Annotated in this window: 71 protein-coding genes and 2 pseudogenes (1 of these 73 running past the window's edge); 61 read left to right on the forward strand and 12 right to left on the reverse strand. The window is 36.5% G+C overall.

Annotated elements, in window-relative coordinates; genetic code table 11:
• The first annotated feature begins 92 nt into the window (after positions 1-92).
• The 3 genes from dhaK to dhaM all read left to right on the forward strand — a co-directional run bounded on the left by dhaK (position 93) and on the right by dhaM (position 2,111).
• The gene (dhaK, locus tag IGK61_RS17640; protein WP_438844983.1) at positions 93-1,076 is read left to right on the forward strand and encodes a dihydroxyacetone kinase subunit DhaK; all 984 of its coding nucleotides are present in this window, start codon (positions 93-95) and stop codon (positions 1,074-1,076) included.
• 95 nt (positions 1,077-1,171) lie between these two features.
• On the forward strand, positions 1,172-1,750 hold the full coding sequence (gene dhaL / locus IGK61_RS17645) for a dihydroxyacetone kinase subunit DhaL (protein ID WP_438844984.1): 579 nt from the start codon (positions 1,172-1,174) through the stop codon (positions 1,748-1,750).
• The gene (gene dhaM / locus IGK61_RS17650; RefSeq protein ID WP_438844985.1) at positions 1,743-2,111 is read left to right on the forward strand and encodes a dihydroxyacetone kinase phosphoryl donor subunit DhaM; all 369 of its coding nucleotides are present in this window, start codon (positions 1,743-1,745) and stop codon (positions 2,109-2,111) included. Before dhaL ends, dhaM begins: the two co-directional genes overlap by 8 nt.
• Positions 2,112-2,624: 513 nt before the next feature.
• Here dhaM and IGK61_RS17655 read toward each other — a convergent pair.
• The 4 genes and pseudogenes from IGK61_RS17655 to IGK61_RS17670 all read right to left on the reverse strand — a co-directional run bounded on the left by IGK61_RS17655 (position 2,625) and on the right by IGK61_RS17670 (position 4,864).
• The gene (locus IGK61_RS17655; RefSeq protein WP_154212971.1) at positions 2,625-2,723 is read right to left on the reverse strand and encodes a type I toxin-antitoxin system Fst family toxin; all 99 of its coding nucleotides are present in this window, start codon (positions 2,721-2,723) and stop codon (positions 2,625-2,627) included.
• Between the two features lie 253 nt (positions 2,724-2,976).
• Positions 2,977-3,441, reverse strand: a pseudogene (locus IGK61_RS17660) (transposase); the annotation flags it as partial.
• A 194-nt stretch (positions 3,442-3,635) separates the two neighbouring features.
• Positions 3,636-4,040 (reverse strand): hypothetical protein, encoded by a 405-nt coding sequence (locus tag IGK61_RS17665; RefSeq protein ID WP_438844986.1) that lies wholly within the window; start codon positions 4,038-4,040, stop codon positions 3,636-3,638.
• A gap of 2 nt (positions 4,041-4,042) precedes the next feature.
• Entirely contained in the window at positions 4,043-4,864 is an 822-nt protein-coding gene (locus IGK61_RS17670; RefSeq protein WP_438844987.1) for a ParA family protein, read from the reverse strand.
• A gap of 691 nt (positions 4,865-5,555) precedes the next feature.
• Between IGK61_RS17670 and IGK61_RS17675 the strand changes: the two genes are divergently transcribed.
• The gene (locus tag IGK61_RS17675) at positions 5,556-7,055 is read left to right on the forward strand and encodes a primase C-terminal domain-containing protein (RefSeq protein WP_438844988.1); all 1,500 of its coding nucleotides are present in this window, start codon (positions 5,556-5,558) and stop codon (positions 7,053-7,055) included.
• Between the two features lie 147 nt (positions 7,056-7,202).
• Positions 7,203-7,490, forward strand: a complete 288-nt coding sequence (locus IGK61_RS17680) for a type III secretion system protein PrgN (RefSeq protein WP_438844989.1) — start codon at positions 7,203-7,205, stop codon at positions 7,488-7,490.
• Between the two features lie 63 nt (positions 7,491-7,553).
• Here the strand turns inward: IGK61_RS17680 and IGK61_RS17685 are convergent, their stop codons facing one another.
• The gene (locus IGK61_RS17685) at positions 7,554-8,474 is read right to left on the reverse strand and encodes a hypothetical protein (RefSeq protein WP_438844990.1); all 921 of its coding nucleotides are present in this window, start codon (positions 8,472-8,474) and stop codon (positions 7,554-7,556) included.
• Positions 8,475-9,157: 683 nt separating this feature from the next.
• On the opposite strand from IGK61_RS17685, the gene IGK61_RS17690 reads away from it, so the two are divergent.
• From IGK61_RS17690 to IGK61_RS17745, 12 genes are all read left to right on the forward strand, one after another.
• Positions 9,158-9,478, forward strand: coding sequence for a hypothetical protein (locus IGK61_RS17690; protein WP_438844991.1), 321 nt, complete (start codon positions 9,158-9,160; stop codon positions 9,476-9,478).
• A 10-nt stretch (positions 9,479-9,488) separates the two neighbouring features.
• Entirely contained in the window at positions 9,489-9,812 is a 324-nt protein-coding gene (locus IGK61_RS17695; RefSeq protein ID WP_438844992.1) for a hypothetical protein, read from the forward strand.
• A 546-nt stretch (positions 9,813-10,358) separates the two neighbouring features.
• Entirely contained in the window at positions 10,359-10,631 is a 273-nt protein-coding gene (locus tag IGK61_RS17700) for a hypothetical protein (RefSeq protein ID WP_438844993.1), read from the forward strand.
• Between the two features lie 49 nt (positions 10,632-10,680).
• Positions 10,681-11,178 (forward strand): hypothetical protein, encoded by a 498-nt coding sequence (locus IGK61_RS17705; RefSeq protein ID WP_438844994.1) that lies wholly within the window; start codon positions 10,681-10,683, stop codon positions 11,176-11,178.
• Positions 11,179-11,210: 32 nt separating this feature from the next.
• Positions 11,211-11,507 (forward strand): hypothetical protein, encoded by a 297-nt coding sequence (locus IGK61_RS17710; protein WP_438844995.1) that lies wholly within the window; start codon positions 11,211-11,213, stop codon positions 11,505-11,507.
• The gene (locus IGK61_RS17715; protein WP_438844996.1) at positions 11,507-11,692 is read left to right on the forward strand and encodes a hypothetical protein; all 186 of its coding nucleotides are present in this window, start codon (positions 11,507-11,509) and stop codon (positions 11,690-11,692) included. The genes IGK61_RS17710 and IGK61_RS17715 overlap by 1 nt, the downstream gene beginning before the upstream one ends.
• Positions 11,689-11,907 carry a hypothetical protein gene (locus IGK61_RS17720; protein ID WP_438844997.1) on the forward strand — a complete coding sequence of 73 codons (219 nt, stop codon included), beginning with the start codon at positions 11,689-11,691 and terminating at the stop codon, positions 11,905-11,907. The genes IGK61_RS17715 and IGK61_RS17720 overlap by 4 nt, the downstream gene beginning before the upstream one ends.
• Positions 11,908-12,227: 320 nt before the next feature.
• A complete protein-coding gene (locus tag IGK61_RS17725) occupies positions 12,228-12,422 on the forward strand; it encodes a hypothetical protein (protein ID WP_438844998.1) in 195 nt (64 codons plus the stop codon).
• A gap of 77 nt (positions 12,423-12,499) precedes the next feature.
• Entirely contained in the window at positions 12,500-12,715 is a 216-nt protein-coding gene (locus tag IGK61_RS17730; RefSeq protein ID WP_438844999.1) for a hypothetical protein, read from the forward strand.
• Positions 12,708-13,043, forward strand: a complete 336-nt coding sequence (locus tag IGK61_RS17735) for a hypothetical protein (RefSeq protein ID WP_438845000.1) — start codon at positions 12,708-12,710, stop codon at positions 13,041-13,043. Before IGK61_RS17730 ends, IGK61_RS17735 begins: the two co-directional genes overlap by 8 nt.
• On the forward strand, positions 13,043-13,294 hold the full coding sequence (locus tag IGK61_RS17740; protein WP_438845001.1) for a hypothetical protein: 252 nt from the start codon (positions 13,043-13,045) through the stop codon (positions 13,292-13,294). Before IGK61_RS17735 ends, IGK61_RS17740 begins: the two co-directional genes overlap by 1 nt.
• A gap of 41 nt (positions 13,295-13,335) precedes the next feature.
• Complete coding sequence (locus tag IGK61_RS17745; RefSeq protein WP_438845002.1) at positions 13,336-13,503, forward strand: hypothetical protein; 168 nt, start codon at positions 13,336-13,338, stop codon at positions 13,501-13,503.
• 148 nt (positions 13,504-13,651) lie between these two features.
• On the opposite strand, the gene IGK61_RS17750 is transcribed toward IGK61_RS17745, so the two are convergent.
• Positions 13,652-14,152, reverse strand: a complete 501-nt coding sequence (locus tag IGK61_RS17750) for a hypothetical protein (RefSeq protein ID WP_438845003.1) — start codon at positions 14,150-14,152, stop codon at positions 13,652-13,654.
• A complete protein-coding gene (locus IGK61_RS17755) occupies positions 14,112-14,357 on the reverse strand; it encodes a hypothetical protein (protein ID WP_438845004.1) in 246 nt (81 codons plus the stop codon). Before IGK61_RS17755 ends, IGK61_RS17750 begins: the two co-directional genes overlap by 41 nt.
• A gap of 151 nt (positions 14,358-14,508) precedes the next feature.
• Between IGK61_RS17755 and IGK61_RS17760 the strand changes: the two genes are divergently transcribed.
• Positions 14,509-15,336 (forward strand): LysM peptidoglycan-binding domain-containing protein, encoded by an 828-nt coding sequence (locus IGK61_RS17760; protein ID WP_438845005.1) that lies wholly within the window; start codon positions 14,509-14,511, stop codon positions 15,334-15,336.
• A gap of 150 nt (positions 15,337-15,486) precedes the next feature.
• Entirely contained in the window at positions 15,487-17,658 is a 2,172-nt protein-coding gene (locus IGK61_RS17765; protein ID WP_438845006.1) for a SpaA isopeptide-forming pilin-related protein, read from the forward strand.
• Between the two features lie 626 nt (positions 17,659-18,284).
• Here IGK61_RS17765 and IGK61_RS17770 read toward each other — a convergent pair.
• Positions 18,285-18,572: a hypothetical protein gene (locus IGK61_RS17770; RefSeq protein ID WP_438845007.1), complete on the reverse strand. Its 288-nt coding sequence runs from the start codon at positions 18,570-18,572 to the stop codon at positions 18,285-18,287.
• A 268-nt stretch (positions 18,573-18,840) separates the two neighbouring features.
• Here IGK61_RS17770 and IGK61_RS17775 point away from each other — a divergent pair, with 268 nt between their 5' ends.
• The 31 genes from IGK61_RS17775 to IGK61_RS17925 all read left to right on the forward strand — a co-directional run bounded on the left by IGK61_RS17775 (position 18,841) and on the right by IGK61_RS17925 (position 46,342).
• Positions 18,841-19,857 carry a SpaA isopeptide-forming pilin-related protein gene (locus IGK61_RS17775; RefSeq protein WP_438845008.1) on the forward strand — a complete coding sequence of 339 codons (1,017 nt, stop codon included), beginning with the start codon at positions 18,841-18,843 and terminating at the stop codon, positions 19,855-19,857.
• A 129-nt stretch (positions 19,858-19,986) separates the two neighbouring features.
• The gene (locus IGK61_RS17780) at positions 19,987-20,286 is read left to right on the forward strand and encodes a hypothetical protein (protein WP_438845009.1); all 300 of its coding nucleotides are present in this window, start codon (positions 19,987-19,989) and stop codon (positions 20,284-20,286) included.
• Positions 20,287-20,475 carry a hypothetical protein gene (locus IGK61_RS17785; protein ID WP_438845010.1) on the forward strand — a complete coding sequence of 63 codons (189 nt, stop codon included), beginning with the start codon at positions 20,287-20,289 and terminating at the stop codon, positions 20,473-20,475.
• Between the two features lie 110 nt (positions 20,476-20,585).
• The gene (locus tag IGK61_RS17790; protein WP_438845011.1) at positions 20,586-20,963 is read left to right on the forward strand and encodes a hypothetical protein; all 378 of its coding nucleotides are present in this window, start codon (positions 20,586-20,588) and stop codon (positions 20,961-20,963) included.
• A 64-nt stretch (positions 20,964-21,027) separates the two neighbouring features.
• Positions 21,028-21,306 carry a hypothetical protein gene (locus IGK61_RS17795; protein ID WP_438845012.1) on the forward strand — a complete coding sequence of 93 codons (279 nt, stop codon included), beginning with the start codon at positions 21,028-21,030 and terminating at the stop codon, positions 21,304-21,306.
• Positions 21,307-22,716, forward strand: a complete 1,410-nt coding sequence (locus tag IGK61_RS17800) for a peptidoglycan DD-metalloendopeptidase family protein (RefSeq protein WP_438845013.1) — start codon at positions 21,307-21,309, stop codon at positions 22,714-22,716.
• 50 nt (positions 22,717-22,766) lie between these two features.
• On the forward strand, positions 22,767-22,925 hold the full coding sequence (locus tag IGK61_RS17805) for a hypothetical protein (protein ID WP_438845014.1): 159 nt from the start codon (positions 22,767-22,769) through the stop codon (positions 22,923-22,925).
• The gene (locus IGK61_RS17810; protein ID WP_438845015.1) at positions 22,922-23,419 is read left to right on the forward strand and encodes a hypothetical protein; all 498 of its coding nucleotides are present in this window, start codon (positions 22,922-22,924) and stop codon (positions 23,417-23,419) included. Before IGK61_RS17805 ends, IGK61_RS17810 begins: the two co-directional genes overlap by 4 nt.
• 22 nt (positions 23,420-23,441) lie before the next feature.
• Positions 23,442-23,615, forward strand: coding sequence for a hypothetical protein (locus IGK61_RS17815; RefSeq protein ID WP_438845016.1), 174 nt, complete (start codon positions 23,442-23,444; stop codon positions 23,613-23,615).
• Positions 23,616-23,626: 11 nt separating this feature from the next.
• The gene (locus IGK61_RS17820) at positions 23,627-23,827 is read left to right on the forward strand and encodes a hypothetical protein (RefSeq protein WP_438845017.1); all 201 of its coding nucleotides are present in this window, start codon (positions 23,627-23,629) and stop codon (positions 23,825-23,827) included.
• On the forward strand, positions 23,820-24,137 hold the full coding sequence (locus tag IGK61_RS17825) for a hypothetical protein (RefSeq protein ID WP_438845018.1): 318 nt from the start codon (positions 23,820-23,822) through the stop codon (positions 24,135-24,137). The genes IGK61_RS17820 and IGK61_RS17825 overlap by 8 nt, the downstream gene beginning before the upstream one ends.
• A gap of 54 nt (positions 24,138-24,191) precedes the next feature.
• Positions 24,192-25,244 (forward strand): hypothetical protein, encoded by a 1,053-nt coding sequence (locus IGK61_RS17830; protein WP_438845019.1) that lies wholly within the window; start codon positions 24,192-24,194, stop codon positions 25,242-25,244.
• Positions 25,241-26,902 carry an immunoglobulin-like domain-containing protein gene (locus IGK61_RS17835; protein WP_438845020.1) on the forward strand — a complete coding sequence of 554 codons (1,662 nt, stop codon included), beginning with the start codon at positions 25,241-25,243 and terminating at the stop codon, positions 26,900-26,902. The genes IGK61_RS17830 and IGK61_RS17835 overlap by 4 nt, the downstream gene beginning before the upstream one ends.
• A 91-nt stretch (positions 26,903-26,993) precedes the next feature.
• Positions 26,994-27,680 (forward strand): hypothetical protein, encoded by a 687-nt coding sequence (locus tag IGK61_RS17840; RefSeq protein WP_438845021.1) that lies wholly within the window; start codon positions 26,994-26,996, stop codon positions 27,678-27,680.
• 12 nt (positions 27,681-27,692) lie between these two features.
• Entirely contained in the window at positions 27,693-27,866 is a 174-nt protein-coding gene (locus IGK61_RS17845) for a hypothetical protein (protein WP_438845022.1), read from the forward strand.
• Between the two features lie 648 nt (positions 27,867-28,514).
• Positions 28,515-28,703: a hypothetical protein gene (locus IGK61_RS17850; protein WP_438845023.1), complete on the forward strand. Its 189-nt coding sequence runs from the start codon at positions 28,515-28,517 to the stop codon at positions 28,701-28,703.
• Between the two features lie 5 nt (positions 28,704-28,708).
• The gene (locus IGK61_RS17855; RefSeq protein WP_438845024.1) at positions 28,709-30,304 is read left to right on the forward strand and encodes an ImmA/IrrE family metallo-endopeptidase; all 1,596 of its coding nucleotides are present in this window, start codon (positions 28,709-28,711) and stop codon (positions 30,302-30,304) included.
• Entirely contained in the window at positions 30,301-32,841 is a 2,541-nt protein-coding gene (locus IGK61_RS17860; RefSeq protein ID WP_438845025.1) for a VirD4-like conjugal transfer protein, CD1115 family, read from the forward strand. The genes IGK61_RS17855 and IGK61_RS17860 overlap by 4 nt, the downstream gene beginning before the upstream one ends.
• Positions 32,842-32,850: 9 nt before the next feature.
• Positions 32,851-35,244, forward strand: a complete 2,394-nt coding sequence (locus IGK61_RS17865; RefSeq protein ID WP_438845026.1) for a pLS20_p028 family conjugation system transmembrane protein — start codon at positions 32,851-32,853, stop codon at positions 35,242-35,244.
• A gap of 8 nt (positions 35,245-35,252) precedes the next feature.
• Entirely contained in the window at positions 35,253-35,573 is a 321-nt protein-coding gene (locus IGK61_RS17870; protein ID WP_438845027.1) for a DUF5592 family protein, read from the forward strand.
• Positions 35,570-38,197 carry a hypothetical protein gene (locus tag IGK61_RS17875; RefSeq protein WP_438845028.1) on the forward strand — a complete coding sequence of 876 codons (2,628 nt, stop codon included), beginning with the start codon at positions 35,570-35,572 and terminating at the stop codon, positions 38,195-38,197. The genes IGK61_RS17870 and IGK61_RS17875 overlap by 4 nt, the downstream gene beginning before the upstream one ends.
• Positions 38,194-39,492, forward strand: a complete 1,299-nt coding sequence (locus IGK61_RS17880; RefSeq protein WP_438845029.1) for a CHAP domain-containing protein — start codon at positions 38,194-38,196, stop codon at positions 39,490-39,492. The genes IGK61_RS17875 and IGK61_RS17880 overlap by 4 nt, the downstream gene beginning before the upstream one ends.
• A 1-nt stretch (position 39,493) precedes the next feature.
• Positions 39,494-40,093, forward strand: coding sequence for a hypothetical protein (locus IGK61_RS17885; RefSeq protein ID WP_438845030.1), 600 nt, complete (start codon positions 39,494-39,496; stop codon positions 40,091-40,093).
• A 24-nt stretch (positions 40,094-40,117) separates the two neighbouring features.
• Complete coding sequence (locus IGK61_RS17890) at positions 40,118-40,516, forward strand: thioredoxin family protein (RefSeq protein ID WP_438845031.1); 399 nt, start codon at positions 40,118-40,120, stop codon at positions 40,514-40,516.
• Positions 40,492-41,361, forward strand: coding sequence for a hypothetical protein (locus IGK61_RS17895; RefSeq protein ID WP_438845032.1), 870 nt, complete (start codon positions 40,492-40,494; stop codon positions 41,359-41,361). The genes IGK61_RS17890 and IGK61_RS17895 overlap by 25 nt, the downstream gene beginning before the upstream one ends.
• A 253-nt stretch (positions 41,362-41,614) precedes the next feature.
• Positions 41,615-41,902 carry a hypothetical protein gene (locus IGK61_RS17900; protein ID WP_438845033.1) on the forward strand — a complete coding sequence of 96 codons (288 nt, stop codon included), beginning with the start codon at positions 41,615-41,617 and terminating at the stop codon, positions 41,900-41,902.
• Positions 41,892-42,365 (forward strand): hypothetical protein, encoded by a 474-nt coding sequence (locus IGK61_RS17905; protein ID WP_438845034.1) that lies wholly within the window; start codon positions 41,892-41,894, stop codon positions 42,363-42,365. Before IGK61_RS17900 ends, IGK61_RS17905 begins: the two co-directional genes overlap by 11 nt.
• Positions 42,362-43,594: a MobP2 family relaxase gene (mobP2, locus tag IGK61_RS17910; RefSeq protein WP_438845035.1), complete on the forward strand. Its 1,233-nt coding sequence runs from the start codon at positions 42,362-42,364 to the stop codon at positions 43,592-43,594. The genes IGK61_RS17905 and mobP2 overlap by 4 nt, the downstream gene beginning before the upstream one ends.
• 33 nt (positions 43,595-43,627) lie before the next feature.
• Positions 43,628-45,766, forward strand: coding sequence for a DUF3991 domain-containing protein (locus IGK61_RS17915; RefSeq protein ID WP_438845036.1), 2,139 nt, complete (start codon positions 43,628-43,630; stop codon positions 45,764-45,766).
• Positions 45,767-45,842: 76 nt separating this feature from the next.
• Complete coding sequence (relB, locus tag IGK61_RS17920) at positions 45,843-46,070, forward strand: type II toxin-antitoxin system RelB family antitoxin (protein ID WP_438845037.1); 228 nt, start codon at positions 45,843-45,845, stop codon at positions 46,068-46,070.
• Positions 46,067-46,342: a type II toxin-antitoxin system RelE family toxin gene (locus IGK61_RS17925; protein WP_438845038.1), complete on the forward strand. Its 276-nt coding sequence runs from the start codon at positions 46,067-46,069 to the stop codon at positions 46,340-46,342. Before relB ends, IGK61_RS17925 begins: the two co-directional genes overlap by 4 nt.
• Before the next feature lie 524 nt (positions 46,343-46,866).
• Here the strand turns inward: IGK61_RS17925 and IGK61_RS17930 are convergent.
• Positions 46,867-47,313 (reverse strand): hypothetical protein, encoded by a 447-nt coding sequence (locus tag IGK61_RS17930; RefSeq protein ID WP_438845039.1) that lies wholly within the window; start codon positions 47,311-47,313, stop codon positions 46,867-46,869.
• 59 nt (positions 47,314-47,372) lie between these two features.
• On the reverse strand, positions 47,373-48,035 hold the full coding sequence (locus IGK61_RS17935) for an N-6 DNA methylase (RefSeq protein ID WP_438845040.1): 663 nt from the start codon (positions 48,033-48,035) through the stop codon (positions 47,373-47,375).
• A gap of 568 nt (positions 48,036-48,603) precedes the next feature.
• On the opposite strand from IGK61_RS17935, the gene IGK61_RS17940 reads away from it, so the two are divergent.
• The 7 genes and pseudogenes from IGK61_RS17940 to IGK61_RS17970 form a co-directional block, all read left to right on the forward strand.
• On the forward strand, positions 48,604-49,032 hold the full coding sequence (locus IGK61_RS17940; RefSeq protein ID WP_438845041.1) for a helix-turn-helix domain-containing protein: 429 nt from the start codon (positions 48,604-48,606) through the stop codon (positions 49,030-49,032).
• A gap of 3 nt (positions 49,033-49,035) precedes the next feature.
• On the forward strand, positions 49,036-49,287 hold the full coding sequence (locus IGK61_RS17945) for a hypothetical protein (protein WP_101699621.1): 252 nt from the start codon (positions 49,036-49,038) through the stop codon (positions 49,285-49,287).
• A gap of 575 nt (positions 49,288-49,862) precedes the next feature.
• Positions 49,863-50,360: a hypothetical protein gene (locus tag IGK61_RS17950; protein WP_220426784.1), complete on the forward strand. Its 498-nt coding sequence runs from the start codon at positions 49,863-49,865 to the stop codon at positions 50,358-50,360.
• Between the two features lie 17 nt (positions 50,361-50,377).
• The gene (locus IGK61_RS17955) at positions 50,378-50,500 is read left to right on the forward strand and encodes a hypothetical protein (RefSeq protein ID WP_438845042.1); all 123 of its coding nucleotides are present in this window, start codon (positions 50,378-50,380) and stop codon (positions 50,498-50,500) included.
• A 266-nt stretch (positions 50,501-50,766) separates the two neighbouring features.
• Positions 50,767-50,937, forward strand: coding sequence for a hypothetical protein (locus IGK61_RS17960; protein ID WP_438845064.1), 171 nt, complete (start codon positions 50,767-50,769; stop codon positions 50,935-50,937).
• Positions 50,934-51,170, forward strand: a complete 237-nt coding sequence (locus IGK61_RS17965; protein ID WP_438845063.1) for an ArsC/Spx/MgsR family protein — start codon at positions 50,934-50,936, stop codon at positions 51,168-51,170. The genes IGK61_RS17960 and IGK61_RS17965 overlap by 4 nt, the downstream gene beginning before the upstream one ends.
• 302 nt (positions 51,171-51,472) lie before the next feature.
• Positions 51,473-51,583 (forward strand): annotated as a pseudogene (locus IGK61_RS17970) (transposase); the annotation flags it as partial.
• 88 nt (positions 51,584-51,671) lie between these two features.
• Here IGK61_RS17970 and IGK61_RS17975 read toward each other — a convergent pair.
• Positions 51,672-52,289, reverse strand: a complete 618-nt coding sequence (locus IGK61_RS17975; RefSeq protein ID WP_438845043.1) for a CPBP family intramembrane glutamic endopeptidase — start codon at positions 52,287-52,289, stop codon at positions 51,672-51,674.
• Positions 52,290-52,447: 158 nt separating this feature from the next.
• A complete protein-coding gene (locus tag IGK61_RS17980) occupies positions 52,448-53,086 on the reverse strand; it encodes a CPBP family glutamic-type intramembrane protease (protein WP_438842676.1) in 639 nt (212 codons plus the stop codon).
• Between the two features lie 537 nt (positions 53,087-53,623).
• Here IGK61_RS17980 and IGK61_RS17985 point away from each other — a divergent pair.
• From IGK61_RS17985 to IGK61_RS18000, 4 genes are all read left to right on the forward strand, one after another.
• A complete protein-coding gene (locus IGK61_RS17985) occupies positions 53,624-54,574 on the forward strand; it encodes an LPXTG cell wall anchor domain-containing protein (protein ID WP_438845044.1) in 951 nt (316 codons plus the stop codon).
• A 153-nt stretch (positions 54,575-54,727) separates the two neighbouring features.
• Positions 54,728-55,576: a helix-turn-helix domain-containing protein gene (locus IGK61_RS17990; RefSeq protein WP_438845045.1), complete on the forward strand. Its 849-nt coding sequence runs from the start codon at positions 54,728-54,730 to the stop codon at positions 55,574-55,576.
• Positions 55,577-55,701: 125 nt separating this feature from the next.
• Positions 55,702-56,049 (forward strand): DUF7006 family protein, encoded by a 348-nt coding sequence (locus IGK61_RS17995; RefSeq protein WP_438845046.1) that lies wholly within the window; start codon positions 55,702-55,704, stop codon positions 56,047-56,049.
• Between the two features lie 240 nt (positions 56,050-56,289).
• Positions 56,290-56,864: the 5' portion of a recombinase family protein gene (locus IGK61_RS18000; protein ID WP_438845047.1), read on the forward strand. 22 nt of this gene lie beyond the right edge of the window; the window shows 575 of its 597 coding nt (coding positions 1-575); the start codon lies at positions 56,290-56,292; its stop codon lies off the right edge, out of view.

The raw sequence follows: 56,864 nt of genomic DNA on the forward strand, positions 1-56,864 counted from the left end.
AAGAAAACGATAAAAACACACCGACTGTTTATGAAGTGCTTAAAAAATGGCTTTTTATAAAAGAAACACCTTAAATCAAGGAGGAAAATCAAGTGAAAAAAATAATCAATGATCCGAAAAATATCGTGGAAGAAATGGTCTGTGGTTTAGTTGAGGCGTATCCAGATTATATCAAGCGGGTTCCAGATACCTTAGTTGTTGCTAGAAGCGACGATTATGATCAAGTTGCATTAATTAGCGGCGGTGGAAGCGGCCATGAGCCTTCCCATGCAGGCTTTGTAGGGGAAGGGATGTTGAGTGCGGCAGTTTGTGGTCAAGTCTTTACCTCACCAACACCAGATCAAATTCATGAAGCAATCAAGGCAACAGATAAAGGAAAAGGCACCTTGATGATCGTTAAGAATTATTCTGGCGACATCATTAATTTTGATATGGCAAAAGATTTGGCTGAAATGGATGATATTGAGATAGATTCTATCTTGGTTGATGATGATATCGCCGTTGAAGGCAGCACATATACTCAGGGACGTCGAGGCGTTGCTGGTACAGTCTTGGTTCATAAAATTATAGGCAGTATGGCACGTGAAGGAAAATCAGTATCCGAGCTAGCAAGTTACGGAAAAGCGCTTGTTAAAGACATAAAAACGATCGGAATTGCTTTATCTGGTGCAACTGTTCCAGAAGTTGGTAAACCAGGTTTCGTGCTAGAAAACGATGAAATGGAGTTCGGGGTAGGAATCCACGGTGAACCAGGCTACCGTCGGGAAAAAATCAAAGATTCCTATAATATTGCGAAGGAAATTATCAGCAAGCTAAAAGCAGAATTCAACTGGCAGACAGGCGACAGCTATGGATTATTTGTAAACGGAATGGGGGCTACACCATTGATGGAGTTATTTATCCTGTTCAATGATGCTAAGAAGATTCTTTCTGAAGAGGGGATTGAGCTTGCGTTTAACAAAGTCGGCAACTATATGACTTCTCTTGATATGACAGGCGCCTCTATTACCATGATCAAATTAGACGACGAACGCCTACGTTTGTTAAATGAACCCGTTCATACAATCGCTTGGTAAAGAATTGATTATACTGTCTGTCTAGCCGACTGATAAAGATTCAATAATATTGGCAAAAATGAACAAAGTAATTAGTACGAATTAGGAGGTTCATCATGTTTACACCAGAAAGTTTGCGTAAAACATTAGAATTATTCAATGAAAAGATTCAAATTAAAAAGGATTATTTGAGTGAACTAGACACACCAATCGGCGATGGCGATCATGGAAATAACATGGCTCGTGGGATGAACGCTGTAATGTCAGCAGATCTATCGGGAGAGCTGCCGGATATTTTCAAAGCAGCTGCCATGGCGTTGATCAGCAAAGTTGGTGGGGCATCAGGTCCTCTTTACGGCACAGCTATGATGGAAATGATGAAAACCAGCAAAGATACAAGTGATCCAGAGCTTTTACTTAAAGCGGCTATCGCCGGAATCGAAAAACGAGGAAATTCGACTGTTGGAGAAAAAACTATGTTAGATTTATGGGTCCCTGCAGTAGAAAATTTAAATAACGGTACATTGAACTCGGCAACAATTGAAATTTTAGTAGAGAAAACAAAAAATATCAAAGCAACAAAGGGCCGAGCATCTTATGTCGGTAAACGTTCGATTGGACACATTGATCCAGGTGCAATGTCTTCAGCCTATTTCTTCGAATCTATGATTGAGGCAGGTGTTTTCAGTGAGTAGAGGTGTTCTACTGGTTTCTCACACAAAAGAAATTCCTGAAGGGTTAAAACGTCTCATTGGAGAAGTAGCCAAAAACGTTCCTATAACAACTGCTGGCGGTCTAGAAGACGGCGGTATTGGAACTTCAATGGAACGAATTTCTCAAGCCATCGAGGAGAATCCAGCTGACCAATTATTAGCCTTTTACGATCTTGGTAGCGCAAAGATGAACTTAGAAATGGCGATCGAGATGTCGGATAAAAAAGTTGCTATCTTTGATACAGCTTTAGTCGAAAGCGCGTATACAGTATGTGCTTTATTAGCGGCAGATGTTGACGAGGAAGAAATAAAAAGACAATTGGCAAAATTAAAGATAAAATAAAATCCGGAGTACGCAGAGAAGTCAGTTTTCCCTGACTTCTCTTTTTATTCTTGACTTTAGTCAGTTTCGTACGATACGCGAACGAAACAAAAAAACGCGCAAGATGAAAACGTTCCCTATAGATTTTGATAGCCATTTCCCTTTATGCTCTTACGAAAATCTTGTAAAAAAATCCTTCAAAGAATACCGGCAGAATCTTTTGACAGTAATCAACCAGGATCAATTTAAACACCCCTAAAATTTGATTTGAGCTATTTTAGTTTTCTTTCGATAAAAAACTACCAAAATCCATTTAAGTACCTTAGATCGAAAAAATAAACAGGTTTCAGAACATGTTGCAGCTGTTTTTTTAATTTGAATCATTGCTTTAAAAAAACAAAGCTGTTATACTCAAAGTACGAAATGTGAAGATTTTGTACAAGAGAAACACAAAAGCCAATCCTATTGCGAGTAGGATTGGCTTTTTTTCGTTCGTTGCGACTTCGAACGTGTGAGTTAGAAAGCAACTTGCTCTTAGTTATCGTCTTTCTCGTCTAACCAATGAGAAACTAGTTCAATGACTAACCCAACAAAGATTGGTGCGATAACCAATGTGAAGATTTTATCTAACAAGAGAAACACCCCCTTACGGGGCAAGTTGCCAAGTTAGAGTATATCATATCCGCCTTTGGGTTGTTAGGGCTTGCCCTGACCGCCTGTAAGGCGCTTTGAAAGTAGAATAAGGGATTTTTTATACTAAAACTGTTTTAAAACGGCTTAAACGAACGCTGAGAGCCTCACACAGCCCTCTCTGAACAACGGGTTTTGGCAAAGGAGCCGAAGGCGACTGCGCAGTAGAATGTGAGAGCGAAGCGATCACACCTTTCGCATGTGCTTTAATATGCGTACTATCAATAAATACTTCCGAAGTATCTACGATACCTTCAGCGATACATTGTTCTAGAATTTCATAAAAAATTTTTTCAAAGAGATCTGTTCCTTTGAACCGTCGCGTATAGTTTTTACCAAATGTTGAAAAATGAGGAACAGGATCTTCTAAACTCAAACCTAAAAACCAGCGATAAGCGATATTCACTTCTATTTCTTTTATTGTTTGTCTCATACTTTTAATACCAAATAGATATTGAATCATTGGTAATTTAATTAGAAGAATAGGATCCAAGCTAGGACGTCCCTGGATTTCATCGTATTTCTCTTTAACCAATTCATAAATAAAGGAGAAATCAATACATTGATCTATTTGCCGCAATAAATGGTCCTGTGGGACCAAGTCTTCAAGAGAAAAGAAACCGATTTGTGCGCGTTTACTCATATCTTGTTTTGAGAGCATCTGGATACACCTCCAATTGATACTCTTATTTTAACGGATAAAAAAAGACAAAGCACTAAAAACTAGTACTTTGTCTACAGTCTGAAATCAGGAAAGTATACTTTCCTGATTTTATATTCTACTTTTATGAACATTGATAAAATACCTATAAAATAAATCTATTTAAAAGTAGAAAAGTATACTAGTATACTTTTCTACTTTTTGAGCATTTCTAACTGAGTGCTATACATTGCTTTAAATGCTTCTTGTTGTCTGGTTGATAACCTTGTATTGACGTAACTATCTATAACTAAATCAACTATTTCATTTATTGTTGCTTTAGGCATATTTTCTAATTCACCTAGGAATGGTTTAAGGGTGTTCATTTTTAAATTTACTGAAGGCGAAACTTTTTGTGTTAGAGTCGCTGAAAATCTTTTATCTTTTGCAATCGGTTTCGTGCCAGTTTTCTTCTCTTTGGTTACAGGTTTTGGATAATTTATAGGAGTGCTAGATGAAGTCCTGCCAAAATCTGTTTTTCCTTTTATTTCAACTTTTTTTGATTGTAAAGAAGATTTGTTTTTTTTATTATTTATAATTGGTTTGAAATTATCAGACATATTTAATCCTCCAGAGATTCTAATATTTCCTCATGTTGATCTAGCTCATTTAATACATCGATGAATACTTGATGAGCTTTGAGATCCCATCCATCGGGTTTACCAGTGTAAGAATACGAAACACGTATACCTTCAACATCGTAAACCTTCAATCTTTCTTGATACTTAACGATTGTCTCTAAAACATTGCCTCCGTATAACTCTTTTGCTTGATCAAGTACTTTAGTATCTACACGTCCACCGGGTCTTAGCATGCAAGGTATGATACCTAGTACTTGTAAATCATTATCGTACGTATCTGAGAGATACTGCATATAAGCAATATAGGTTTGAGCACCATCCAGAGATAATTCTTGAGTCTGTAAAACAATAATACAGTAATCAGCTGCAAGCATTGCATTATCACTATAGTCAGAAATTGTTGGTGGAACATCGATATAAATTGCGTCATATACTTCTTTTAGTGGGGCCAATAACTCTCTTAAGTACGTAATTTGGCTAATTTCGTCATTAGGAAAACGATTCATTAGTATTTTTGTTAAATTTCTAAAAGTAGTATTGGATGCAATTAAATCCAAGTTATTCATAATAGGTGTAATTTGTGTACTTAAATCACCTTGTTCAAATCCAACAGTTATATTTTTAGTAATTTCATCAAGCTCACCAGTTTTTGCTAAAATACTTGTAGCGTTGCCCTGTGGATCTAAGTCAACTACTAATGTTTTTTTCTCTTTAATAACTGCACTTTCATATGCAAGCATGGTTACAGATTTAGTTTTACCTACGCCACCTTTGAAATTTCCTACTACATAAACTTTTCCCATAAATATACCTCCAGGTGATTAATAATATATCATAAGTATACCAGTGATAAGTTTTTCTGTAAAGAAAATAATTGCAAAAGTAGAAATGTGTAAAAGTATACCAGTATACCATATAGTGGCAAAAGTATACTGGTATACCCTTAAAATTTAATACAAGAAACTATAGAGTATGTTTTTCTTTATCCGTGGAAGTTGGTACAACCTCATTAGAATCTCTCTTTTTAAAAAAGTATACCAGTATACTTATACACTTTATCAGGTGTATAAGTATACTGGTATACTGATTGATAATTTTGTAAGTATACTGATGCAAATCTTAGATAGAAATAGTACTTTACAAGTTGGATAATGTTTTGTAATCTTAAATAAAGATAAATATAAAAAAAAGAGACGGATAAAAAAGTGAATTGGACCTCACTTTTTTATCTGAATCACATACACGACTATGTGTTCTCGCTCGTCTCATGGAAATTATGTAAGTGGCTGGATACCACTTATGTGATTTGAATAAATCTGTTCGGACTACCAATCCGAACTTGTAGATTTATCTTACCATTTTTTGACGGGCAACTCAATAGAAAAACGCTTATTTGTCATGCTTTCTTAAGATTGTTTTGATATTTTAGCCATTGAGAGAACACAAATCGAAAGATACTTGTGTTCTCTTTTTGGTTAGAAAGGATCAGTAGGCATGACAGTGGCACTAGACGTAGTATATACAACCGTTTTACACGATGGAATTCGGAAATTCAAATACAAAAATAGCCGCCTTAAACCGTTCTCTTTTAGCGAACAGACGGGGAAAGGGGCTATTTTCGCATATCGTTCTAAAGAACATATGGTTGAGGGAATCGGAATAGTGATTACGTCTGAAGAGGGGATTATTGAGAATGATAATGCGTTTAGCCACTGGACCCCTAATGTTTTTCGCTATGGGACATATGCTGACGAAAATAGAATGTTTACGAAGGGGCATTCTGAAGACAATTTGAGCCAAATCAATACCTTTTTTGTTGATTTTGATACGTTAGATCCAAATTTTGATTACGGAGAAATCATTTTAGCCAGCCATGAGCTTGGCTTCATGCCTACAATGGTGTTACGTACAACTCACGGATACCAGGCATTTTATGTGTTAGATAAACCTGCCTATGTAACAAAAAAATCGAACTTCAAAGTGATCAATGTCGCAAAACTTATTTCAAATAACCTTCGAAATAAGTTAGCCAATGACTATCGTTTTCCGGTCGATGTGAATGCGAATCACTTTGGGATCACTCGTATGCCTACGGAAGAGAATATTTTATTCTTTGAGCCACAATATCGTTACAGCTTTGAAGAGTGGATCAGTTGGTCGATGCGAGTGGAGTCTGATAAAGCAGCTACTTATAAAAATGTTTTTGAATTGCCGTCAAATCAACATTTTCGTCAAGTTGATGAACCTTGGTTCCGTCTGTTGATGGGTAGCGAAAAAATCAAAGGAGAGAAGGGGAGATATGGCCGAAACAATGTCATTTTCACCTTGTCTTTGGCTTATTTTTCTTCTGGATACGAAATCGAAGCGTGCGAGTTGGCCATGTTAGAATTTAACGATCGTTTAGTTGATCCATTAGCTGATCGGGAGTTAAAACGGATTATTCGGTCTGCTTATTCAGGAAACTATCAAGCAGCACAAAGGGAAAAAATTATCCTTTTATGCCATGAGTGGGTCGATGGGAATCTCTCTGAGGAACAGCTTTTTAACAAGAAAAAAGGTTGGTGGAAGTTTAAAAAAGAACGGAAAGTACGTAAATATTCCCATAGCCATGAGTGGGCAGAAGACCTACTGGCTTATTTGAATGCGCAATCCTATACGTATAAACCCTATATTGTGTCTACAAAGAAAGAGTTGCGTGAAGAATTGAAAATTCCTGAGCGCTCTTTGGATAAAGTCTTGAAACAGCTGAAGGCTGAAAATAAAATTTATTATCGGATTCGTGCTGGCCGAAGTGGTGGAATCACTTTAGCGTCAGTACATGGGTTAATGCGCTCCATTATTCGTGTCAAAAAAGAGGTTAAAGAGGCTTATTATCAAGCGATTTCGGAAGCCTTTGGATTGGCACGTACATTTATCCAGTCAACGCTAGAACAGCTTATAGCACCTAAAAAAACTGCAATACAAGGCGATTTATTTGAGGTTGATACAGGATAAAATTAAAACCCGCAAATTGCCTATTACATTATATCTATGATACGTCCCTCTTATATAGCTTTTTTAGGTCTTCCCTTGCTTGCTATTTAAAAAGATTAGGATTATTATTGCGTATGTAATAATACTTAGGGAGGAGGTACCGCTGCTATGGCTATCAATACGTTTGTTTATCCGCATCCGATCAATGTTTTTATCATTGGGCAGTTAGGGATGAGTGTGGAGGAATTCTGTGAATTACATGACTATAAACAAGGGACAGTTGCAAGCTGGGTGACCCGTAATCGAACAGTTAAAACGATTCCCTGTGATTTTTTGTATTGTCTAAGCTTGTCTGCAGGTAAATCTATGGATCGTGTGTATGAGGAGTTATTGTTGTTGGAGGAGAATTTTTTGATGTCTTTGTCTCCGAAGAAACGAAAAGAACATATCGATTAAGTTTTTTAGCAAACAGATATGCAGAAACCGCACTTGGAAAAAAGTGCGGTTCAGGGAAAAATTTTATTGTGTTCTAAAAATAATTTTTGGTTTGCTTTTTTTCACTTTTTTTAGATCTTCAAAGGATTGTTCAAATGCTTTTATTGATGGGGACTCTGGATAAACGATTTTGGCTGCTTTTATAAATTTTTCCAGTTCGTGAAGAGTATCTGAAGCATTTGTTTCAAGATATTGCAATCTAAGGGTTAAGTATTGTACTAGGAACTGGTAGAAAAAGGAGTTAATTGTTATAGCTATTGTTTTTAAATTATTCAGTAACTGTTTTGCTTCTGAAAAGTAGTGATTGTCGATAAAGATATCTGCGACATTCCCTAAGCATTGAGGGATATACAACTTAAAAACTCTTGGTTTGATTAAAAATTCTTCTAAATTTGTAACAAGTAAACGTGGATATATTTTGAGTAACTGTTCAAGTGAGAATTCTGTTGTAAGGTCACCTAACAACAGATAATCGATAGACGTGAGTATTTCTGAAATATCTATTCTCCTAAACAGCGTGTCCATTTCTGCAGAAGTAATTTTAGGTATTTGGTTACTTTGGTCAGCATAATATTTTTTTAGCAACAAGTGTAACCTTAACAAATTACTATTTTGTAAATCCATGTTTGATAATCGAGTATAGAGCATTTCTATGTTTTTTATTGGTGTTGTTGCATCAGCTGTGAGTCTGTTAAATTCTTTTGAGAGTTTGTCGATTGTTGGATCAGAAAATAAATTTAAAGATTGTATATCTGCCCAGGAAGCATTAAGGCGACTTAGAAACTCGTAACTATCTTTGAGGTTAAGAGCTAAGTCGCCTTTTTTTATTTTGGAATATGTGGAAGGGTCCATAATCCCTTGGCACAAGTATTTTTGAGAAATTTTCCTAGCGATTCGTAATTTATCGATTGCTTCGAACAGATGGCTAACCTCTAATTGTATCATGAAATTATCACCTTGTGTTAAAAATGGAAAATTCTTCCATTTTGATTTTTTTTCTTTATTTTGAGAAATTTATCTGCTAAAGTTTATTTGTAAATATTTACGTTGCTTATCGCGATAGGTAAATAAACATACGGAGGGTCCACTATGGAATACGATTTAACTTTGTTAGAAGCTACAGTAAGAGATATCCAAGTGAACACACGTCATTAATAGACTTGTAAACAAATTCACGATGTGATACTGTTATTTATAACTAAATAATTTGTTCTGGTTTCGAGCCAAACAAATAGGAGCCATTGCCCCCTCTCGCTTTAAAAGGATTGCCGTCCTTCTAAAGGTCGTTGAGGGAACAATGTCAGACAGTATGTAGCTAGCCCCTACATATGCTGTTGCTCCTCTTTGTTACAGTGTTGCATATGCAACGTGCTCATTATATCAAATCTTTGTGAGAGTTAAAAGCCTTATATTTCAAGGGGTTATTGTATATTCTCGCAAACTAGTATAAATATCAGGCATTTATTTTGTCTTAGACGAAATCTTTGTTTGATTATTGCTTACTAGGGATAGGGAGACTTGTAATGCAAACTGTGACATAGAGGGAGTAAAAGTATGTGTAGCCACGTACTTTTACTCCCTTTTTTGTTTGGTTCCAAACTGGAACAAATGTGGAAGGAGAAGTTGATTTGAGAAACATTGCAGAACAAATACTTGAATATGGCTATCGATGTGTCTTATATCCTGAAAAGGAATCCAGAAAGATGCAAGCTAGAAATTATTTGATTGAGGGGGATAGACTTGTAGAAGTGAAATTATGTCATATAGGCAACAAAGCAACGTACGTAGCTGTTGGTAATCAAACAACGTTCAAGAAAGTGCAAAAAAAGATACGTTTGGTTTTTGATCAACAAGGCGTACTGATTGCACGGCGGGCAAGTCCAATAGCACCACTGAGATTGACTTGTAAAGGCATGGGGAAACTAGTTAGTAAAGAAATTATGGCATGAGGTGATTGATGTGGATTTGAAACAAGTAGCACGAAGAGAACTGTTTCGAATAACGGATGAAGAACTCAATCCTGGTTGGTATAAAGATCCTAAATTACTTGAGCGAAGAGATAAATTGTTGAATTTACTGGGCATGCCAAATGAGCAGCGACGTCTAGATGAATCGCTAGAAGATTATCAAGAACGGATGGCTATTCTCTTTTTTAGTATACGGCCAGGGTTAGAAGATAAAGTAATAGCTTTATTGAAAGATGGAAAACCGATGAAGCAAATTGAAGCAGAATTGGGTGTACCGATGAAAAATATTCGATTTTTACGAAAAAAATATTTGTAAGATAAGTAATGCCTGTTTTCTAGATGAAAAATCAACATTTTGTATTTGCCTGAAAATCCTCTGAGGGTTGTTAAAGCGGTAAAGGATTTGTTGGAAAATTTGATGTATTGGAAGTGGTACTCGATGTGGTCCAACATAGATTGAGTCGATCTTCAGGAAGAGGTATCTTTCAAATGGTCTCCGTCAAAAGTTCCAACAAAGAAATGCAGCGGTTGAATAAAACAGTCGTGTAACAACATTTATCCTTAACAATTTCGAAGAGCAAATATGTTCCAGGAGTTATCAGCGTAGCTTATAGGGCTTCTGGGCTTCACAGTCGTTCTTGTAACAAAGAACAAAGGACTGTCTGCTACATACATGTAGATACTTGCCATGACCTTATGGTTATCTATGTAATCATAAGTGAGCATTTACCGTTTTCTACTAGGGTTAGAGTTTTCGGACGCCATAAAACTCGCGAATGTATTTTTTGGTAAATACAAAATGTTGATTTATCGCAATGTAACTTCCAAAAAAATAAATAGAAGAGAGGAGAGGCGTGTTCAATTGAAAGCAAAGTATAGTCGCAGCTTTTTGGATGGGTTTGATTATTCCACTGACCTAATGGATGAGCTTGAAAAAATCAGACAGTATGAAGCAGATAAACTACGAAAAATCAAGCGTAGCAAAGAAAAACAAGTGTCTGTAAGTAAATATACAGCTAACTTCACACTAGAAGAGAAACGCAGCTTTTTAGGATTACTCAAGCGATTTGAACGTGTGAAAATCATGTGTCGCCGAGAAGAAGGTGCAGTTTATCGCTATTTGATTGCGGCGTAAAGCAAAACTAGATCAGTTAGCGGAAGAAATTATCAACTAGGAGGAGAGAATGCTCAAGTTAATCACGTTAGAGAAAATAGGGTTTAACAACTCTATAAAATTAAATGATCTTTTTGATTATGAAGAGGACTCGTGGATAGTACGAGCTATTTCTGGCAACCGCATTAAAGGTCGATATATTAATACTGGTGGTATTAAAGGATTTCAGCATGACCTAATCGAAGTAACTGTAGTAGCGCAAAAAATCGGTACGTTTGATAAAAATAACAGAGTTTCCAGTGAAACAGAAATCATAAGCACAGCTAAAATGGCTTCGATTAATTCTCTTTCGTCTCACGAAAAACGGCGCACTGTAAGGGTCGGGGATGTGTGCGAATTGGGAGACAATGAATTTTATATCGCAAGAGAAGTAACAGAAATCAAGTACAGATTTGTTGATGTAGTGACCAAGTTAAAAGGTTATAGCGTGACTGAATTAACACCGCTAGAAATTAAAAAACTTAAAAATCAAAGACGATTAAACGAATTGGGTTGGTCAGTCTGTTAGTGACAGAAATAGCGGGATAGGGGGGAAGAGTGATGGACGACATCTTATCAATCATTATCAATATGAAAACTCTTGAGTATATGGCTACTTATAAAGGAGAAGCGGATCAAGGATCTGGGCAGGGACTTCTTGGATTGCTGCAAGATCTGCATGATGCTCTCAAAAGTGACATTGACCTGAAAGAAAAAATATTCGGTAACTGTAGCCCGAAGAAGCAATATGTTTTGTGTGACTCAATTGCAGATCTTGAACTAAAAGCTGGTGGGTGCATATGTGACAAATGTGTCCAAATTCGAGGTGAGTTATCTGAATATGAGGAGGAAGAGTGATGTCTGAAAAATTATATCGAGTGATTTTGCCGATTAAATTCAGCGATTTTAAGTATGACTATCTAGATATGTACGGAAGACACTGCAAATCAAATTTTCTGGCGTTGGTACCAAAGTTAACAGAAAGACAAATAAGACGAATTGATCCAAAATTGATGGCATTAGCCGTGGAGGCAGAGGGATGAAACTTTTTGTTTGGTACGGCGATGATGTATTAGAAAGTTGGACGAGTGGGCAAATCGTTTGCATAGCGAAGGACTTGGAAACAGCTTTAAAAGTGATTGATGAAACAGACGAATCCACGTTCGAAAATTTTCCAAGTGAGGAACCAACGGAGGTTATCGAACTAGGTGATTTACAAATCGAGCCAAAAGCATGGATAACTTGGGGCGGCGATTAATTCCGCAATCGTCAGCAACCCAGTGTTCAGTAATGCTAAAAAGAGCAGAATCGCCAGTAGCTAGAACATTGATTGTGAGATTGGAAGGGGAAAACGAGTGAATAAAAGACAAAAAAAGAAATTTATCAAGAAGTGGTTGATTAAATCAGGGTTTAGCACTGATGGATATTTGTATTGTGTGAATTGTGGGAAGAAATTGGACCTTATTGACAAATGGCAGATGGGGTATCAAGCGTGTGACGACTACTGCTACGGGAAAGCTGTGGGTGTTTACTAGGTACCAAAATAGGTGGTTTTTACAACCGAAAGGAGAATAAATTATGGATGCAACAGAAGTGATGAACGAAATTAAATCTTTAAAAGAGGATTTTGGCGACAATGAGGTAATGATAAAAGTTAAAAGTCCGAACGATGGATTCTTTAAGAAAATCACAGGAATTGATATCCAACAAGGCATGATAGACGACGAAGGTGATTTTGTAGATGAAATAGTTATCCTAGTGACTTGCGAGTGAAAAAATACTCTGTCACCATGTGCAATGTTAACACTTTGCCTTTTTTCGAAAAAAATGTCAACAGGGGGGCAGGTTTGATGAAACAAATTCTATTAATGCCAGATAAATCTATCAATAGATGCTTCCCAGTAGAGATAGTTATTGAAGCAAAACCAGATATAGATGCTATTGATTTGACAATCGAATATGAGGGTATGTCAGAAAGTCTTAATTTATGTTTATCGAAACGAGAAGCAGAGGAGTTATTTTATGCTTTGAAAGAAGAACTGAAAGCGAGGAATGAATGTGAGTAATAAACAAGAACTAAAAAACTACGTCATTAATAGTATTGCACACAAAGCGTTTGATCCGAACGAATTACTAAGGCTAATAAATCTTTTGCCAGACGAACCGCAACTCAATGATAATCAGCAGATTGTGCTAGAGTGGCTTAAAGAGAGTTATAGACAAGGTTGGGGGGCTACTACTATCAGAGCAATCTATTTATTGCATAAAGAAAATACAATTGAGAAACATGAAAGTAGTTATATACGAAAAGCTTATAGAAAACTAAACACATTTGAAGAGGCTATCGTAGTTAAACTGTTTGCCGAATGGGTTTTGGAACAGGAGGCAGAGTGATGAATGATTCGCTATTAACTGAAGAATTGGAATGGGAAATTGAAGAATTCATAAACGACTGTATTAGTTGGGAAAAAACAATTTATCAAGCTTTACAACTAGAAGACGCATACTGTTGGTTTTCTCTGCATTTCGCGATGCAAGAAGATGATGATATTACCCAGATAGTGATTCAAAGGTATTTTGAACGATTAGAGAAGGAGCGCACGTTGAGATTTTACGAACTCGCACAGAACAGAAAAATAAGTTGAAATATTTCCGCAATCGTTAGCGGTAGTTGAGGTTTAGAGAGGTGATAAAAATCTTAGCTACTGACTATATAGATTCTCATAAGGATAAGAAAGAATCTACTCTAGAACGCCTGCAAAAAGATATTAAACGTATAGAATGTCAAAGAGAAGAATGGGGAACTAATGAATATCCTTTTATGTATCAAATAATGACGTATATAAGAGAATAACAGTTATTTTATAACTCTGAAAATAAAAAAAGAAGAAGGCCTAAAAGCTTAGACTATCTTCTTACTTAGAGTTTCTAATTATTTTTTTATCAAGAAACGGTTTTTGTTTTTTGGGGCATTTGTTATAATTTTATTGAGTAATCGACAGTTAATTTTGTCGGTATGCAAAATAATGACTGCCTTTTTTTGCCAATCCAAAAGTGTCGCCTACTTGTAACGTATTAGGTGTGTACTTTACATTTGGTAGTGCAAACTCATTATTTACTTTATCTACGATTGTGAGGCTCAGATTGATCGAATCATGAGATTCGGGTTCTAGAGTCGCAACGTTTTTGTTCAGATAGACAACAGAGGAGATTTGTGTACGTCCTAAATCTTCAATTTGAGGACCTTCAAGCTCAACTAATTTGTCAAATGTTGGAAATGTTATGTTCACTACTTCACTTGTTGTGGCAGTTGGACTTTTCGATGTTTCTGTTTCAGAAGACCCAGAAAAAGCAATAAAGAGTACAAAAATAAGTACCACAGATCCTAGCAAAGAGATGAGAAATGTTTTTTCATACTTTTTGATCCGCCTATATTGTTTTTTCGTGAGAAGCAGAAACGACTTATTGTTGTTTCTGCTTTTTCGCTTGTAGCTGTTTGGCATACGCTTCAACTTCACTTCTCAAATATAATCGTACAAGTGATGTAGGAGGATTGCCATCAAATTCTAGAAAAGGTGTTAAAACTTTTCTATTAATTGCTTGAGAGATTCCAGCATAGCTTTGACCAGTTATATTAGCGGCTTCTCTTCTGGTAACAAGATTTTCTTGAGCCCAAATTTGAAAAGATTTTATAGATTTTTCATCCAAGTTAATCACCTCTTTTATTAATGATCATAAGTTTATTATACATAAAAGAGGAAATTTTTCAAAAAGGTATTCACAAATGATTATAAGTTTAGTATCATAAGTTTATAGTCATTGATATAAAAATTTTAATTAAGAAAGAAGGAATTAAATTATGAAATTAAGTGTATTAAGAGTGCTAGCTATCGGAGCAACATTTGGGGGATTTGCGTTAGCAATGAATACTGAAAAAGCAGAAGCAGCAGAATGGACACCTCGTACAGTCGAACAAATCAAAGCAGACGTTTCAAAATCAAATGGCAATTATACTATTGTTGAAGGTGACCATTTGTGGGGAATCAGCCAAGCAACAAATATCACTGTCCAAAAATTAGCGGACATGAACAAGATTGCCAACGTAGACTTGATCTACGCAGGCAATAAACTTGTTTTTGATGGTAATGTGGCAACTGTTCAAAATAACAAAGGAGAAACAGTAGCACAATCAGTGATCAAACCACAAGACAAGGTAGATCCGAGTCAACCAGTAGGACAAGGAACGACTTCAAATACACAAACGACACCAAATACAACGACGCCAACAACACCAGCAGGCGATCAAACAGGAACAACTGGTGGCACAACAACGCCAAGTACACCAGAAAGCAACAATGGTGGTTCTACTGAAGGAAATAACGGAGAACAAACGACACCATCAACGCCAGAAAATAATGGTGGAACAAATACACCTTCACAACCAAGTCAACCAGGTAATGGTGATAATCAAGGTGGTACAACAACACCTAGCGAGCCAGAAAAACCACAAGAGCCGACAATTGTGAGTGGCTATATCGGTAATAGTGGAAAGCTGTTTGATACTGCATTAGAAGCTAATACATGGGCTGAAGACGTGGTATTGGAAAGCGAAGAATATACTGGATATTATTTGATTACTATTTTCTATAGTGATGGTTCGGAGAAATTCTCTATTGATTTCTATTAATCAATAATTTGATTCATTCGTTAATGAAGAAGCAATGACAAAATTGTTATTGCTTCTTTTTTTGTATTCATTTTTAGGGGGTGGTTCATGTGTGATTGGTTATTTAAGCATTAGAAATAAGTAAAAAATATATGGAGGGATCAAAACATTATGAAATTCAAAGGTTTTAAGAAAGCGAAGAAAAGAATGGCTTCACTCATGCTTTTCTTGAGTTTGAGCGGGGTAATCAGCCAACCGATTGGTGCATTGGCAGAGACAGAGGTGTTCAATCAAGCAGAAAGTAATGAAGTGGTAAAAACAGAACCACAAAAAGAACTATCGGAAACACCAGAAACAAGTGCCTCAACGCAAGAAGAAACACCAGTAGTTGAAGAGCCACAAAAAGTGGAAGAAGAAAATGTTGTTTCCTCAGAACAGGTTCGAGAACAAAAAGTGACTGAACCAACAGAAGTGTCACAGGAACAAGCATTAGTTCCCGCACCTGCAAAAACTTCAGAACAATTGGATCAAGAAATCAAAGAATTTTTTGAACAAAATGGATACGAAGTAATTGGGGATGGGAATATTCATAGTACAACAGGCACGTCTTATCGTTCTAATTTGTTAGATGTCTTGAGTAAAGCAGAAGCGATGAAGGCGCAGAATCAAGCACAAATGGAAGCAAATTTATTTAGTGAGTTTTCTCTTTTACCTAAAGGAGCCAACGTTGTTTATGTTGACACCAATTACGGAGACGCTTCTTTCCAATGGAAACAAACAGGCTTAGCTCAAGAAACAGGTTACTATGCAAAACGTGATGCAAATGGAAATCCGTTATGGTGTGTAGAACCTGGTGCACCTTTAAATTGGGGCGCAAACCCAGGTTTTACTACTTCTCAAGTTACAAAGGAACAATATGTAAAAGCTTCTTTGGCTGTATATTGGGGATGGGAAAAACAACAATCAATTGTAAATTCTTTCTATACTGAAAAATTGGTACAAGAAATTGTAACTGGTAAAAAAGTAGAAAGCATATCTGATTTAAGCGGTCAGGGAAGAGTGAGTTTATCAGGCTATGAAGCGTTCAAAAAAGCAACTCTAGCAAAAGTAGATACGTTCTACAAGAAACCGTCATTTGATGGAAAAACATATACTGTACAAGCAGGCGAAACAGTGACATTAACTGATACAAATAAAGTATTAAGTTATTATGAGTTGAAAAATAATAGCGCGAATGTGACAACTTCTATCAGTGGCAATACAATGAAAATTACGCCAAAAACAGATAGTAAAGATTCAGGGACTCTGAAATTCTTCTATAAGATTGATAAATCTTATGAAGGAGCAACAATTTTGTATCAAGCGCCATGGTTACAAGATGTAATCAAAGCTAGAGTAGGAGACCCTGCGGAGTCTACAGTTAACGTGAAAGTCCAAAAAGAGGGCGAGTTCCAAATCAAGAAAGTAGACAAAGAAACTGGAAAACCTGTCCCTGGTACAAAATTCAAGCTAGAATATAGCAAAATTCCAGCAGGTATGACAGCGCCTAAAGTGACTGAAGTAACAACAGACGAAAATGGTTTATCACCAAAAATCAAAGCGCCACATGGTACACACGTGAAAGCAACAGAAATCTCTGTACCGAATCCTTATGTATTAGGTTCAGCAGTTGGTGATTCTGACGTGGTAGAAGGTGACGTTGTATCTAACGAATTGATCGTATTGACCCAACGTAACCAACAAGCAAAAGGTCAAATTATTGTTGAAAAATCAGGTGTAGAATCTGGTAAAGAGATGTGGAATGAAAATTACACGTTAAAAGGAAACGTATTTGAAATCCGCAAAAATACAGTTGACGGTGAAGTAGTCAAAACGATTACAACGGATGATAAAGGTCATGCGGAAACACCAAAAGATTTAGCAGTAGGAAAATATTGGGTAGTTGAAAAAACAGCTTCTACTGGTTTTGCGAATACGTTCAAACCAGTAGAAGTAGAAATCAAATATGCGAACCAAACAACTGCGGTTATTGTGAAAAATACGGAAGGTACAAACCAAGAAGTAACTGGTTCAACCTTGTTAACGAAAGAAGACGCTGAAACAGGTGCAGAAACACAAGGTCAAGCAACATTCAACGGTGCGCAATACGGGTTATTCCATGAAGATGGAACACCAGTAAAATGGTCTGAAACATTCAAACCAGAATATGTAGAAGGTAAGAAATTAGAAGGTGATGAAATCGTCTTTGAAATGACCAATGAATTGCCAAAAGCAAGTGTTAAACATTTGGCTTTAGGAAAATACTACTGGAAAGGTGCGACACGTTTCTCTATAAGTGTTTAACACGAAAGGAGAAGGTTTATCTATAAATTAGATACAATCATAACTGATTATTCGACAATTGGAATGAAAGCTGTCATGTTAGCTGAAACAATTGGTCTAATACTCCTACATGCGTTTATATGTAACAGAATATAAAGGTATGAAGCTAGGTGAAGTCGGCAGAATGATACCTAAGTGAGTTCATTCATATGGTAGAAGATATGTCGGGACGCTAAAAATTATCTATGGTGAGAATGTTCAAAATGAACTGACGAACTCGCGAATGTACAAGTCTAAAAGTAGACGTATTCGAAAGAATATAAGGTTGCAATTGCAACGAACGTCACCGAAAAGTAAAATTCTTATCCTATGAAATTCGGTATAGAAGACAATGATTCTATAGGAACGTTCAGGCTTATAGTGAGCACCTAAGGATAAATGTAAAAGCTAGAATAATTGGAACGTGGAAAGCGAGAACTATTTATTAACGACTGTTATCGGAATAGTGGATATAAGGCAAATAGCCGAAATTCCTTGATTCTCGTGAGAGTAGGGGCACAGTACCAAAGAAACCTCTAATAAAGGTGGAGGGATAGCCCTAAGTCTTTCAAAAATAAAACACCTCGTTTGACCGAGGTGCTTCTATTCTAAGAATCTGCTATAAAGGCAAAAATTAAAATGCCTATTACAAGGGTTGCTAGGATAAAATTGATATAGGTACAGAGTGTAATTATTCCAACAATCCCACTCAGTAAGCCAATACCACTTCCTGCAATCGACCAACTAGACATATAATTAGCTATTCTAGGAATACAATTTTTCAGAAGTAGGAAAGCGATCAAAAGCAAAATGATACTAATTACCAATGCTTTTGATCCAACTGTTCCTTTTTCTAAAATATCCATAGAAGCAAATTCACTAGGTGTAGGAAGCATTATTTTCACCTCCTTACATCAAGATATTTTTATTATAAAGTATTCCGAAATAGAAGCCAAAAATTGAAAGATAGAGCGCCGTATGAAGCGAAAGTTTCACGTACGGTGTGGAGCAGGGGAAAAGTTGGAGAATGACATGCTTATTATTTGCAAAAATAAGCAACTTTCAAAGACTTACCTATTGCTATAAACAAAAGCACCAGAAGGCTACCAAATTGACAATACAAAACGTGAATTTGAGATCACATACAAAGACCAAGATACGAAAGTGATTGCGACAGAATCGGTTTCTAAAGAAAATGTCGTGAAATTTTCTTTAGATGGCTTCAAGTACGTAGAATCAAAATCAGGTGGCACAAAAACTGGTTACAATGGTATTGAGTTCAAGTTAACACCAATCAATGGTACAAAAGGTGAAACAATCAGCACAGAAACAGTAACGGATAAAAATGGTTATGACGGCTATTTTGCATTTGAAGGTGTTCCTTACGGTGACTATGATTTGGAAGAAGTCAAAGCACCAGAAGGCTATCAAATCATTAAACCATTAACGATTACTTCTGATTTTGACGCAGAAAAACGGGAATATACGTTCACAGTGACGGAAAAAGGGCAAAAAGAACCTCTAAAAGTCTTGACTGTTTCTGAAGAAGAAATCAACAATGGTTCAAATGTGATCCAATTAAGCAAATTGTTTATCACAAACAACTTAGTCAAAGTACCAACAATCCGTACTTTAGCGACTGTAGACGGCGAAAAAACATTCACACCAGCAAAAGATACACCAATGCACGATGACATTTTCTTAGGCGACTTGATTAAAGACGACAAATACAATTTAAAAATCAAGCTTTGGAGAATCCAAAACGGAAACTACGAAAAAGCACAAGTTGTGTTTGAGACAGACAAAGATTTTATCGCTCAAGCAGAAAATGAAAAACAAGTGATCGATACATTGGTAGATACGTCGAAAGACGATGAAAACACAAGCTATGTGTGGACAGAAGAGCTTTACGACGAAACTGGTAAGAAAGTGGCAGAACACAATGATTTGACAAACAAAGATCAAACAGTGACGCCAAAAATCGAGAAAAAAGAAGTTGTCCCAACAACTCCTGAAAAACAAACGCCAACTTCTACAACAAAACAACCACAAGCAAAACAAACACAAAGCCTACCTAAAACAGGTGAGTTTGTGAATCCTGCATTGGTTGTATTAGGATTGGTTCTATTTGTAAGTGCGTTGATTGTCTTGGCTTATCGAGGCTTAAAAGAACAAAATTAAGTATTTGACAAGAGGTAACTTTCGTTGCCTCTTGTTTCTTTTTGGTGAAAGCTCACTACTTGGAAGAAAATGTCAATGTATCGATAAGGGAATGGGAGAGTAACTCTTCGTTAAAAAAGGAGGTTTCTCATGGAAATAGTACAATGTGAATATTATAGAGAGCAGTCATCCAATCATCTATACAAAGCAATTGGCAACCAGCCATTGCCTGATGAATACAGGGATAAGGAAAAGGAAAAACAAATTAGAAATCGATTCAAAAATATTCATGAAAATTGTTATTTGGACATTAACAAAATGAAGGAGAATTCTATAAACCATGTTGATCAATCAAAGAAAATAAAAAAAAGTGATTGTTTCATACAAGAAGATGATTTAAACGCTCTTATTATACCTGAAACAAGAAATCAAAAATGTGGAATGTGGTGAATGAAAATAGGTCGAAGGAGAAATTGTAAAGAAAAATCATCAAATTCTGTTCATAATGTTTTAGATGCAAAAACTAAACGAGTAACTATGGGGATTAGTAGTTTATTGTTAAGTAAACAATTAAAAGAAGAATTAAAGAATAGAAAAGTTATTATTCTTGATTCAAAAATAGATAGTGAGTCTGTATAGAAAGATTCTATGCAGACACTAAAAAAGAATGTAAAATATAAAAACTTTTTGAAAAAATATGAAATCTATTTATTATCGAGAGATTTTGACTAAAATGTAAGGAGAAAAATATGAAAAATAGGATATACAAATTAGGTTGTTTATATGGTTTTACGTATAATCCACTTATCCAGCAGCCCTATTGGGTTGATTTACTATCTGTAAATTCGATTAAAAGATCAACGGAGTACTTGATTGTATGTTTTCCAATTAAAAATGGTTTCGTAGTTGGTGAGTTCTTAGATAATCAAAGCGGAGAGTTGTTATCTGATAAAATAAACGAATTATACTTAAATACATTTTCTTACGGGGCAATGTTTCCATTAAGAGAGGATTATCCTATGGCTTACAATTTTCAAACAATATTTGATAGAGATAAGATAAAAAATTTTTTTAGTGATTTGTCAATTTCATGTGATATGTGGACATATACAAAAAAATTTTTATAACTGGTTAGACCGATAATGAATTTTCTAATGTATTCACTATTATATGAAGGAGGAGAAGGGCAGAGTGAAGAACAACTATGTTAATCAAGTTTCTCCTAACTTGCAAGAAGGAGTTTGGCAAGTAGAAGATCATACGTTGTGTGAAGAATGTTCAGAAGAACTATTTTTTAAAATGAAGGATAACTACCATGAGTTTTCTTTAAGTCTTTCCGTTGTTTTAAACTGCTTGTTTATTGCAGAAAAAGAAGGGTATGTTCCTCAATTGCCAGACGCATGGTGGGTTCAAATTCGTCAAAAGATTACTGCAGAAAATATATATGATGAAGGAAAGGAAGAAGTGTAGATGAAAAAAACGAGTAAATTATTGTCTGCTTTATTGTTATTAGGACAAGTTATTGGCTATACACCAGCGGTTTTAGCAGACGAAGAACAATCAACTGTAGCGACAGAACAATCAACGACAGTGAATGCTGACAATTCTACAACAGCTAGTACAGATCCAATTAAGGAAGAAGCTACAACGGATTCTTCCCTTGAACAACCTGAACAAAAGCCAAGTGAATCAACAGATCAAATTACCGATTCTACAACAGATAGTTCACAGACAACTACTCCTGGTACGACAGACTCTAGTCAACCAGAAAATAATACGCAAGATACTACTAAGCCTTCAGAAATGAAGCCTGTGGAAGTCACGCCTTCACAATCAATTGAGAAACAGCCTTCAACCACTGGACAAAATGCGCAGCCAGAAGAAAAAGTTGTGCAAAAAGAGTCAAAAGCTTATCATCAAGCACCGACTGCACCAATCCAGGAATTAGTTCCTTCTAGTAAACAGGATAACGAAGGAAACATTCATTTTGAAAAAGATGAGTCTGTAGAAAGCTTTATTCGTAAAATTGGTGAATCTGCTCGTAAAATTGGACAAGAAAATGACTTATATGCTTCAGTCATGATTGCACAAGCGATTTTAGAGTCGGCTAGTGGTCAGAGTCAATTAGCTCAAGCACCGAATTATAACTTGTTTGGAATCAAAGGGACACATAATGGAAAAGGCGTCTCTTTTGCGACACAAGAGGATTTAGGGGACGGCACACTCTATACGACTCAAGCCACGTTTAGACAGTATGAGAGCTACGAGGACAGCTTAAACGATTATGCACAGCTGTTAAAAGAAGGATTGACAGGAAATAGTCGTTTTTACGATGGCGTATGGAAAACGAATGCCAAAACTTACCAGGAAGCAACGAAATTTTTGACAGGACGTTATGCGACTGATACGAAGTACGATCAGAAATTAAATGGCTTGATTGAAACCTATGATTTGACGACGTATGACAAAGAAGTCGTTGGTCCACAATTAAGCAAAGAAGGGTATATTGAACCAGTCAAAAACTATACGATATCAAGTACATTTGGTATTCGTGGAGACGAATTTCATCGAGGAATTGACTTAGCAGCTGCACAAGGTGAGCCAATCTACGCCAGCAAGGCAGGAACGGTCATTAAAGCAGAGTTTCACCCTTCATGGGGGAATGTTGTAGCCATCGAGCATGAAGACGGTACAACAGCGTTATATGCCCACCAACAAGAGTATCAAGTCAAAGTAGGCGATAAGGTGGAGCAAGGTCAAATCATTGGTTATGTTGGTTCGACTGGAAATAGCACAGGCCCACATTTGCATTTTGAGCTTTGTTTAAACAACACATTATCTCAATCACAGCTGATTGATCCAGAAACAGTCTTATTCTAAGGAATAGGGCTGTTTTTGTTTTCAATTATTTTTTTAGGGAGGAAAAAATAATGGTAAAAATCATTTTACTTGTCAGTTTGATAGTATTATTTTGTTTTATCATTTTGACTATTTACGCTTGCTGCGCAGTTGCAGGACGAGCAGATCAACTAATGGGTTGGGACTCAAAATCACAATTCGAAATTAAAGATATGGAGGATCATTCATGAAAGAAAATATTCACAATGGTGTAGATATTTTGCACCTGTCATTGGGACTAGATGTTTTATTAATTTATAACGAAGAAGGAACCAAGATACAGAGTGTTCAGTTATCAAAGAGTCGTCTAGGAGAACTGATTCGCAACAATACGGTCACTCGTACAAGTATTTTGCATGTGAAAAAGCTAGGCTTGATCATTGGTAGTAATAGCAATTTAGTCATCAATGTTGACGATATGATTGGCTTCAAAGATGGAGAGCCTGTGTTGTTGAACATTGACGACAAACAAACAGAACAAAACTATGAAGGTAAAGACATTTTCCAAATGTCTCACTTTGAGTTTATCGTATCTGAAGAACAAGATCTTCGTCCGTCGAAAATCAAGGAACTCTATCATATCAATAAGAAGTATCTAACGTATTTACAAACGCAAGAAACAGCTAAGAAAGCAAAAAAACGTGTGTATGCAATTCGAAAAAGTGCGCATGAACACAAGAAATAAAAGAAAATTCGGAGGAAAAGTTATGCGATATTTATTAGGAATTTTAGGAAGTATCTTATTTATTGGTTTAGCATTTGGAAGTATTTATTTTTCGGTAATAGATCCGAATATGAATCTTTTACTACTAGGGATTGTAGTTTCTGTAGTACTGCTCATTGTATTTTTAACATTAAAAAAAAGACAAAATCGATTTTGAGGTGATTACAAATGGCGGGATTTACATTAGAACTTACTGTAGCCAAAAAGAAAGAAATCCAGAAAACTGTGAAGGAACTAATGAAGAAACAAGGTTTGGACTACGATGATTGGTTGGCCCAACAGGAATTAAATTATTTGCTAGACAATATTGCTGAATCAGTAACAACAAGCTCAAATCATACAAATGCAAAGGAGAATACGCATGCTTAAAACGAAATTTTATATTATTGCAGCCACTTCGAATCCTGGAGAACTGGGAAAAAAAATTCTAGATGATGTAAAAAGCTGGTTACTTTTAGCAGCTGCTGGCTTTGCTACCGTACAATTTATCTTGGCAATGTTTGCTTATATGTCTAAAAATCCACAAAAACACGCTGAAGGGCAAGAACACGCTTTTAGGGCATGTCTAGGTTTAGTTGGATGTTTCTGCGCTGGAACGATTATCGCTTATCTACAGGGACAAGCAGCGAGTTGGGGAGCCTCACCAGCGATTGTTGAAGCCCTATTGCTTAAGAGTTAAATCAATGATCGTTGATTTACTAATCTTTAGATATCGAATGAGTAGGTGATATCGATGATTAAAATTAAATTCGAAAAGAAATACGGTTTTCAAAGAAAACCGTATCCTTTCGTTGAAGGACTAGAGATTTTAGCAGTTCTTGATTCGGAATTTGAAAAGAAGAATCAAACTGCAATTATCTTTTTAGAACTGTTCAATCCAAAGGACAAGAACTTTGGCTATAAAGGATACTTTGAATTAGGAGCCGGAAATGGCGACTTCTTTTTAGAGTGGCTAGAAAAGACACTAATTGATGAGTTTCCGGAAAATCGAAATGAAGTCAAAGAAATGATTGGAATTTTAGAAGAAGAAATTGCACAGCAAGCGGTAGCTATTAAAGAGATTCCAGAAAAATCAAATAAGCCCAAAAAACGGTTATCCATATTTATAAGTGGGATGATCGTTTTTTTATTACTGCTAGGCGGAGCAGGGACCTATCTTCTTGTAAGCAACCAAACGAATTCTAGTGCAAACGCAGTAACAGCTGATTCATTTGTAGACGATCTTAAATTGTTAGATCCGAATCAATTGGGAGAAAAATATCCTGATCGCTTAGTGGAAATTGCTGAGTATTATAAGGAACAACAAAATTGGGAAAAGTTAAAATTGTTTCAAACGTTTTATCCTACACCTGAGGCAGCATTTGATTTAGCTTTCTATGAACAAGATTGGGACTCTGTCATTCAAACAGATGTGACCACATTGACGGAAGAAAGAAAAATCATGCTTTGTTATGCGTATATTGAGAAAAATATGCTTTCTGAAGCAGAACTTCTGGCAACTAAACTGGATTCGAAACAGTTAGAACAGGAACTTGATTATGCTTACTTACGCCAAGTGGGGGCGTTAATCAAAGAGAAAAATATTTCTGAAGCTGAAGAAATTGGGAAAAAGATAAAATCAATAGACCTTCAGAAAGAGTACCTAGATGCGGTAGATAGTGCGTCTCTGATGAAAGAAATGATTGCACTTTATCAAAAACAAAAAGATACAAAAAATCAGGAAATATGGGAAAGACGATTAAATGAACTAGGACACGTACTGGAAGAGAGGAGACTTGAGAAATGAAACAGGACGACAAGCAAAGCAGATGTAGCCATTTAGGGACAAAAAAACTAAATCGAACTATCTTGATAGGGACAGCAACAGCGTTGTTAATAGGTGGTTCTGCTTTAGGTTTGACCAAGCTGAATCAAGAAGAAAGTAAAACATCGTTACAGCAAACAGAGCCTACAAGCTCGACAAAGCAAGGCAATTCTACTTCAAAAGACAAAACAACTATTTTAAGCCCTGAAGAATCGAAAAGTTCGGAAAGCTCGAAACTCAAGAAAGATAAAACATTGGCTATTCTTGAGCATTTTGGTATCTTGCAGTCAGAAATGACTGAAGAAATGAATCTAATGACAGCAACACAGCTTAAGCCAGAAGAATTATCCGTTATTGCAACCACATTGAAACAATCAATCGGAGTCAATGAACAAAGTGCTGCACCTAGCGTGGAGTTAATGGATCAAACTATTTCTGACGATACATTGGTACCACCGATCATTGTTGAAAAACCAACGGAACCAGAGCCGCCAGTGGTTGAAGATCCAACACCTGTATGGGTTGGACCGAAAATTTATCCACTCATTCAATCACCGGTTATTCAACAAAATGGGTTGTTTCAGGCCAGCGACTATTTTTATGTCACTGCTGGATCTGATTTAGAGCCGACTATAACTATGTCAACAATTGATACAAGTATTGTTGGAACGCAAATGTTAACAATCAATGTTATGGATAGTCAAGGGTATTCTGACACATTGACGATTCCAATTTATGTAAATAGTCGGCCAACACTGCTGGTTACTACAGAAGAATTAACGATTCCGATTGATTCAACGGTAGATCTTACCTCTTTTGTGACAGCAGAAGATTTAGAAGATGGTCCCCTCTCGGAAAAAGTTACTTACACGACCGATTTAGATTCTTCTGTTGAAGGTGTATATACGGTCAATTACAGAGTAGAAGATAAGTATGGGGCTGCGACAACAGCATCAATGAAGGTATGCGTTGAGAATGAAGCTCCGTCTATCTCAAATGTTGATATGACTATCCCAGTCTTGTCTACGTTTACCCCAGAAGAATATTTGAGTCAGGTGGTGGTTAAAGATAGAGAAGATGGTCATGCAACATTAACGTTCAATGAAGAAGAAATGGCCGCGGTAGATCCTATGACTCCTGGTATTTATGAAGTGACTTTAACAGCTACAGACTCTCATGGAAAGAGTACCACTGTTGCAGGAAGAATTATTGTAGAAAATTCAGCACCGGAACTACTTGGAGTTTCCGATAGAACAATCTATGTAGGGGAAGTGTTTAATCCTTTAGACGGAATCAGTGTCCTGGATAAAGAAGAAACGTTGGATATATCTCAAGTAGTTGTGAGTGGTGAATATGATATATCCACCCCAGGAGAGTACACAATTGTCCTATCGGTTTCTGATTCTTTTATAGAGACTAATGTATCTTTTGTTTTAACGGTACTTCCGTCTGCAGAAGACTCAGATCCCGATAAATCAGAAGAGGATGAAACTCCTTCAAATCAAAACTCAACGGAAGAAGCGATCGAAGAAGAAAGCATTCCAGAGGAATCCAAAGAAGAAACGCAGGCTTTTGAAGATTCTGTCGTGGGAGAAAGACAAACCACCACTCAAATTTCGCAGGAAGTGCAGACAAAGTAATTGCTGATAACTAAAGAGAGAAATTTTCTCTCTTTTTTTATTGGAGGTGTATCACTTTGTCATACAAAACAATAGGAAAGAGGAAAATCAATTGAATCAATTTTTGTCGCAGTTGAAGTCAGATTTATTCATGAAAGGCTTTTGGATTATTCAACTGCTAAATGTATCAAAGATCCTTAAATTTTTTGCTAGATCTTATGTCAAGGCTGTCTGTTGGATAGCGGTGCTGAGTTTCTTTTTTTCAGTAGTCCAGTTACCAAACAATAGCAAAGAGGAAGTTGTGAATTTTGTTTTAGTATTATGGTTTTCCGTGGTTTCCACATTATTTTTCGTTTTTTTTGCAACACTATATGGTAGTTCTAATTTGAAAACGAAATTTGGTAAACAGCTGCTTTCTACAGGAGGTACCTTATTAATTTATGTGATTTTAGGGGGCGGCAGCTTGGAAACCTTTCTAGGCTTGGAATTGCAAAGAACAGAGGCCTTGAGTCCTTTTCTAGAAAATTATTTACCAGGCTTTATAGCGGCGTTTGTTCTTTCTTTGTTTGTCAAAGCTATAGTCAACTTTGGCTTAGAAAAAAGTGTGACACCTATCTTACTGGAAAATCATTCAATATCGTGGCAAGCAACTGAATGGCTCAATCCTTACCTGGTTCCCAATAAAACGATTTATGAACACCAACTTGACGGGATTGATCTAATTAAAGTAGAGTTTCGTCTTCGTTACTCTGCGTATACATTCTCGACTGTTGCGGTTGCTTCCCTTCCTTTGGAATGAAGGAGGGAAGATATGGCTATTGCACCAGGAAATAAACGAAAAGCAGCTACACTAGATCCAAAACGGCAACAGCGACTTGAAGAAATTCTTTCCGACTCCAACAATAAGTCATTTACTGATTTTGTTCGAAAGTGGATTGATCAAGAGTATGTATTGATCACGCAATGGAATAAGAAAATCAAGTAAAGGAGGAAAGATAAGAATGTTAGGGAAGATCCGAGACTATCGAATCCAACGAAAAGCCCCAAAGAGACACAGACTATTCAATCAGAAAAGACTGAAGACTTACCTTATGACTATAAATTCCGATTTTATGATAAGAATCCACTTAGTTTTACAATAGGCCAGGCACGACATCCGAAGAAAGGAGATTGATAGATGAAGTTATTAGTTTTTTTAATTCTTTTGTATGTTCTATTTCATGCAATGTGTCTAGTAGTACGGATTGATCTAAAACGGTTGATTTCATTGCCATCGGAAAAGTACTTGAAAGAAACGATTTTTGATTTTGAATTCCACAAAAATATATTCAAAAATATTATCTATATATACGGATTGTTACTTGGTATATGGCTATCCGTGGCTATTATCTGAAAAATAATTTTATACTTAAGTTAAAAGGCCGGGAGGGAAAGAATGGTAGTAAAGGAAAAACTGCGAATATGTATTAATGTACTATGAAAAAGTTTCAGCCAACAAACAGAATCTATAAATTCTTTTTATCAAATGGGAAATAAACTGGATTATCATTATTTGTGTAATCAACGGGCATTTAAGCCCTCCTTTCTCTTTTTTAATAGCATATTAAAAAATTAATAACGGAGGAAATATTTTATGGAAATTGTTCAACTCATTGCAGTAGAAGGAACTATTTTGACGTTTGAAGATAATCAAGGGAGAAAAATCGTTTTTCCTGTTGATTCAGAATTAGCCGAAGAGTATGAAAAAGTTTTAAACGATCAGACTGAAGCTTATGAGCCGTTACTGTTTGAACGTTCACAAATGGAAGCATTGCGGAGGTAATCAAAATGGCATATCAAAAGAAACAGTACAAAAAACGTAGCACCAAAGAAATTCAAGAAGAAGTCAACCAGTTAATGGCGAAAGGAATGGAAGCAATCAAACAATATAGTGTTGATCCAAAAGATCAATTGGAGCTTCTTCAATTTATGAGCCGATTCCACAAATACTCGATGCGAAATCAATCTTTGATTCTTGCTCAGTTTCCTGGGGCATATGCAGTCGGCGGGTATATGACTTTCAAAAATATGGGGTTTCCACCGATCGAGAAATCGAAAATTCGTATTTTACGGCCAAACTTCTTCAAATTATTCAAAGATGCAAAAGGTGAAAATCGTCTTGTCTCAAGTGCGACACCAGAGGAAAAAAAGCTAATAACTTCAGGAAAATTAGATAGTTGGGAAGTTAAACATTATAAGCCTGAAAGTGTTTTTGATATTTCTCAAACTGCCGCATGTCCGGAAGACTATCCGAAATTGTTTCCAAATCGAAGAGTGGAATTTTCAGTACAAAACGATTCATTACTTGATCAATTAGAAGCAGCGTTGTATGCGCTTGGTGACGATATGGGTGTTCCAATTAATGATGAATATACATCTATCTTTGGCACTTGTGAATTAGGTACGGTGAAGGGACATTTTGCTAGTGATCTTTTGGGACATAAGGAAATAGTATTGAATTCAAGAAATACGAAGAGTGAACGAATTGCTGTATTAATTCATGAATTGGCTCATGCAGCACTTCATGATCAAAGCAATCAGGAAAGTTCATATTGGACAACTCAGAATCTAAAACCGGAAGATGTTTCGCTAAAAGAACTTCAAGCTGAATTAGTATCATATGTAGTTAGTTATGAATTTGGAATGGATACTTCAGAAGAAGCAATCCCTTATATGGCGAGTTGGACAAGACACTTAGATAGTTTAGAAGAGGTTGAACCGAACGCGCAATTTCACTTACTGGAGGACGTTCAAAAGGTTAGTCACTCGTTTATTCAATTTGTTGATACACACTTAGAGCAAGTGCGTACCCTTGAGTATGAACGAGAAGTAACAGAAGAACAAATTCAAGAATTTTGTCAGCTTTATCATATTCAAGAAAATGAAGTGTTTACTAAGGAAACGCTGGAGTCCTTTATACGGGAACAGTCACAAATGACTGAGAACCAAATGTTTGCGGCGCTTCATTCTCATGAGAACGATACGTTAGTTGAGTGGGCATATGATAATCAGAAGCCACCTGAGACTATTACCAATTATCAAGAAGAACAGCAATTAAATTTACGCAAAAAAGTTTATGATGGACACGCTTTTTATCAAGTGGATGAGACAATGGAATTATTGTTAGAAAAGCAACATGAGCAAAAACAATATGAGTTGATTTTATTGACTGAAGTTGGTGATTGCACCACTTATAGTTTCCCTTCAGAACAAGAAGTATTCTCAAAGCTCAAGTCGTTGCTAGCGTATCCAATCAACTCTTTAAGTGATCGGAAAGTCGATTTACTGACCACCTATAAAGAGCGTAAGTATCAGCAAGCTTTGATTCATAATCAAGTCATGCGAGAAACCTATTTAGAAGAAACAGGGCGTGAAATGGGATGAAAGAATTTAGGGAAGAAAAAAACACCATATTTTTAACCAAGTTGAAACGCTGGTTTGAAAAGGTAGATAAGAAAGAGCTGCGCTGGAAAGTAGCGATTATTGTTTTTTTAGTTACTACTTTGATTGCTAATATATTCAGCTCGCTCTTGCACAACCTAGCGAATAATTTATTAAATGGAAATCCATTGTCAAATCCAGTCGGATTCCATTTTTTTCAATATCCGTTGCTTTATTTAGTAGTTTATCTCTTTGGGATAGGCTTTTTTTATTACCTTTTTTTCAAAATCAAAATTAATTATGAGTCTTTAGAAGAAGGGGATCAGGCAACAGGTCGTTTCACTACTCTAGAGGAATTGATCCAACAATATAAACAAGTACCACTTAAAGGTCAAACACCTGAAGAAACTTATCCAGGAGATAGTGGAACAATTGTAGCTAGATGGATGAATCGTTTATTTATCGATACAGATCCAGCTCACAATTTTATTCTTGGACGTTCAAGATCTGCAAAAGGACAAACAAAAGTGATTCCGGATATGGACGTTTATTCTCGTTCTGAAGAGAAACCGCACTTAGTTTATGCTTCTGGGAAGTATGAATTGGCTGTGGCAGCGATCGCAAAAGGAACCTTTGCAAGACGGGGATACGAAACACATATTCTTAATCTTGTTGATTTGACAAGGTCCTTCCAGTACAATCCGCTGGATCTTGTCAAAGATGCGTACATGAAAGGGAATATCGACGAAGCGATTGAACTGTGCAAAACCTTTAGCTATCCACTTTATCATAATGAAGAAGCACGAGAACCTGTCTGGGAAGAAACAGCAATGGCGCTTGTAAATGCGGTTATTCTTGCATTATGTCATGAATTCATTACGAAAAGTGACGATCCGAAGAAAACGGAAAAATACATTTCTCTTTATGCTGTTTCTAATATGTTGGTTGAACTAGGGGATGTCGATGAAAATGGCGACACGCTACTTGATAAATATTTTGCGAATCTCCCTGCCGGAAATCCTGCGAAACTTGAATATTCGACTGTCTTATACGCAAAAGGTCAGATGCGTGCGTCTATTTTTGCTTCAACGCAAGCAAAATTACGACAATTTACTGCACCTCAAGTAGCCAAATTGATGGCACGATCAACGTTTGATTTTCGTAAGTTGACCAAAGATGAATCGCCGATCGATATGACCAAACAAATTGTTGTTCGTGGATACGTTGATACTCAAACAGAAGGAGAATACACGTTAACGTATGAAATCACCAATGATTTTAACGAAAAAATTCAAGTCGAACGGTTGATTAAAGTTGCTAAAGGGCTTGTTTATCAATCATTGCCTAATGAAGATCCGTATTTTTCTGGTGTGGAGCATATTGAAATGCCTCCAGGCGCGACTTTCGATCCGCGAGCAGGTGTGACGTGTATCTACCGATACAAGCCACAAGCGATTTTCTTGGTTCTGCCAGATTACATCCAAACCAATTACATTATCGCTAGTACATGGATCTCGCAAATGTATCACGTAGCAAGTGATTTTGCGTCCTCTTTGGATTCAGGAAAATTATTGAAACGAATTCGTGTTCCTTTAGATGAATTTGGAAATTTACCAGGGTTCTCTAATATCGGATCCATGCTATCAGTTGGAGCTGGACGTGGAATCTTATTTGATTTTTACGTGCAACACCCGAATCAGCTAGAGACTCGTTACAGTGAGAAAGTTGGTGAATTTATTCAAGATGAGGCAATGAACAAATATTACCTTTTGAGCGGTTCTAAGCAAGCCAGAGAGGACTTTTCTGCGCTCTTAGGTGATCAAGAGGTAACGGTAAAAAGTCGCTCAGGCGGCGTTTTTGACCTTAATAAGCAGTTTACAGAGAGCGTGCAGACAAGGCCATTGATTTCTCCAAGCGAATTAGGACGTCTTAATGAGGGGGAGGTTGTTGTTGAACGATCGATTCATCGACAGGATCTACAAGGAAACAAAGTTCGGCCATATCCAATCTTCAATAAAGGGGAGGATGGGTCGTTGCTGTATGCTCATACGTATTTGAATGATCAATTTGATCCTAGCTGTAGCATTGATCGATTAGACCTACCGTTTGTACCTGATTTACCTTTAGAAACATATTCAAAAGAATTTGTCACACGTATTAAGAACCCACTTGCTCAACAAGAGCAAATGAGCAATACAGAAAGAAAAGAAGAGGAGTTGAAACAGCTAATGGCTAAACCAGAAGCAATATTAGATAACGAATATAAGGATGTTGAGAAGGCTGGAGTAGCAGCAAATCTGAATGAAATTCAAGGAGTTTACGTAGAAGGAGAACGCAAGACGTTAATTGATGTATATGGACCAGAGAATACGAAGATTATCTATGACCATTTGATCTATTCTTATCCAGAATTGAAAGAAGAAATCGATCAGTTTGAATATTACGAAGACTATGAAGCTTTTCTTTACAAAAAAGAGCATAAAGAATGCTTATTGCGTATTCGAGGATTTGGATTTTTCAAGAATGAAGAAGCTGAATAGAGGGATTCTATGGAAACAATTGATTATTTACTGGAATACGAGAGATATCTGCATATTTCTGGTTTTCTCTGGAATATTTTACGCTGGATAGGGTGGGGGATCATCCTTGTACTAAAGAGTCTGTTAGAGGGGCTTGAGAAAATCTCTTCTAGTGTATTTAAACTCGTTGATTTTTTCTCATATTCTGCCGTAAAGCAGTTTATCCAAGACAATCTCTTTTTGACCTATGCGATTGCAACGGTTTTTCTAGTTGTTTTCTTTTTACGATATATGAGTAATAGAAATTCCTCTATGAAGAGTCTACTTAATAATTTGTTACTTTTCGTAGGGGTCATTCTCATGTGTATTAGCGTGACTACTACGATTACAAGTAAAGTATTTGGCGTTGCTAAGGCAATCAATCAAGAGGACACTACTGTGGCCGCGACGATCATTAATGAGAATATCTATGATATTACCTCAATCGATGCAAATGATTGGAATGGTGCAGACAAAGTACGACATGTTTCTTATGATTCGTCACAATACACCTTTTTCAATATTACAAAAACGATTGATCCAGGCAAGTATGAATTTTCTTCAGATAAATCAAAGGAGATATTATCCAACCGTGTGGACTTAAACAGTCAAGGAGAATACGAACTCGTAAAGCTGGATTCTGGTATGTTCACAATTGATAAAGAATACTATTATCGTTATTCATGGAGTTTTTGGACGATTTTCTTTACCTTGCTAATGACAATTTTTGTCACCCTCTTTACCGCGTTTAAGTACTTGCAATCGCTATACAATATTGGATATAACGGTGTGATTATGCCGTTTTTTGCGGGTACTGATTTTGTTGGGGGAAACAAAATCAAAAAAATCATGCTGAGTACCATGAATATATGGGTAAACGTAATTCTATTTGCTGTTTCTTTAAAAGTTTATCGATTGTTTGTCGGCTATCTTTCGGAAGCGGATATCAATAGTGTGTCAAAGTTAGTGTTCCAATTGCTACTGACTGTTTTTTTGTTTGAAGGACCATGGATCATACAAGAATTAACAGGTATCGACGGGGGACTGAAATCTTCTGTGGGACAAGCAATGGCATTAGGTGGTGCTATGTTCTATGGAGGAAAAGGAGCTAAAGCCTTAGCTGGTAAGGCAAAAGACTTGGGAGGAAAAGTAAAACATGCCTCTAAATTTATGGCCGGATTAGCAGATGGAGCGATTGATCTGGATAGTTTGAAGAAGAAAATACAGCTAAAAGATACGAAACCTTCTGAAAATCAAATGAAACCCGATATTCCAACGCTTTCTGAAGAAGAAAAAGAGGCTTTTGCCAAAGAAATTAAAGAAAACCAGGAAGAGAATACAAATTCAACCGAACCTTCTAGAGGGGAAGAGGCTGCGAGTCCTGGAAAGGAAAGTGGAGTCAATCTGGAATCTGGTGAATCAATGGAGCAAGAAAGAAGAGCTGATTTAAATAAAGAGGCAAATTCAAAAGAGAATCCAGAAAAAGTTGTTGCTGACAGCCTAACAAAAGGAGAAACCGAAAATCCGGATAATTTAAAATCACACATTGCACAAAAACCAATTGATGCTCACAGAGATAAAGAAATTGGAGGTGCTAGTCCTTCACTGAAAGAGCATGTTCAAGACACGAAAAATGCAAATGAATCTTATGCAGATGTATTAAAACAAGGTTCTCATAGCAAGTTAAGCTCCAAACCGATGCCTAACCGTCCTATTCCGTCGCTTATGGAAAGAATGTCTACAAATCCTACTCGAATAAATCCTAATCAGTCGAAAAGATTTTCTTCTATCACTTTGCCGAATTCTGTTCTTCAAGCTAAAAATCACATGCGTATGAATCAACAGGCAGCGAATGTCCTTTCTCAGATGCCGCTAAAAGAGGTATTACCGTCTTCTCCTTTAAATGCTAGATCTTCTATAGGGAAACAAGCAAACTCGGCTCTCACAGCGAATTATGGGCGAATTCCACTTAAAGCAACACCACCGCAAATGATTGCGGCTAAACAAACATTAAGTAAAGCGGCCATGACTGGTTCTGTATTGCAAAGACCGTCTGTTAGTCGTCAAGTGATTGCTGGACATATCTTAGGTTCAAAACATAGCGCATCTCCGGTTGTTCAGGTACCAGCATCTATTTCCCAAAGTAGTGCTGTACAGACGTTAAAACAAGATATTGAGAGAAATAATGCGCCACTAACAGATAAGACGGTTTTTGATGTGGTTGTTGATCGACAAATCAATAAAGCAGAGAAGAAGTGGAAGAAGGAAAAGCCTTATGCTGTAACAAAGGAGATAGGGAAAAATACTGGTGAAGCATTGCGAAGTAAAGTAGAAAGCAATTCACTAAGACGCTTTTTTAGTTCTTCTAAACAGAATAAAGAGTAGGTGAGAAAATGAGAGAGTTAAGAAATGTTGAGAGCATTCGTCCAAAAAAGGAGCTTATCTTCAGTTACTCTGTCGTTGATTTGCTGTTTATTTTTTTTATAACAGGGATGGCATACCTGCTCAGAGGGATCGTTTACGATCCCTTTGAGTATATTTTTGTAGGTTTTACAGTTGCAAATTGTATTTTTTTATTTAAAGAACCAAAGTCAAATCCAAAAAAGAAACATGTCAATGTTATGTTTTTAAGTATTTTGAGGGTATTTAAAAAATTGAATGCGCCTATTCGATCGATTGATCTATATGAATATGGAAAGAGGAGAGACGAATGAAATTTGATACCACGGAATTAAAAACAAAAAAGAAGCAAACTCAGAAATCAAAAAGAGCAGGAACTACTTTTCAAATTCAATTTCCACGAAAGAAAAAGGAGTCTACTAGGGAAAGTTTGCAACAAGAAAAGAGTCACGAGAATCTTAAAGATATTGGAAAGCGAAAAAAAATGCTGCGTAAAATGACAGAAATCCACCCTATACGAGGGTGGGGGTCAAATCCAGATGAAGGGTTTATTCGCTATACAAGAGGATATTTTGAAGTTATTAAAATGAAAGGCCACAACCTCTTTGGTATGAAAGAGGAACAATTTCTAAAAATTATGGATTCTTACGCTGCGCTGTCGAGTCTATATGAGCCTCCGTTTAAATTGATATCGATTCACTCACCGGTGGATACTTCTTTACAGCAGGGGTATTTCCGACGCACGTTTCAAAGAGCGGCCGAAAATGTTCAAAAAGATATTCTGCAAACAAAGTATGAAGAGCTTGCTTCCATTGCTAAATATCGGCAAATGGAAGACTACTTTATTTTTGTTTTTGGCTATGACGAAAAGGCGTTACGTGAAAACTTGGAGGATTTCTATAAATGTGCAGGTGTTCTTCAGCTGGAAAAACTAAATCGTGAAGAAAAAATTCAACTGCTATTTCGAATGAATAATCCTACAAAAAAATTAGCTCCAGAGCCAATCAATAATTATGAAATTACGGACAAGCGAGTAATAGAAGCAGGTATTGATCCGGAACTCTTATATAGGATTCAACCATTAGCGAATCCCAAGTTCACCGAAACAGCAATGCGAACGGATCAGTGTTGGCAAGCTTGCTTACATGCGTTTAAGCTACAACCGGAACCAGATTATCTTTGGATGACTCCTCTAACGAAAATCAAAGACAAAATTTTAATGGTTGATATTGCCACTCAGTCGGATGATTCGACAAGACAAGATATTCAAAAGACCCTTGTACATTTAAAAGGGTCATATCAAACGTCAAAGGACGATACTGAAAAGGAAATGATTCAAGAAGAATATACGCGTCTAATTAGCCTTTCCAAAGATATACGGAAGAAAAGGGAAATCATGAAATATGTATCTATTCGCTTGTATTTGTACGCGGATACTCAAAATGAGCTTGAGAAAAGGATCAAAGAGACACAGAAAAAACTTGAAAAAGAGGAGTTCGGCTTTGCATGTTTTACTTTGGAACAAGAGTATGAATGGCAAGCACTCTTTTTGGATTATTATTCTCAAACTATGTTGCCTAATCGTCGTTCTGGCCTAGATATAGCAACCAATGAGCTTGGGGCCAGTTATCCAGCGAATCAAGTTTATCTGTCTGATCCTAGAGGTCAGTATATCGGTATCTCAAACACAGGTGGACACATGTTTCTTGATGTTTGGGAGTATTTGATGGACCAGAATCGAACCTTCTACAATATTCTAATCACAGGGCTTATGGGAAATGGTAAAACAACCCTCATGAAAAAAATAATGGATGATACTATTGGTCGAGGGTATCTAGTTCGAGGATTCGATAAATCAGGAGAATTCACACGCTTGATCAAAAAGCGTAAAGGAGAGATTATCCGGCTGGATGGCCAAGATGGCCGAATCAACATCCTAGAAGTAATCGCATTGGCGGTGAATGATGAAACATTGGAAGTAAGTGAACAGTCCTCATTTATGATGCACCTATCTAAGTTGGGGACATGGTATTCAATTCTAAAACCAAGCGCACCAATCGAAGAGTTGGATATGTTTGATTCAATCATTATCGAACTATACAAGAAGGTCGGACTATCCGACAAGGATGGCCACGTAACCCAAATTACAGGATTGCCTGCTGAGCGATACCCTATTCTTTCAGATGTGATTGGCGTAATTGACGATCGATATCATCAATCTAAGTATGAACAGGAGAGAAATCATCTTTACAATATCCAATCGACACTCACAACGCTCTTACAAAAGACAAATACATTGTTTGACGGACCGACAACGATTCCGGATATTTCCAATCAGCAAGTTCTCTTTTTCAACATAGATGGATTATCAAATTTTGAACAACGTTTCGTAAATGCTCAATTGTTTAATGCTTTTAATCTATTTAGTGCGACACTTTTCAATAATGGACGCAGAGAACACAGAAAATACCAACAAGAAGCGATTTCCTTTGAAGAGATCCGAAGAGGTATGTTTTTTATGGCCGAATCACATAACCTGATCAATCAAAATAATCCTAGAATGGTTTCATATTTTAATACCTATGCCAGAGAAGCAAGAAAACGATATGCTGGTTTATGTTTGGATACACAAAGTGTGCGTTCACTTGTATCCACTACAAGAGATAGTAAAGGCAGCAATGATGATGAAGCCAAAGATATCTATGATTTCATGAATTATCGCTTCTTCTTCCAGCCTGGAGAAGGCGAAAGCGATAATTTAAGTGTAGAGAATGGTGGTGTCTTAACAGCTGAACAAGCCGAAAGATTAAATAAATTTATTCCTGGACAAGCCTTACTTCGAATTGGGAAATCTGAGGCGTATGAGTTGTTTGTTTATGCTTCAGATGAAGAGTTGGATCTCTATGACGGAGGTGGACGCAAAAGCGGGGAGGTATGATTTCAAAAAAAATCAAGAAGCGAATAATCAAATGGGTACTTGTTTTTCTTGCTTCAAACTTTTTGCTTATCGGCGCATTCATTCTCATATCGGCTTTCCTTATTGGTGTTGTTTCCTCGGTAAATGATAGTCAATCTGATTGTATTTCAACATCCGTTGACATAACTGAAGGGAATGATTCAGAAATTCCAAGCTCTATTGACGAGTTCGTTAGAAGTCATGCAGAAGCGTATAAGCTTTCATGGAAAGCTGGAGGATTTTTACCGTCAGCTAGTATCGCTCAAACAATGGTTGAGAATGGATTTAATTTTACAAATCCTTCCGGAACATCATTTTGGAAAGCACATAACATGGGGGGCGTGAAAACGTCAAAATTAAGTGACTTCCCTATCACTTTGGCCACATTTGGTGAGGACGCAGTAGATATCACAGGTACAAAACCAGGAACAAACGTAGGGGACAACACAGGGGGCGCATACACATGGTTTAAAAATTATGACGCTGGTATCGTCGGTAAGGCAGAGTTTATGGCGCATCAAACATTGTATACGAAAGCAATCAATAACACGGATGGACTTAGCACCTTAACTGCTATATACAATGGTGGATGGGCAACGGATCCGTCTTACTTAATAAAACTGCACAGTGCCTATAAAAACTTAGGAACTAAATTTCAGTGGCTCGATCAAGAAGCAATCAGCGAATATGGGCCTGCGCCTTATAAGAAGGTGGATCTTTCGTCAGGACTGGATTTTGATTTTTCAAAAGATGAATCGTCAGATTCAGATGATGGCTGTTCGGTGTCTTCCGCAGATACGAGTGATCAGATTGTTGGTGATAACTCAGCACCTATTTTAGAAGTTCCAGCGGAGTACCAAGGGAAGTTATCTTTGCCAAATCCTGACAACCATAATTACTCAGGAAACAATTATCCGTTTGGGCAATGCACATGGGGAGCGTATAACCGAATGGCACAAATCGGAAATCCAATTGAATGGTTTTCTGGAGACGGTGGTAACGGTGGATCATGGGCCGCTTCTGCAAAAGCGAAGGGATACACTGTTGTTAAAGGAAAACCTCAAGTAGGTTGGGCCGTTAGTTTTCCTGGTGGTGTTGCAGGATCAACGCCACCATATGGACATATCGCCGTCGTTGAATATGTCAATGATGACGGTAGTATTTTAATAAGCGAAACGAACGTCGTTAATCCTGGATCGGGTACACGATCGTGGCGTGTGATTGGCAAAGAAACAGTTGCTCAAGTTGAATTTATTCAAGGAGGAAAGCATAGATAAAATGAAAGACAACCGAATCAAAATAATTGGAGGCATGGCTCTCATTTTGTTAATGAGCACGTGTCTTTTTTTGTGGTTTCAAAATATCAGTTTGAAATCCAAAGTTGAAGAGTATCAGGCCAATATTCAAACATTGCAGCAAAGTGAGAACAACTTAAAACAAGATGTTGAGGCTCTTACTAATGAATATGACAAGCTCTATAAAGAAAAAAATGGAACGGCACAAGAGGAATTAATTATGGCGGTTAAAGTCCTGTTTGCTTCCATTTTTGATTACGATACATCCAAAGCAGATGGAAATATTATTGTACGTAAAGACAAGGCAAAAGAGGCTGCAACGGATAAAGTTATTGAGTATTTGTTTCCAGAAGAATCTTCGAAGACACCTACTACAGTAGACTCAGTATCTCGGCAAACGAAGGATCCAGAGGTCTATCTGATGTCTTCAGACAGTCGGCAACTGCAAGCGCTCGTCGTTGTTAATTACGAGGTTTCTATTGCTGGAAGTGAAAGCATAGCAGGTAACTATATGTACAAAATTACGTATAACAATGAAATACAAAAAATCAATTCTATTGAGAATGTTGGCGAATTCCAGTAAGCAAAGTTGGAAAGGAAATCGATTATGAAAACAAAATTTCTTCTCTCACTTTCATTACTTTTTATGGTGCTAGGAGCTTTGTTTTATATCAATATGAAGGCGACTGAAACACGTAAACAAGTTGTTGAAATATCAGAAAATGAATCAAGAGTGATTGTGTTTTATCGAGATGACTGTGCTGATTGCCGACAAATTTTTCCGTATCTGTATGCTAGAAAATTGATTTATGATGATCTAATTTTAGTGAATATGAATCACGAAAAAAATCAAAAGTATATCGATCAATACTCACTAAAATCGGTTCCTACATTTGTCACTGGAAACAAATCATATAGTGGAACGAAGTTAGAGAAAATCCACAATTTCATTCAACTGGCAACAAGAAAAAAGGAGGAACTATGGAACAAAAAAAAAGCCGATTAGATCTCTTGCGTGATCGAGTAGAGGACTTTTCTATTGTTGCAAGAAGGTACCAATCCTTGATTTATTTTGTGTGGTTTATCATCGTTGTACTCAGTTATAGTCTAATGATCGGTCTCAATATTTTTCTTTCAGATGATGTTGGAATCGTATCTACAAAGTTAAACTCAGAATTAGAATTCGGCAACACAACTTATGTTTTAGTTGATCGTCAGGTAAATAAAGCGCAACGAAGTGCTACGTTCTTACTAGGAAGTAAAGAACTGGATTCTGTTTATGACGATCGTACCTGGCATGTGTCTGTCGAGTATCAAAATGGTTCTGATGATAGCAAAATTCAAACAGAAATATACTCAGGTGAAGATGGTTTTACTTATGTTCAGGTGGAAGGTTTGGCTTCTGAGTGGTCAGGAATTCGTATTAGTCTTTCGATGCAATCTGATGCTCAAGTAGATGAACAACAAGATTATATCGTTGTTGGTGAGGAGGCAGTTCAATCCAATCAAATTACTTTTCAATCTAAAAAAGATGTTCAACTTTTGTCTATTGACTATGCGATTGAGCAAAGAGAAAAGCAAATTGATAAGGACGAAAAATTGATCGCAGATAATGAGAAGCTGATTGAAAAAAATAAAGTAAAAATACAATCGCTTGAAGCAGATATGGTGTATCAGACCGAAACACAACAGGCCGAAACACAGACTGCAATCAACCAATTGGAAGAACAAAATCGTCAATTTGATGCGACGAATTTTTCGATAGGAAAGCAAAATGAAGAACTGCAAAAGCAGATTCAAAAGCTTGAAGAAAAAGCAAAATCAATCGAAAATGATGAGATTTTTAGGTAACGCAAAAGTAACGTTTTATAACGCAAAAGTAACGTTAGGGTAACGTTAAACGTGCGTTAAGGTAACGCAAAAGTAGCGTTATTTGCCCTTTTCGTGTACCCATTGAAATCCCCCCGCACTGCGGGGTCCAGACGAAGTCTGGGTACAGATTTCCCTTATGCTCTTTTCTAAATTCCCTCTCTTCGACGCTTCGCGTCTGTCGAGAGGCGATTTAGAAAACACCCTCACTCACATTCGAAAGGAGGTCGAACGAATGGGAAAACCGATTTCCGACTTTGACGAGATCAAAATTCGCGGCATTGATGTGGATAAGAAAGCACGTTTGATCCAAATGGCCACCGCTCAGAACAAGTCACTAAATCAGTTTTTGCTCGACTATGTGACGCGTCTTGCTGAACGCCAGGAAGTGATGGAAATGGAAACAAAATACTCCGAGGTCATTGGAATGATGGCAACAGTAATTGAAAAAAATACGCAAATACTGAATGAAGTGAGTCTGTTTATTCAGGTAATGACAGGAGGCGAATCGGATGATCAATAATAAAAATATGGCTCGACTAAACACATATATCACGCATGAGGCAAAAGACAAACTAGACCAACGAATGAAAGAGCTAGGATGCAGAAGTTACGGTGCAGTAATTGAAAAAATTTTACATCAGCTAGAAACTGCGGACGCCAATAAATTGCTCGGAGAGATCCTTTCGGAAGAGATAGCCACTCGAGTTATAAAAGAGTTGAAAGAACCAATTGATATCCTCCGGCGACGTACAGGCTACTCAGATCGACAAACAAAAGTACTCACTGAAGTATTGAATCACATGGTCAATGCTTTGCAGATCGATCGTATTGACGATCAAGTTGCGCTAACGAATAAGGCAAAAACAAATGTACTCAGTGCTGCCGAGAAACGAATCAAAGAACAGCTAGATCATTTCGCCCAGCAAGCTGCAACGAAAAGAGAACAACGGCAAGTGCCCACTTCTGGAGCTGAAAATCAATGACTTATAAAGCTGGAATCGTCACGAAGTCCAAATTTATTTCTTCTACAGACAAACGCTACAGAAAGGCTATTGATTACATTTCAAGAGACGCTGCACAACGCAAACAAGTGATTGAAAGCTTCCACGCGTTTGCGGATGATAGCATGTTGAATATCAAAAATGGGGAAGGACGTTTGACGCCGTTATTTACTCAAAATAAAACCTATCTTGATACTCAAGAGAAGGATCAGCTGAAGCGAGGTTTTGAGGAAGCCAAACAAAATGGTTCTCCAATGTGGCAGACAGTCTTTTCTTTTGATAATGAATATCTAAAAGAAATTGGTTTGTATTCTGAAGGAGAAAACGGCTTCTTGAACGAGGAAGCTTTGCGAAATGCTGCGCGGGTCGCTATGAATAAAATGATTGACGACATGAAGCTTGGCGACACTGTTGAGTGGGCTGGAGCGATCCACTTTAATACAGATAATATTCACATTCATACCATGATGGTTGTAAAGCAGCCGGAGGATGTACTCAAGAAAATGGTTTACAAAAATAAAACCGTTTATCGAGGGAAGATTCCGCCTGCTACACAACGTGGGATGAAATCTTCTTTTGCCAATACCCTCGAAAATAGAGAACCTGCTCTAATTCGAATCAGTCAATTGCTAAGAAAAGAACTTAAAGCAGGGATCTATGATAAGCAATGGGCAAATGACGCGGCACTCTTGTATCAGCTGAATCAATTGAAAAATGAATTGCCTGCCAATACACGAGTATGGCAATATAAGCGATCTGAAATGGCAAAACTTCGACCTAAAATTGATCTGATCACACAAAAAATCCTCACTGAATATCATGGACCGGCGCTAAATGAATTTGAACGCCTCCTTAAGGAACAGTCGGATTTTTACAAGCGTGTGTATGGTGAAAATGCTAAGAAAGGAAATCTAGGTAAGACATATGAAGATAACAAGAAGAAAGAATTAAGGGAGGCTGTTGGGAATGCGTTACTTAATGAATTGAGAGAAGAGGCGGCTCAATTTGAAGTAATTGAAAGAAAGGACCGCTGGATCGAGCAACGGGCTAAAGAGAGGAATCATTGGCGGATTGAACGAAAGGCTTTATCAAAAATCAAAACCTTTATCGGGGAAAGCTACCAAGATTTTCTTAATCGAGTTAGTTACGAACGGGACCAGCGGGAAAAAGAATGGAAACAAAAAATCACGCAAGAAAGAGACGTCTACTAGTCTCTTTTTTTGTTTGTCTAAAGGAGAATCACAATGGAAAAAGAAAGAAAAAGAATTCGGACGTTTACCAAAGAAGAAATCAAAAAAGCCGCACAGACGGATATTATCGATTTTATCAATAGCCATGGAAAAGGGAACTTGAGTGGTGGGGGACGCTATCCCAAATATCATATCAACGGACATGATTCACTTGTGATTGATCGCAAGCATAATTATTTTTACCATAATGGTCAAAATAAAGGAGATAATGTAATCCGCTTGCTGACAGACTACGAAGGCTACTCATTTCCGCAAGCAGTGGCGTTGTTACTTGGCGAAGATCTTGAGCAGCACACGCCGTATATTGAGACGGAAGAAGAACAAGAATTCACGTATTCATATATTAAAGATCCGTCAACAACGCAAGCAGCTAATTATTTGATTAAAGAACGTGGAATTGATCAGGAAATTGTATCATATCTCATAGAAAATGGTTATTTGATCCAGGATAAGCAATACAAAAATGCAGTATTGAATTGGAAAAAGCTTGGTCTTCCTGATGGAGAAATCGTTGGTGCTACGAGTATCGTGACTAAAAAAAATAAATCAGAATCACCAGGTAAATATATTGCAAAAAATTCAGAAAGACACTATGGGTTTAATATTACGTTAGGACAGCCAAAAGCTGTCTATTTTTTTGAAGCAGGAATTGATTTATTGAGCTATTGGTCGCTACACAAGGATTTATCTGACTGCCGCTTGGTTTGTCTAGAAGGACGGAAGGACAAAACAATCACGAAAATGATTCAAGAAGCCTATCAGCATTTTGACTTGTTACCAAGTGAAGGAATCTATTATGGTGTTGATAATGATCCAGCAGGCCACTCTTTTTTTAGTAAGTGTGATAAGAACATAAACTTCCGGAAAGAAGTGAGTAAGGAAGAAATCACACCTAACCAGCCATTGATTCCATATGATAATCAGATCCAAAAAGACATATATGAGCTGACACTACAAGTTGCTAACGATCATGGGGTAGACCCCAATTTATTATTGACGATCCAAAAAATCGAAAATAATTTAACGACAACTAACAAGGTCTCAAATGCCTGGAATGTATACGGATTTTTTGCTCGTTCACCAAAAGATCATGCTAAAGCAGAAGAAATTCAGTTGAGTGAAGCACTAGTTGGCGCTTGCCAAGCGATCACTGAGAAACAAATCACGATCGACACAATTCCAGTATTGTATCAGCAAAATGAACTTACCCCTTTAGATGAAAAATTATTTAGAGATCGTGCAAACGAACTTTATGCAATGTATAGTGAAAATAGAATGGAGATTGTTTACGGTGTCAGCAAAGATTGGAATGATTATCTGAAGGAACAGCGATCAGAAGGACTTGTTACAGAGAAGCAACCATTGAATATCAGGGACCAGTCTAGTGATCGGATACGGACGATCGTTCCCAAAAAATTCACCTATTACCTACAGGATGCACCAAATACAAATAAAGTAAAAGCAGCTTTGGTCGAAAAATATCAAGCAGATCCGGTAATTGTGAGTGCACTACTGAAAAAGCGTCTGATTCGGCAGGATGATAACCAGCGAATCGTTTATCTTTGGAAGGATGGAAATGGGGTATCTGGCGGTCAAGTGACGGGTACGATCGAAGACAAGTCGCATGGCCGCGGAAAAATTGAACAAAAAATTTTAGATGCTTCTCGTCCTGGATATGGCTTCAATGTGACACTTGGTACACCTAAGGAAATTTATTTTTTCCAAAGTCCTGAAGATCTCTTAAGCTATTGGACGCTGCACAAAAATACGATTGATCAATCACTACTATTTGCGCTATCCGATGACTCTCCGACGTCTATGATCAGTCTTTTGAATGAGAAGCTGGAGCAAGGCATTTCTTTCTTGCGGGTAAATATTTGTATCAATCGTGATAAATCAGGATTGGCATTAATTGATGAAATTACAAAGCTAGAGGCGTTTAATAGACAAGATAGGACATTGAAAACAGATCAGGGGAAGACGATTCCTATCCGCTCTGTGCGGCCGATAATGGGCATTAATTGGCAAGATGAGGTCCGACTGAAGAAAGAGCGAATGAGAGAACTCAGCCATTTTAGAGAAGGTCCTGTCATGGAACAACAGGAGCAGCAGCAATTGAGTATGAGTCGGTGAGAATGAACACAAATGTGTTTACACACATTTGTGTTCATGGTATGATTTGATTAAGAAAAGAAGGAGGCGTTTAGTGATGGCAACCATTACCGTTCGTGTATCTGACGATGAAAAGAAATTTCTTGATCATATGGCAGCTTTTGAAGGAAAAAGCTTATCTGATTTACTTAAAACAAAAACACTAGAATCTATAGAAGATGCTTATGATGCTTCGATTGGTGATTTAGCGTATGAAGAGTACTTAAAAGACAAAAAATCTAATCCATTTTCAAAGTTAATGGAAGAATATGGATTAACTGAATGAATAGGAAGTACTCTTTAGAAACGACGTCTCGATTTGATAAGCAGCTAAAGAAACTAGATCGATTTGAAGCAATAACCATTTTGAAATGGTTATCAAAGAATATCGATGGTACAAGTGATCCGAGGAAAACTGGCAAAGCATTAGTAGGAAATCATTCGGGAAAATGGCGTTATAGGATTGGCAATTATCGAGTGATTGTCATGATTGACGATAATGAGTTGATCATATTAGCACTTGAAGTGGGACACCGAAGAGGGATCTATACGAAATAAAAAGCTGTAATCATTTTGATCAGTCGAGTATAATAAATTTTCTTTATCCTCTTATCGAAGCAAGGACTGAGACACTAATTATCCTCGGTTTGCTGATGATTTGCCCTTCTAGCGTATCTCAAACGATTGTGGTATACTTAAAACGAAAAGAGGAGTTGCTTCAACAACTCCTCTTAGGGATAGCACCGTTTAAGTCGGTAGCATAGTTGAATCAGTTACAAAGAATAACCGTTAAACTGGCCAAAGTTTATGATACGGTTATTTTTTGTCGTTTTTGTTGTTGCTGATTGCAAGTACTAAGGTTGCGAAAGCTAACGCAAACATTAGTGCTTCATAAACAGACAAGCTTATTCCTTTCTAGGGATAAAGCCGAAAAACAACATAGGCGTCACCCCATTTCTTTTGGGATTAGCCACCGCATAAACTTTACTATCAGCTAGTATTGTAACATACAAATAAGACCAAATCCTTTGAAAGTAAGGATTTGGTCTTCTATTTTTTTTGCTTAAGTGAGACACTTTTGATCAACCATTCATTGAGAACTTTCCTTTTTCCTTTAAATACTTCTCGAACTCTATCACTTCGTTTCGCTTTTTCTTTAGAATAGAGTCTTGCATAGATTTTGGAAAAAAACCTTCCCGTTCATAAATTAAATTTTCCAGTACATAAATTTTTTTAATCAATACCTGGTATTTATCGTTATCATTGGCCCGAAAAGCTTTATCTTTTGCTTTGCGGGCGATTTTCAAAAGGTAATAAAGACTTACTGTCTTTTCCTGAAGAAAGTCGATCGTGGTTTTTCCAAGGACTTCATTTTCGTCTTCCAGCATGGGGATTTCTTCCGGAATTTGCGATTGACGAAGGTGGTTTTGACAGACGTCAGAAAGAGAAAAACCAATCTGACAAAAATCACAAGATAGGTGTTCGGTTAGAGGGGTCCCGCAGTATTTGCATGTGTAGTTTGTAGTCATAATTTTTCTCCTTTGTAATCGATGTCTGCTTTCAGTACACTCGTTTTTTTTAGTATAACTTAGTGTTCGTATAGATTAAAGATGTTTTTAGAGAAGAAATGAAAGGGCGTATACCAGGTTGAATAAACTTCATTAGAAAGTGAATCTTTCACCTGGCAGATGGCGCTAATACCCAATATTGACAGCTGCACGTATGTCATTAACAAACAGTTCTCGTCTAGATCTTCGCAATGAACGACAAGTTGTGTTTGGTAATTAAAGCCTTTTCCTTTCATAGCTGAAGCTAACCCGATGATCATGCTTCCGGAACCACAACAGGGTTCATAGTAATTCATTCGGCCGTTTTCTGAGATTTCGGATTGTCCGGAGACAAAGGTTAGTTCAGCCATAAGTCTAGCGACATGATTCGGTGTAAAGCATTGGCCCATTGATTTGTTAGCTAAGTTTAGCTCCATGTAGATCTCACCCAACCAGTCAATAGAGTCCTCTTCAAGTGCGCTTGTAGGCAGTGCAAAACACTCGCAAAAAGTAATAGCTTGGTCCCTGGAGTATTTTTTGATGATGCTGAGATACAACGCTTCACGCTCTTCGAATTGAAGGTGATCCATTGTATTCGAGTAAGCATAGGCCATAAGATGGATCCAATCGTTAAATACCCCACCTAGTGAATACTTGCCTGTGGTCGATTGCAGCTTATTGATGATTTCATTCTTTTTGTTCATAAATTGACCTCCTTCAGAAAGGTTTTTGCCTTTCATTGATTTGATGTATTTTTCTTTGATACAGAAGATGGATCATACCTGGAATGAGCGACAAGGGCTTACAGATGGACCAGCTTCAGCTGGATCCAACTGTTGTGTATTTACCCTTGTCGGTTGAATGGAAGGTATGATATAAGGCGGTGGAACCGCCGTTCTTCTCAAAGAAAAATTGAATCGATGAAAGGTGGAGACCTGGAAGGTCGGTGCGCGACGCAGGAGCGCTAAAGCGAAGGCGATAGCCTGAGAGGCCGTTGGAAACGGCCGGAAAGTGTGCGCAGCACACGCCAGGGGGACCCGACGATCGTCGATCGGTGGGGGAAAAGCGGGCGTCGCCCGCGTTCCTCTTAAATAAATGGGAGCTGTGGGAACAGTTTCCTGGATTTGTCCATATAGCAAAGCGTCAAAGGAAGAGAGCGTAGTCAAGGACGGTACGAAGCGAATGGCTGTATATGGACAAATTCATAGCAAGTTGTGTGCAACTTGTATCAAAAAATGGTTTTAGTTTAACACGATAAAGGGGGATGAGTGTTTGAGTGTTCATAAATATGATTTAATGAGTGCTGAACTAATGACAGCTCCAGAGGCTTCAAGAAAATGGGGTTATGAGGAAAGCTATGTTCGCCAAATGATTAAGAAGTATCCGGAAAGAATTCCTGCAGGCGAGGTACGCAAGTTCGGAAAAACCCTGGTGATAACGTCAGAAGGTATGGAAAAATTGACTGGACGATCTCTAAAGGAATATTGGTACTTTTACATTGAAAAGCAACAAATGATCTTCAAGGAAGTGAAATATGAATCTTATGAAGACGCCTTAGAAAGACTCGTGAATGAAATGAAGGGTCAAGGAAGCTTAACGGATGTCCCTGAAGCAATGGATGATCATAGTGAGCGTATAGGAATTAAATTGGAAAATGGATCCATATTATTTATTACAAAGAAACGACAGGAGATGAACTAAGGAATGGCTGAAGAGAGAAAATGTTACGGTGGTCAATGGAAAATACCAATAACGCCATACAATCGGCGCTTATACTGGCCGCCTAAGTGGGTTGAATGTGATTGCGGTGAACTCGCACAGCAAGTTTATGAAAGAAAGTTTGAGTTTATGTACCCGACTGAATACTATCAATGTAAAACTTGCCAACGCAGCTATAAACTGATCACTGGCACCAATCGATTTGTTTTAGTAGATGCTGATGAAAAGAAATTGTGAGGTGAATTTTCTTGGCTTCAAAGAGTGAGCTAAAAAGAATTTACTTCTACAATGACTGTGCGCTTATCGTTGATAAATCAGCAAAAGAGTATTGTTGTGTATCGGATCGATTGGGAATTTTGAAAGTAAAAGACATGATTGGTTTCTTCATATGCCACGAGGATCTTACTGAAAAAGAATCTCAATTGAAGAGTCAAGATTATAAAAAAGTCGATTCGATGATCGATCGGTATCCTAAATTATGAATGATAGGAGTATGATCTATGACAGATTATGAAACATTAGGAAGGCTTCTGAATGATAAATTTAGTGAGATTAATTTATCAAAGACCCGACTATTGTAAGATAATGTCTGCATTGGTTGATATAACTGAAGAATGGATTGAAAATGACTATTTATCCTGTAATTTAGAAATAATTGCAAGGATTACAAATAGAGTAGGCTGAATGCGGAGATCATTGTGGAAGATTTTTTAAAGACTTAGAGTTACAATAATGTAAGAAGATTATTTGCACAACCATGATACAATAACAGTGTATTAAAACACTATTGTTATATCAGGAGTGATGAATCAATGGAAATAAATCTAAGTAAATACTTATTAACAATTGTTGCTGTAGGGTCTTTTTTAGTAGTTTCTACTTCTGTGGCAGTAGCTGCAGAAAGTCAAAATGTTGTTGAAGAAGAAAGTTTATTCGCTACAGATGCTGGAATTCCAGATGATTTTGAGAATATGGAAAATATTGATCAAGTAATCTCAGAAATTGATTCCTTTTATATGCGAAACGAGAATCCATTTTTACGGGCAGCTGCGGGAACGAAGTGGGCTGAAGGACAAAAAGTATGGGATGGCGAAGTAGGTTATTGGGTTACTAGTTATTTTTGGGTTAAAGGAAGCGATATGTCCCCTTATTTTGTTGTTGGTCAAGCTCAGAGAAAAGCTGTGATTGCCAAATACGGAAGTGTTAACAACAAAACTTCCTACAAAATGAAAACGAAGCAGCATATTACACTAAAAGGTAAATGGAGCTACAAGACTGTTTCAGCTAGTGCCGTTTGTTACGGTCGATAAAGAAAGTAGGGAAAATCATGAAAGATATCATAGTAATTTTAGTTGCGCTTATTTCGATTGGTTTTGCAGCATGGGGAACAGTTGTTGAAGGTAATTGGATGAAAGATCAAATAAAAAAGAATAAAGACAATAAGCGTTAAAGGCTGTCTTTCTTAAAAAAAGACACATTAATCTGTGTCTTTTATTTTCTCTATTTCTTTTGACAATTCTAGAAATAGAATTAGTTTCTATCGGAAGTATTGTTTTATTCTTGAACAATTTTCTTAAAGAAGTTAGACTGAGTTTATCCTAACATTTAGAACCTTTCGCTCTAACTCTCTGAGCTCGATCATTCATGATTGGGCTTTTTTTTATGCTATAATCAACTTCAATAAATTTGGGAAGAATTTTTAGGAGAGACGATGATATGATTAGAGTTTATTATCTTTCTAATACTAATTCGGGTCGTACGGCAATGAAGTGGTTAGAGAATCACAATCTGCAATATGTCGATCGAAAGATTACTAAAAAAAACCGCTTGATGTACACGAAATTAAAAAAATTTTGGCTCTTGCTGAAAATGGATTTGATGACTTGATCAATTCTAGGACAAAAAAATTCCAGGCTCTAGAAATTGATGAAAATGAGTGTTCTACAGAATATTTAATCGAAATACTTATCAAGAATCCTTCGATGATTAAGTTGCCTATTATAATCGATGAAAAAAAGATAGTGTTTGGATTTAACGAGAGAGAAATAAGTTGTTTTCTATCGAAGGAATATAGACGTACGCAATTATTGGATAGTGGTGGTTATTATCTAGAAGAATAATTGTAAGAAAAACTTTTTTATAGTGTTCAGAAAATGACTAATTACTGAACACTCTTTTTAGATACTATAATTGATATGTATTATTCTATTTTTGTATCCACAAACTCATAAATTATTCACTGTTCAATTAAAAATTAAGTTTATGATGATAATTACATATCTTGAATGGTGTCAGAAACTTAAAAGTTTCTGACCTCATATTTATAACCGCATGCTCAAAACCACATTTGAAAATCGGAATTTACAGAAATACTGTGGGGAAATAGTTAGAGAATCATAACTTGCCATTTAGTGAGAGAAGAATAAACAACAAGATAAAAGTGATAAAACGAGTAGCCTACGGCTATCGAAATTCCCACAACTTTCGAGCAAGAATTTATCTCATTCAAGGCTTGATCTTCCAAGTAAAATAAAAACCAGTTAAGCACTCTGCCTAACTGATTATGACTAAATTTTCAGTTGTATCTTTCTCTACCAACACTAAATGTCGAAGAACCATTTTTATTTTATAAGGAAACTTAAAAGTCCAAAAGAATCATATACGAAATGACAAATCCAGCTAATCCATACACTATTAGATTTCTTCCAAATATAATTTAGAGCAAGTCTTGCAGGCATCAAAGTCATTACTAATTGTAGTGGATGAAAACCATATGAAGTGATGTGCCACATAGAAAATAGGAAGCTACAAATAATTGTAGACCAGAAAAAAGATATTCCTCTTTTTTGAAGAGATAAAAGAATATTTGTACTTACCAATTCTTCCCCCAAAAGCATAAAGGGTATTTGTAAAAAATACATTGTCCATGAGATGGTTCCATAAATAGAATTAGATGTGGTTTGACCGAAAAAATGAACATACATCCAAGAAAAGAAGAAGCCAGAAATCAGAACTAATGGTATTCCCCAAAGTAAAACTTTGATACTGAAATGTTTAAACTGAGATAAAAACTCAGTCTTCAATAAGAAATACCCCGCTAAAGCTGATAACAAGAAATTCCAAACAGTTCCGAATACAGATAAAACGTTAGTGTTTAAACCAGTATAAGAAAGAAACAAGTAAGAGATAGCAATAATTATGGTTAAAAAAAATAGAATAACAGATGAATTTTTCTTCAATATCAGCACTCCTTTTTATTTGATAAAACCAAGATAAGTATAGAGATAAAAATAAAAAACAATAAAAATATTAATTTTTTTGGTTATATATAAGCAAGTTACTCAGCAATCCGATGGAATAAACAAGCCAGCCCTAATTAGGCTGGCCAGTATGAATATTAGCCAAAGAAAAAAGCTACAATGATAGCAGTGAAATCAAAAATTAAATGAACTGCATAACTAGTTATTAAAGAATTACTTTTAATAGCAGCTTGATTAAAGAGAATTCTCGCTGTTCCTTGTAACAAAAGGATATGCCCCAAAGTATGAATGATATTGCCATTATCATAAGTGGAATAATGTATTAATGCAAATAGTATTGCTGAAAGTAAGCTAGCAAGTGGAAGACGGAATTTATTAGAAAAGATGGACAAAAAGAAAATAGAAAAGAGTTCTTCCCCCATAATCATTATAGGCAGAACAATAAATAGTAAGGGTTGAAAAGCTTCTGTAGCAGAATTTCCTTCTAGGTTCCATTGCAATACTTTTTGTAGAATAAAAGATATAACAAAACTCAAAACAATATTTAAAAAGAAGTACAGAAGGAAGTTTTTAATTGGTGCAGTGGGTTTAGAAAAAAGGGACTTTATACTACCCGGCCCATAAACATAGCGAAAAGCAATAAAACCTGTGACTGTCAGTGCAAGAATACTGACTATTGATGGTCCCCATAATAGTCCGACTATTCCAAGTATTACGATGAAGGTCCCAATGAAAATTTTTTTTGTCTCTAAATCTCTGTGTAATAATCTGTTCATATGATTCAGCTCCTAATGTGGTATAAAATAGAATTCGTTTTTTGTAAAAATATTAAGTGAGGAAAATTAATCGGATCAGTTTAAGACAATTTAATATGAAATAACTGTTGTAAGTATAAACTATTATCATTTCAAAATATAATTTAAAGCTTGGTCGGCATAAATCATATCAAACGAACACGTTCAATCTTACTTTTAACCAGCTTCTATATAATAGAGTATAAAACTGCAATGCATGTAGGCATTAACAACTCTTGGTTGTATTGACTAGCCTTTTCCAAAGGATTGATTCTCTTATTCTTATATTTATACAAGTGTATCTTACGTCATTTCAGTTAACAAAAGAAATAAAGTCGTATATTTAAGACTTTTTTTCTATATTCATTAAATCAAACTATAATGAAGTGGAATTTTAAATTCTAATAAAAGCTGTGAGGAGCAAATAAATGAAATGGATAGTTATGATCATTACTTTAATATTACTTAGTTTCGTGTAAATACGAGTTTTTAACGATCAATTTAATGGAGGAAAACAAAATGAAAAAACTTTTTATTGGATTAACAGCAGTTGCAATTAGCAGTATAGGGGTTGTAGTACCTGTTTCGGCAGATACAATAAACGGGTATCACGTCACAGTAAAAGATGAATACCATGCAATTGATGATGATGGAACCATGTGGTCAAATGATGGTGGCACATGGTTTAATAGCCTTACCGGTGAAAAGGGCATTCTTCTTTTCAAAGAAGAACCAGAGGGAACGAAAGAAACAGAACCAAAACCAGAAGAAACAACTCCCGTAATTCCAATCCCTACACAAGAACCAGAAGGAACGAAAGAAACAGAGCCAAAACCGGAAGAAACAACTCCCGTAACTCCAATCCCTACACAAGAACCAGAGGAAACGAAAGAAACAGAGCCAAAACCGGAAGAAACAACTCCCGTAACTCCAATCCCTACACAAGAACCAGAGGGAACGAAAGAAACAGAACCAAAACCAGAAGAAACAACTCCCGTAGTTCCAATCCCTACACAAGAACCAGAGGAAACGAAAGAAACAGAGCCAAAACCGGAAGAAACAACTCCCGTAATTCCAACTCCTACACAAGAACCAGAGGAAACGAAAGAAACAGAGCCAAAACCGGAAGAAACAACTCCCGTAATTCCAACTCCTACACAAGAACTAGAAGGAACGAAAGAAACAGAACCAAAACCAGAAGAAACGAACCTCTCTATTAAGACAGCAAAAAACACATCAGAGGTTATTGGTCAAGGAGACAATAAGGAAGCAACATCTGTGACGAAAACGGCTAGTTCTGTTAAAAAAGGAGAAACTAAAGTTCTAGAAGATAAAGTAAATATCAATGCTAATAGTTTTCCTAAAACAGGAGAAAATAGCAGTATTTCAACTATTTTAAGTCTTATTGGTTTTATATTTGTATCTATAGTGGGGTTCTTTGTATTCAAAACGAAAGAGGCAAAACTGTGAAATTCAAGACGATAGAAATTTTTCACTAAATTAATTTAAAGATCATGAATTTAAATTGGATATATAATTTAAATAGCAATTAAAACTGAAAATCAACTGATTCTATTCAGAAGATGGTTTATTGAAGGTTATGTAAAAGAGGGGGTACTATTTATGTACGGTGAGACGATCAGAAAAATTCGTTTAAAGAAAGGATTTAGTCAAAAAGAAGTTTATGGAGATATCATATCTAAGTCCTATGCTATTGAATTTGAAAAAGGAAAACATCAAATAGCTTCCAATATACTTATTCAAATCTTAGATAAGCTTTCAATGGATATTGATGAATTCTTATTTATTGCAAATGATTATCAATTGAACGAAAAAAATAATTACAATCATATTTATCAAAGATTGGCAAATAAACAAGATATTTCTGGTCTAAATCTCTTGTTAGAAGATTTGAAAAAAAAAACAGGAAAATTGAACAATATTAGAATTGCAGAAGTAAGATCACGTATAAGAATTTTAACGCATTTTAAAAAGTTTGGAACTTATCATGCTGGAGTAGTTCTGGAATGTGATCGTCAGCTTATTGCTTCTTATCTGGTAGATGTTGAAAGTTGGACGCTACATGAAATCTTACTTTTTGCTAATACGATAGACTTTTTAGGGGATGAATTCATCTTTATTTTTTTCAAAAGAGTTTCCAGTCTATTAGAATATTATGTTCTGCTTGATAATGGTCGAGAAATTTATTGTACTTTATTAATAAATTTATTAGAGTACACCTTTAAGAAAGAACAATATCAGTATACAGAAGTTTTACTTGCACAATTAGATCTGTTATCAACCGATTATAGAGAATTTTTCCACAGAACAGTTTATAAATTCTTTGAAGGGCTCTTACTCATGAAACGAGGAGAAGAAGAAAAAGGAAGAAGAATTGCGGAGCGCATGCTTGAAACTATGCGTTACTTAGATCAAGAACCGTTAGCGAAGATGTTTTCTCACTTGGTGTAACCATAGTATAAAATGATTTTAAGCAACAGAAAAAAATGAAAAATGCATTAATTAAAATATACTAGTAATGGTTCATTTCCGAGTGTGTACCTAATTTTAAAATAAAGTAGATGAGGGATAAAATAATGACGGAATTAATAACAAAAGAAGAATATATGGAATATTTTCAACAATCGCTTAAAAAACAAGGAAAAGAGAGAAAAGCTTTGAGCCATTATATGGAGGAGCAGTTCGAAAAATTTAATCAATTAATTGATGGTGTTTCCAAAGATTCATTTTGGGATGTTTTTCCTAAAATATTAGGTATTGATGCTAAGCTAACTTTATTGATCGAGTTGGTATCATTCGAGAATTTTTCCAATAAGGATATCATTCGAATAGTTCAGAATGATTATAAGAATTATTTTAAGGAGTTATGTGGGTATGACCTGAAAATGAAATCCAAACCTTCTATGATTTTTAATGTGTCATAAATTCAAATTATTGTGATGTAAAAACTAAGTCTATTCAGAAAATGACTAATTGCTGGATGCTCTTTTTGTTTTCGTAAACTTGTCATCAAAAGATTATTTATTAAAAAAATAGTTTTATGAGTATTTGGACAAACCCTTAATGGTGTCAGAAACTTAAAAGTTTTTGACCCCTTTATTTTTTCTTGATATACTTGACTTTGAGAGGTGTCAGAAACTTATGTCCAGAAAGTGTGAGAGAAAATGACGATTTATGGTTATTCTAGAGTAAGTACCAGCAATCAAGATTACAAAACGCAAATTTTGAAATTAGAAGATGCTGGTGCTGAAAAAATCTTTAGTGAAAAATATACTGGTACAAAAAAAGAAGGTAGAAAAGAATTAGAAGAACTACTTTCAATAGTAGAAGAAGGTGATCTCGTCTTAGTAACAAAGATTGATCGATTAGCAAGGAGTATCGTTGACTTAAATTCGATTATTTCTACTTTAAATGAATCAGGCGTGACAGTTACTTTTTTAGACAATGCTTTGACGTTTGAACCGAATAAAAAAGATTCTATGCAAACGTTGATGATGAACATGCTTGGTAGCTTTGCGCAATTTGAACGAGATTTGATCGTGACCAGAACACAAGAGGGCAAACAATGGCATAAAGCCAATAAGAAGAACTATAAAGAAGGACGGCCAAAAAGAGTACTAAACGATCGATACAAGCACGCTTTGGATCTAATGGAAACAAACAGTATGAGAGAAGTTGAAAAGAAAACAAATATATCAATATCAACTTTGAAAAGGATTAAAAAGCAGCAGAAAGAAGA

It is taken from the genome of Enterococcus sp. AZ063 (genome assembly GCF_051715045.1).
Classification (GTDB): domain Bacteria; phylum Bacillota; class Bacilli; order Lactobacillales; family Enterococcaceae; genus Enterococcus_D; species Enterococcus_D casseliflavus.

Coding starts and splice junctions, on each gene's coding strand:
- IGK61_RS17915 (WP_438845036.1), top strand. CDS start 43,628: ATGGAAAAAGAAAGAAAAAGAATTCGGACGTTTACCAAAGAAGAAATC.
- IGK61_RS17855 (WP_438845024.1), top strand. CDS start 28,709: ATGGCATATCAAAAGAAACAGTACAAAAAACGTAGCACCAAAGAAATT.
- IGK61_RS17815 (WP_438845016.1), top strand. CDS start 23,442: ATGCGATATTTATTAGGAATTTTAGGAAGTATCTTATTTATTGGTTTA.
- IGK61_RS17950 (WP_220426784.1), top strand. CDS start 49,863: ATGGAAATAAATCTAAGTAAATACTTATTAACAATTGTTGCTGTAGGG.
- IGK61_RS17905 (WP_438845034.1), top strand. CDS start 41,892: ATGATCAATAATAAAAATATGGCTCGACTAAACACATATATCACGCAT.
- IGK61_RS17750 (WP_438845003.1), bottom strand. CDS start 14,152: ATGCCAAACAGCTACAAGCGAAAAAGCAGAAACAACAATAAGTCGTTT.
- IGK61_RS17845 (WP_438845022.1), top strand. CDS start 27,693: ATGGCTATTGCACCAGGAAATAAACGAAAAGCAGCTACACTAGATCCA.
- IGK61_RS17945 (WP_101699621.1), top strand. CDS start 49,036: ATGGCTGAAGAGAGAAAATGTTACGGTGGTCAATGGAAAATACCAATA.
- IGK61_RS17880 (WP_438845029.1), top strand. CDS start 38,194: ATGATTTCAAAAAAAATCAAGAAGCGAATAATCAAATGGGTACTTGTT.
- IGK61_RS17850 (WP_438845023.1), top strand. CDS start 28,515: ATGGAAATTGTTCAACTCATTGCAGTAGAAGGAACTATTTTGACGTTT.
- IGK61_RS17955 (WP_438845042.1), top strand. CDS start 50,378: ATGAAAGATATCATAGTAATTTTAGTTGCGCTTATTTCGATTGGTTTT.
- IGK61_RS17835 (WP_438845020.1), top strand. CDS start 25,241: ATGAAACAGGACGACAAGCAAAGCAGATGTAGCCATTTAGGGACAAAA.
- IGK61_RS17765 (WP_438845006.1), top strand. CDS start 15,487: ATGAAATTCAAAGGTTTTAAGAAAGCGAAGAAAAGAATGGCTTCACTC.
- IGK61_RS17925 (WP_438845038.1), top strand. CDS start 46,067: ATGAATAGGAAGTACTCTTTAGAAACGACGTCTCGATTTGATAAGCAG.
- IGK61_RS17900 (WP_438845033.1), top strand. CDS start 41,615: ATGGGAAAACCGATTTCCGACTTTGACGAGATCAAAATTCGCGGCATT.
- IGK61_RS17715 (WP_438844996.1), top strand. CDS start 11,507: ATGTCTGAAAAATTATATCGAGTGATTTTGCCGATTAAATTCAGCGAT.
- IGK61_RS17810 (WP_438845015.1), top strand. CDS start 22,922: ATGAAAGAAAATATTCACAATGGTGTAGATATTTTGCACCTGTCATTG.
- IGK61_RS17685 (WP_438844990.1), bottom strand. CDS start 8,474: ATGATACAATTAGAGGTTAGCCATCTGTTCGAAGCAATCGATAAATTA.
- IGK61_RS17895 (WP_438845032.1), top strand. CDS start 40,492: ATGGAACAAAAAAAAAGCCGATTAGATCTCTTGCGTGATCGAGTAGAG.
- relB (WP_438845037.1), top strand. CDS start 45,843: ATGGCAACCATTACCGTTCGTGTATCTGACGATGAAAAGAAATTTCTT.
- IGK61_RS17820 (WP_438845017.1), top strand. CDS start 23,627: ATGGCGGGATTTACATTAGAACTTACTGTAGCCAAAAAGAAAGAAATC.
- IGK61_RS17860 (WP_438845025.1), top strand. CDS start 30,301: ATGAAAGAATTTAGGGAAGAAAAAAACACCATATTTTTAACCAAGTTG.
- IGK61_RS17865 (WP_438845026.1), top strand. CDS start 32,851: ATGGAAACAATTGATTATTTACTGGAATACGAGAGATATCTGCATATT.
- IGK61_RS17825 (WP_438845018.1), top strand. CDS start 23,820: ATGCTTAAAACGAAATTTTATATTATTGCAGCCACTTCGAATCCTGGA.
- IGK61_RS17730 (WP_438844999.1), top strand. CDS start 12,500: ATGAAACAAATTCTATTAATGCCAGATAAATCTATCAATAGATGCTTC.
- IGK61_RS17805 (WP_438845014.1), top strand. CDS start 22,767: ATGGTAAAAATCATTTTACTTGTCAGTTTGATAGTATTATTTTGTTTT.
- IGK61_RS17800 (WP_438845013.1), top strand. CDS start 21,307: ATGAAAAAAACGAGTAAATTATTGTCTGCTTTATTGTTATTAGGACAA.
- IGK61_RS17780 (WP_438845009.1), top strand. CDS start 19,987: ATGGAAATAGTACAATGTGAATATTATAGAGAGCAGTCATCCAATCAT.
- IGK61_RS17760 (WP_438845005.1), top strand. CDS start 14,509: ATGAAATTAAGTGTATTAAGAGTGCTAGCTATCGGAGCAACATTTGGG.
- IGK61_RS17725 (WP_438844998.1), top strand. CDS start 12,228: ATGGATGCAACAGAAGTGATGAACGAAATTAAATCTTTAAAAGAGGAT.
- IGK61_RS17740 (WP_438845001.1), top strand. CDS start 13,043: ATGAATGATTCGCTATTAACTGAAGAATTGGAATGGGAAATTGAAGAA.
- IGK61_RS17875 (WP_438845028.1), top strand. CDS start 35,570: ATGAAATTTGATACCACGGAATTAAAAACAAAAAAGAAGCAAACTCAG.
- IGK61_RS17670 (WP_438844987.1), bottom strand. CDS start 4,864: ATGGGAAAAGTTTATGTAGTAGGAAATTTCAAAGGTGGCGTAGGTAAA.
- IGK61_RS17665 (WP_438844986.1), bottom strand. CDS start 4,040: ATGTCTGATAATTTCAAACCAATTATAAATAATAAAAAAAACAAATCT.
- IGK61_RS17985 (WP_438845044.1), top strand. CDS start 53,624: ATGAAAAAACTTTTTATTGGATTAACAGCAGTTGCAATTAGCAGTATA.
- IGK61_RS17785 (WP_438845010.1), top strand. CDS start 20,287: ATGAAAATAGGTCGAAGGAGAAATTGTAAAGAAAAATCATCAAATTCT.
- IGK61_RS17705 (WP_438844994.1), top strand. CDS start 10,681: ATGCTCAAGTTAATCACGTTAGAGAAAATAGGGTTTAACAACTCTATA.
- IGK61_RS17885 (WP_438845030.1), top strand. CDS start 39,494: ATGAAAGACAACCGAATCAAAATAATTGGAGGCATGGCTCTCATTTTG.
- IGK61_RS17710 (WP_438844995.1), top strand. CDS start 11,211: ATGGACGACATCTTATCAATCATTATCAATATGAAAACTCTTGAGTAT.
- IGK61_RS17935 (WP_438845040.1), bottom strand. CDS start 48,035: ATGAACAAAAAGAATGAAATCATCAATAAGCTGCAATCGACCACAGGC.
- mobP2 (WP_438845035.1), top strand. CDS start 42,362: ATGACTTATAAAGCTGGAATCGTCACGAAGTCCAAATTTATTTCTTCT.
- dhaL (WP_438844984.1), top strand. CDS start 1,172: ATGTTTACACCAGAAAGTTTGCGTAAAACATTAGAATTATTCAATGAA.
- IGK61_RS17995 (WP_438845046.1), top strand. CDS start 55,702: ATGACGGAATTAATAACAAAAGAAGAATATATGGAATATTTTCAACAA.
- IGK61_RS17930 (WP_438845039.1), bottom strand. CDS start 47,313: ATGACTACAAACTACACATGCAAATACTGCGGGACCCCTCTAACCGAA.
- IGK61_RS17770 (WP_438845007.1), bottom strand. CDS start 18,572: ATGCTTCCTACACCTAGTGAATTTGCTTCTATGGATATTTTAGAAAAA.
- IGK61_RS17720 (WP_438844997.1), top strand. CDS start 11,689: ATGAAACTTTTTGTTTGGTACGGCGATGATGTATTAGAAAGTTGGACG.
- IGK61_RS17980 (WP_438842676.1), bottom strand. CDS start 53,086: ATGAACAGATTATTACACAGAGATTTAGAGACAAAAAAAATTTTCATT.
- IGK61_RS17680 (WP_438844989.1), top strand. CDS start 7,203: ATGGCTATCAATACGTTTGTTTATCCGCATCCGATCAATGTTTTTATC.
- IGK61_RS17870 (WP_438845027.1), top strand. CDS start 35,253: ATGAGAGAGTTAAGAAATGTTGAGAGCATTCGTCCAAAAAAGGAGCTT.
- IGK61_RS17790 (WP_438845011.1), top strand. CDS start 20,586: ATGAAAAATAGGATATACAAATTAGGTTGTTTATATGGTTTTACGTAT.
- IGK61_RS17890 (WP_438845031.1), top strand. CDS start 40,118: ATGAAAACAAAATTTCTTCTCTCACTTTCATTACTTTTTATGGTGCTA.
- IGK61_RS17990 (WP_438845045.1), top strand. CDS start 54,728: ATGTACGGTGAGACGATCAGAAAAATTCGTTTAAAGAAAGGATTTAGT.
- IGK61_RS17830 (WP_438845019.1), top strand. CDS start 24,192: ATGATTAAAATTAAATTCGAAAAGAAATACGGTTTTCAAAGAAAACCG.
- IGK61_RS17960 (WP_438845064.1), top strand. CDS start 50,767: ATGATTAGAGTTTATTATCTTTCTAATACTAATTCGGGTCGTACGGCA.
- IGK61_RS17675 (WP_438844988.1), top strand. CDS start 5,556: ATGACAGTGGCACTAGACGTAGTATATACAACCGTTTTACACGATGGA.